This is a genomic window from bacterium, from assembly GCA_022616075.1.
Classification (GTDB): Bacteria; Acidobacteriota; HRBIN11; order JAKEFK01; family JAKEFK01; genus JAKEFK01.
In genome coordinates this window covers 1-57,523 of the sequence record JAKEFK010000067.1, presented here as the reverse complement: position 1 = coordinate 57,523, position 57,523 = coordinate 1, and the positions used below count along the sequence as shown (strand labels likewise).

Annotated in this window: 42 protein-coding genes, 1 tRNA gene and 1 pseudogene; 30 read left to right on the top strand and 14 right to left on the bottom strand. The window is 48.0% G+C overall.

The window, feature by feature from the left end:
- Window positions 1-372, top strand: a 372-nt coding sequence (locus L0156_05925; protein MCI0602533.1) for a hypothetical protein, incomplete at its 5' end; no start/stop codon positions are given.
- 97 nt (window positions 373-469) lie between these two features.
- Here the strand turns inward: L0156_05925 and L0156_05920 are convergent.
- From L0156_05920 to L0156_05910, 3 genes are all read right to left on the bottom strand, one after another.
- Entirely contained in the window at window positions 470-835 is a 366-nt protein-coding gene (locus tag L0156_05920) for a VOC family protein (GenBank protein MCI0602532.1), read from the bottom strand.
- A gap of 83 nt (window positions 836-918) precedes the next feature.
- A complete protein-coding gene (locus L0156_05915; protein ID MCI0602531.1) occupies window positions 919-1,926 on the bottom strand; it encodes a serine/threonine protein kinase in 1,008 nt (335 codons plus the stop codon).
- The gene (locus tag L0156_05910; protein MCI0602530.1) at window positions 1,923-2,669 is read right to left on the bottom strand and encodes a sigma-70 family RNA polymerase sigma factor; all 747 of its coding nucleotides are present in this window, start codon (window positions 2,667-2,669) and stop codon (window positions 1,923-1,925) included. The genes L0156_05915 and L0156_05910 overlap by 4 nt, the downstream gene beginning before the upstream one ends.
- A 94-nt stretch (window positions 2,670-2,763) precedes the next feature.
- On the opposite strand from L0156_05910, the gene L0156_05905 reads away from it, so the two are divergent.
- Window positions 2,764-3,126 carry a hypothetical protein gene (locus L0156_05905; protein ID MCI0602529.1) on the top strand — a complete coding sequence of 121 codons (363 nt, stop codon included), beginning with the start codon at window positions 2,764-2,766 and terminating at the stop codon, window positions 3,124-3,126.
- Window positions 3,127-3,133: 7 nt separating this feature from the next.
- Here the strand turns inward: L0156_05905 and L0156_05900 are convergent, their stop codons facing one another.
- The 3 genes from L0156_05900 to L0156_05890 are packed head-to-tail and all read right to left on the bottom strand — an operon-like array spanning window position 3,134 to window position 5,298.
- Window positions 3,134-3,373 carry a hypothetical protein gene (locus L0156_05900; protein ID MCI0602528.1) on the bottom strand — a complete coding sequence of 80 codons (240 nt, stop codon included), beginning with the start codon at window positions 3,371-3,373 and terminating at the stop codon, window positions 3,134-3,136.
- Window positions 3,364-4,299 (bottom strand): hypothetical protein, encoded by a 936-nt coding sequence (locus tag L0156_05895; protein ID MCI0602527.1) that lies wholly within the window; start codon window positions 4,297-4,299, stop codon window positions 3,364-3,366. Before L0156_05895 ends, L0156_05900 begins: the two co-directional genes overlap by 10 nt.
- A complete protein-coding gene (locus L0156_05890; protein MCI0602526.1) occupies window positions 4,300-5,298 on the bottom strand; it encodes a hypothetical protein in 999 nt (332 codons plus the stop codon).
- An 89-nt stretch (window positions 5,299-5,387) separates the two neighbouring features.
- Here L0156_05890 and L0156_05885 point away from each other — a divergent pair, with 89 nt between their 5' ends.
- From L0156_05885 to L0156_05855, 7 genes are all read left to right on the top strand, one after another.
- Complete coding sequence (locus tag L0156_05885) at window positions 5,388-5,606, top strand: dodecin family protein (protein MCI0602525.1); 219 nt, start codon at window positions 5,388-5,390, stop codon at window positions 5,604-5,606.
- Window positions 5,607-6,067: 461 nt separating this feature from the next.
- Window positions 6,068-6,673: a hypothetical protein gene (locus L0156_05880; GenBank protein MCI0602524.1), complete on the top strand. Its 606-nt coding sequence runs from the start codon at window positions 6,068-6,070 to the stop codon at window positions 6,671-6,673.
- A 48-nt stretch (window positions 6,674-6,721) separates the two neighbouring features.
- Complete coding sequence (locus L0156_05875) at window positions 6,722-7,600, top strand: hypothetical protein (protein MCI0602523.1); 879 nt, start codon at window positions 6,722-6,724, stop codon at window positions 7,598-7,600.
- Between the two features lie 9 nt (window positions 7,601-7,609).
- Entirely contained in the window at window positions 7,610-10,615 is a 3,006-nt protein-coding gene (locus tag L0156_05870; protein ID MCI0602522.1) for a CHAT domain-containing protein, read from the top strand.
- 178 nt (window positions 10,616-10,793) lie between these two features.
- Window positions 10,794-11,126 carry a PadR family transcriptional regulator gene (locus tag L0156_05865; GenBank protein MCI0602521.1) on the top strand — a complete coding sequence of 111 codons (333 nt, stop codon included), beginning with the start codon at window positions 10,794-10,796 and terminating at the stop codon, window positions 11,124-11,126.
- Complete coding sequence (locus tag L0156_05860) at window positions 11,119-13,818, top strand: ABC transporter permease (protein ID MCI0602520.1); 2,700 nt, start codon at window positions 11,119-11,121, stop codon at window positions 13,816-13,818. The genes L0156_05865 and L0156_05860 overlap by 8 nt, the downstream gene beginning before the upstream one ends.
- A 56-nt stretch (window positions 13,819-13,874) precedes the next feature.
- A complete protein-coding gene (locus L0156_05855) occupies window positions 13,875-16,244 on the top strand; it encodes a protein kinase (protein MCI0602519.1) in 2,370 nt (789 codons plus the stop codon).
- Window positions 16,245-16,257: 13 nt separating this feature from the next.
- Here L0156_05855 and L0156_05850 read toward each other — a convergent pair whose 3' ends face one another.
- On the bottom strand, window positions 16,258-17,181 hold the full coding sequence (locus L0156_05850) for a hypothetical protein (GenBank protein MCI0602518.1): 924 nt from the start codon (window positions 17,179-17,181) through the stop codon (window positions 16,258-16,260).
- An 80-nt stretch (window positions 17,182-17,261) separates the two neighbouring features.
- Here L0156_05850 and L0156_05845 point away from each other — a divergent pair, with 80 nt between their 5' ends.
- Complete coding sequence (locus L0156_05845) at window positions 17,262-19,214, top strand: oligopeptide transporter, OPT family (protein MCI0602517.1); 1,953 nt, start codon at window positions 17,262-17,264, stop codon at window positions 19,212-19,214.
- On the opposite strand, the gene L0156_05840 is transcribed toward L0156_05845, so the two are convergent.
- The 4 genes from L0156_05840 to L0156_05825 form a co-directional block, all read right to left on the bottom strand.
- On the bottom strand, window positions 19,211-20,311 hold the full coding sequence (locus L0156_05840; protein ID MCI0602516.1) for a prolyl oligopeptidase family serine peptidase: 1,101 nt from the start codon (window positions 20,309-20,311) through the stop codon (window positions 19,211-19,213). The two genes, L0156_05845 and L0156_05840, sit on opposite strands and share 4 nt — an antisense overlap.
- A 128-nt stretch (window positions 20,312-20,439) precedes the next feature.
- On the bottom strand, window positions 20,440-20,823 hold the full coding sequence (locus tag L0156_05835) for a Dabb family protein (protein MCI0602515.1): 384 nt from the start codon (window positions 20,821-20,823) through the stop codon (window positions 20,440-20,442).
- Between the two features lie 3 nt (window positions 20,824-20,826).
- Entirely contained in the window at window positions 20,827-22,512 is a 1,686-nt protein-coding gene (locus L0156_05830; GenBank protein ID MCI0602514.1) for a sodium:solute symporter, read from the bottom strand.
- Window positions 22,513-22,634: 122 nt separating this feature from the next.
- Window positions 22,635-25,118, bottom strand: a complete 2,484-nt coding sequence (locus L0156_05825) for a PIG-L family deacetylase (protein ID MCI0602513.1) — start codon at window positions 25,116-25,118, stop codon at window positions 22,635-22,637.
- A gap of 94 nt (window positions 25,119-25,212) precedes the next feature.
- Between L0156_05825 and L0156_05820 the strand changes: the two genes are divergently transcribed.
- The 5 genes from L0156_05820 (at window position 25,213) to L0156_05800 (ending at window position 28,796) form a co-directional block, all read left to right on the top strand.
- On the top strand, window positions 25,213-25,593 hold the full coding sequence (locus L0156_05820) for a peptide chain release factor-like protein (GenBank protein ID MCI0602512.1): 381 nt from the start codon (window positions 25,213-25,215) through the stop codon (window positions 25,591-25,593).
- 6 nt (window positions 25,594-25,599) lie between these two features.
- A complete protein-coding gene (locus tag L0156_05815; protein ID MCI0602511.1) occupies window positions 25,600-26,208 on the top strand; it encodes a YkgJ family cysteine cluster protein in 609 nt (202 codons plus the stop codon).
- Between the two features lie 115 nt (window positions 26,209-26,323).
- Complete coding sequence (locus L0156_05810; protein ID MCI0602510.1) at window positions 26,324-27,601, top strand: hypothetical protein; 1,278 nt, start codon at window positions 26,324-26,326, stop codon at window positions 27,599-27,601.
- Between the two features lie 92 nt (window positions 27,602-27,693).
- Entirely contained in the window at window positions 27,694-28,020 is a 327-nt protein-coding gene (locus L0156_05805) for a hypothetical protein (protein ID MCI0602509.1), read from the top strand.
- Between the two features lie 167 nt (window positions 28,021-28,187).
- Window positions 28,188-28,796, top strand: coding sequence for a sigma-70 family RNA polymerase sigma factor (locus tag L0156_05800; protein MCI0602508.1), 609 nt, complete (start codon window positions 28,188-28,190; stop codon window positions 28,794-28,796).
- 1,225 nt (window positions 28,797-30,021) lie between these two features.
- On the opposite strand, the gene L0156_05795 is transcribed toward L0156_05800, so the two are convergent.
- A tRNA-Thr gene (locus L0156_05795) sits at window positions 30,022-30,094 on the bottom strand.
- A gap of 1,100 nt (window positions 30,095-31,194) precedes the next feature.
- On the opposite strand from L0156_05795, the gene L0156_05790 reads away from it, so the two are divergent.
- On the top strand, window positions 31,195-32,211 hold the full coding sequence (locus tag L0156_05790; protein MCI0602507.1) for a hypothetical protein: 1,017 nt from the start codon (window positions 31,195-31,197) through the stop codon (window positions 32,209-32,211).
- Window positions 32,212-32,482: 271 nt separating this feature from the next.
- Entirely contained in the window at window positions 32,483-36,748 is a 4,266-nt protein-coding gene (locus tag L0156_05785; GenBank protein MCI0602506.1) for a restriction endonuclease, read from the top strand.
- Between the two features lie 148 nt (window positions 36,749-36,896).
- Here L0156_05785 and L0156_05780 read toward each other — a convergent pair whose 3' ends face one another.
- The gene (locus L0156_05780) at window positions 36,897-37,178 is read right to left on the bottom strand and encodes a hypothetical protein (GenBank protein ID MCI0602505.1); all 282 of its coding nucleotides are present in this window, start codon (window positions 37,176-37,178) and stop codon (window positions 36,897-36,899) included.
- 262 nt (window positions 37,179-37,440) lie between these two features.
- On the opposite strand from L0156_05780, the gene L0156_05775 reads away from it, so the two are divergent.
- From L0156_05775 to L0156_05725, 11 genes and pseudogenes are all read left to right on the top strand, one after another.
- Complete coding sequence (locus L0156_05775) at window positions 37,441-40,875, top strand: DUF3883 domain-containing protein (GenBank protein MCI0602504.1); 3,435 nt, start codon at window positions 37,441-37,443, stop codon at window positions 40,873-40,875.
- 19 nt (window positions 40,876-40,894) lie between these two features.
- A complete protein-coding gene (locus L0156_05770) occupies window positions 40,895-41,896 on the top strand; it encodes a DUF4433 domain-containing protein (GenBank protein ID MCI0602503.1) in 1,002 nt (333 codons plus the stop codon).
- Window positions 41,893-43,701: an ADP-ribosylglycohydrolase family protein gene (locus tag L0156_05765; protein MCI0602502.1), complete on the top strand. Its 1,809-nt coding sequence runs from the start codon at window positions 41,893-41,895 to the stop codon at window positions 43,699-43,701. The genes L0156_05770 and L0156_05765 overlap by 4 nt, the downstream gene beginning before the upstream one ends.
- Window positions 43,698-44,078: a hypothetical protein gene (locus L0156_05760; GenBank protein ID MCI0602501.1), complete on the top strand. Its 381-nt coding sequence runs from the start codon at window positions 43,698-43,700 to the stop codon at window positions 44,076-44,078. The genes L0156_05765 and L0156_05760 overlap by 4 nt, the downstream gene beginning before the upstream one ends.
- A gap of 416 nt (window positions 44,079-44,494) precedes the next feature.
- Window positions 44,495-45,505 (top strand): DUF3644 domain-containing protein, encoded by a 1,011-nt coding sequence (locus L0156_05755; protein ID MCI0602500.1) that lies wholly within the window; start codon window positions 44,495-44,497, stop codon window positions 45,503-45,505.
- A complete protein-coding gene (locus L0156_05750) occupies window positions 45,502-48,555 on the top strand; it encodes a DUF1156 domain-containing protein (GenBank protein MCI0602499.1) in 3,054 nt (1,017 codons plus the stop codon). Before L0156_05755 ends, L0156_05750 begins: the two co-directional genes overlap by 4 nt.
- A 10-nt stretch (window positions 48,556-48,565) precedes the next feature.
- The gene (locus L0156_05745) at window positions 48,566-49,354 is read left to right on the top strand and encodes a hypothetical protein (GenBank protein MCI0602498.1); all 789 of its coding nucleotides are present in this window, start codon (window positions 48,566-48,568) and stop codon (window positions 49,352-49,354) included.
- Window positions 49,355-49,701: 347 nt separating this feature from the next.
- Window positions 49,702-52,470 (top strand): DUF499 domain-containing protein, encoded by a 2,769-nt coding sequence (locus L0156_05740; GenBank protein ID MCI0602497.1) that lies wholly within the window; start codon window positions 49,702-49,704, stop codon window positions 52,468-52,470.
- A gap of 67 nt (window positions 52,471-52,537) precedes the next feature.
- Window positions 52,538-53,404, top strand: coding sequence for an HNH endonuclease (locus L0156_05735; protein ID MCI0602496.1), 867 nt, complete (start codon window positions 52,538-52,540; stop codon window positions 53,402-53,404).
- A 138-nt stretch (window positions 53,405-53,542) separates the two neighbouring features.
- Window positions 53,543-54,171, top strand: a pseudogene (locus L0156_05730) (HD domain-containing protein).
- Window positions 54,172-54,412: 241 nt separating this feature from the next.
- Window positions 54,413-54,859 (top strand): hypothetical protein, encoded by a 447-nt coding sequence (locus L0156_05725; GenBank protein MCI0602495.1) that lies wholly within the window; start codon window positions 54,413-54,415, stop codon window positions 54,857-54,859.
- 420 nt (window positions 54,860-55,279) lie between these two features.
- On the opposite strand, the gene L0156_05720 is transcribed toward L0156_05725, so the two are convergent.
- Window positions 55,280-56,035, bottom strand: coding sequence for a replication-relaxation family protein (locus L0156_05720; GenBank protein ID MCI0602494.1), 756 nt, complete (start codon window positions 56,033-56,035; stop codon window positions 55,280-55,282).
- Between the two features lie 421 nt (window positions 56,036-56,456).
- Here L0156_05720 and L0156_05715 point away from each other — a divergent pair, with 421 nt between their 5' ends.
- Window positions 56,457-56,795, top strand: coding sequence for a helix-turn-helix domain-containing protein (locus L0156_05715; GenBank protein MCI0602493.1), 339 nt, complete (start codon window positions 56,457-56,459; stop codon window positions 56,793-56,795).
- A 39-nt stretch (window positions 56,796-56,834) separates the two neighbouring features.
- On the top strand, window positions 56,835-57,428 hold the full coding sequence (locus L0156_05710) for a DUF4433 domain-containing protein (protein MCI0602492.1): 594 nt from the start codon (window positions 56,835-56,837) through the stop codon (window positions 57,426-57,428).
- The last annotated feature ends 95 nt before the right edge of the window (window positions 57,429-57,523 follow it).

Here is a 57,523-nt window from a genome sequence, read left to right as displayed (position 1 = left end):
GCGCAGGTTTCCATTCTGGATGATGATCACCCCATAGTTTCAATAACTGCTTCGGATCCAAACGCATCGGAACAGGGACCTGATAACGGGCAATTCACGATTGCCAGAACCGGCGAAACTACCGCGAGCCTCACTGTCCAGCTCAGATATGGAGCAATTGAGGGAGATGCTACGGCCGGATCCGATTTTCAGACTCCACGACCCGCAATCACGATTCCTGCTGGTCAACCTTCAGTTGCATTCAACATAATTCCAATTGATGACTCACTTCAAGAAGCAACAGAAAACGTGCGCGCTACTGTAGTTGCATCCAGCGATTACGACATTGCAAGTCCAGGCTCAGCAACAATTGGGATCTCGGACAACGATTAAAATGTGGTGGCGGACGACCCGTCCGCAAAACCACGACTTGAGCATTATTCGTCGTTTGCGGGAGGCGCCCGCACCAGATCAGAAGCGAATTCTTACTCTATTTAGCGGAAGGATCAGGCTGGAAGATCCCGAGCATATTTCTTTCAGGATCGTGAAAGTACGCCACATGGCCAACGCCCGGGATGGGGGATTTGGGAACGATGATCTTGCCGCCGCTCTTTTCAATTTTCTTGAGGGATTCATCGATCGAATCCACTTGAATCACGCTGGTTGGAGTAGAATCCGGACTTTCCCGGCGCGCAAGACCACCATCGATTCCAGGCGCGTCTTTACCCGTTTCTATCATCCAGTATTGCATCGGTCCTTCCCATTTGTGAAACGTCCAGCCGAAAACACCGGAGTAAAATTGAATTGCGCGTTCGGGATTGTCCGCAGGAATTTCGAAATGTGTAACTCGTGACATAGCAAATGCTCCTTCATTGTTTTTGTTGAGGACCATAGCCCTCTCATTTGCTCTATTAAACAAAACGAAGGTTTTCTTTAAGGCTAGCGGCCGGCAATCAGAATCAGCACGACGCGCATGAGGAGGTAGGCAAGAACCAGAAGGATGAAAAAATAGTTGCGGGAAGCCCAGCGAACCGATTTTTCATAGAAGTTTTCCTTGTACACGCTGACCGGAAGATCGTCAAGAAATCGGGCAACATCCTGACTCAAATCCATCGCATTCGCATAACGGGAACTTTGATCCGGCGCCATCGCATGGATGCAAACTGCGTTAATGGCCGCCGCGATTTTTGGATTTCGTTTTCTTGGAGGTTCGAACCGGGCAGAGGAAATCCCTTCTTCCGGAGGAGCAACTCCTGTTAACAAAAAGTAAAGAATGGCGCCGAGCGAATAGACGTCCGTGCGCTCATCTAATTTACCGATTTCTCCCGCAGCTTGCTCTGGCGCCATATAGGAAGGAGTGCCGAGAACCGTGCCGTGACCTGTTGTCCCTGGACGATTCTCGCCGGTATTTGTTTTTTCTTTAGTTTCCGGATCGCGCAAGAGTTTGGCCAGTCCCCAATCCATTACGAGCACTTCGCCGAAAGCGCCTACCATGATGTTTTCCGGTTTGAGATCCCGGTGGATCACTCCTTCTGCATGTGCAAAAGCGACGGCTTCACAAATTCGTTGAAAAACGCGAAGCCTTTCAGGTAGGGTCTTATGGATAAACGAATCGAGTCTTTCACCGCGCACATACTTCATCACATAAAAAACACGATCATCGGGAAGGAGACCCACATCATGAATCGGCACAATTCCGGGGTGTTCCAAACGCGCCACAATTGCTGCTTCGCGCAGCATCCGGCTTGCCAATTCGGCGGAGAAATCGGGGAAATCCAGAACTTTCATTGCCACTTCGCGATTTAGTTCTGAGTCATGCGCAAGATACACGGTGGCCATGCCGCCGCGCCCCAGTTCCCGCAGAATCCGATATTTCGTGCCGCTTAAATCAGGAGCTGTGGAAACTTTTCGCAGATGATCGAGAGTCTCATCGGGTAACCAGGTCATTCGGAGGTTCCTCCAAAGAGACGCCGCGCGTCGCTCCTGTATTCTTTCTGACTTCCACTGATCTCTTCAAGTTTTCGCAGCACCATTTTGCGAAATTCGCGGCGCGCGAAAGATAGATAGTTGGTCACTGTTGTTATCGGTATTCCGAATGTTTCGGACAACTCTCCGTAAGAGATTTTTGTTACGGGATCTCTTTCCAAATCGTACTTTTCGAATATCTGAAACTGAATCATTTTGTTTTGTTCTTCACAACTGCGGCGAAACGCATCCAGCGCTGTGGAGAATAAAGCACGGATCCATTCCCTTTCAAAGATCTCATCGGGAGAATGCCGGCTCTGTTTCAGCTCAATCTCGGCCTGATGGAAATCGTACGGTACAAAAAGTGCGCCGCCTCCTCTTTTCAGTGTTTTCGCCGCCTTATTTTCATTCGCTAAATAACCATCCAGGCAAGTGCGGAGAAATGTTCTGAAACGCGAACGCCTCGGATCGTAGCTATGGAAAAAATTTTTCTCAATTGCGGAGGTGAAGAATCCCTGAGTCAGATCCTCGGCGTCTTCGCTGGATTTACGCCATTTGATCCGGAGATATTTATAAACCGGCTTCCAGTACATCCGCACCACCGATTCCCACGCCTGATGCTTTTCAGAAGCATCACTCTTGCGCAAGGATGCGATTGCTGAATACCGCGTTGTCGGAAAACGACCACGCGAGCCACCTGTATTGGTTTCCGGTTTTTTCCCCATACGTTATTCTTTTTATAGAATGAATTGGTTGTCAAGAAACGCCTTTAAAGGGATTCTGCGCGTTCTTTAATAGTATGTTGAAAGGAGGAATGTGATGAATAAAGTTTTGTTGGGACTCATTCTAGGTGGAGCGCTGGGTGTGCTGGATGGATTGACGGCCTGGTTTACGCCGGCTGTTCGGGACCAAATGGTCGGAATCGTTGTCGGATCCACCGTCAAAGGAATCATTGCAGGTCTGCTCATTGGCTACTTTGCGCGGAAAGTAAATTCACTGGTACTTGGAATTCTTTTCGGACTCGCTATCGGAGCCGGACTCGCATTTCTTGTTGCAGCTATGCCGGATCCAAGTGGAAAGCACTACTATTTTGAAATCGTTCTCCCTGGAAGCATTGTTGGAATCCTGGTCGGATACGCTACACAGAAATTCGGCAGATCACCATCAGCCGTGAAAATGTAAGCAGGCTCTACGAGGACTCGACTTCTTGAACGTCCTCGATGAAATCACTTTGAGGTGATGCGAAGCGGATCCTCAAGATGCGCCGGTTCGAACCGGCATCGCGAAGCAGCGTCAGAATTTTCTCGAAACCCGGATTCTCTTTTGCGACTCTGTAGATTCGAGCGGATTCCAGGAACATCACTTCCACATAGTCCGTTCCTTCCGGTTCGCGAAGGCGTCCAACCCTCATCTCGCGATCTAATGGCACGTTATCCCATCGGCGTAGTCAATGAGTGTCTGGTTTGTATGAATATCCGCCGGGTCTGTCGTGTAAGCGGTACCTGCATCATTGTCGGGTAAATACGCTGAACCCGGCTGAATGGAATACATGGAAACTTTAGCATCGGGATGGCAGTTCGTGTTTTCCTGCGCTGACAGCCACGTACTTAAAAGAACAGGTTTGTCGAACATTCCAGGATCAATAACAAGTGCCACCACAGCTATGTTGCCAACCTTCACACGGATCAATGGCGCAACATGAAACCACCATCCGATGCAACAACCTCCCCACTTGTCTGCCTTGACCGATAAGTGATCGTCATTCTGATTGGCAAAGCTGAACACTTTATCGCAGCAGTAGCTGAATTCATTTGTAATGATCCGCCACATTTTGTGTGCACGCGCATAGCACCCATCGATAACATACTGAAACGGTATACAGGGCGTTATATCGTATGGCCCTGGCAAGTGACAGGATTGGTTTGCACAATAGTCAAATATCTCTTTTGCGGTTTTGTAGTCAGGAACAATGGTCTTGCAGAGTTTAAAGGTGGCCCATTTCAAATAACGATCCACGATATTAAATGTGGTTGGGTCGATGGAAGAAACATCAATGGGTACTACACGGTCCGGCTTGACGAACAAAACTCTTCCACTCTGAAAGGCATCGAGTTCTTGCTGCGACGGCGTCTGCGCGCTGTGAATCACGCCTCGTCCCGTATCGAGGAAGGCCTTTACAGGTATCTTCTTCCTGAATGCATCTTTCAAACGTTTGGAAAACTCTGCGGACTTTACTGTCTGTTTCAATGTAAAGATTCGTTCCCTTTGATTGAAAAGATACTCTGTTGGCTTCGGACCTTTGTGGCTTCGAATCGCGGCGACTGTGAGAATTCCGGTCTCTTTTAGGGACGGCATCTAGTGAGTGACTCCGCGGGAGATTTGATAAACAATAGCCACATTTAATTCGCGGTTACTGCCTCGCAACTGATCATAGCCGGTTTGCTCGAGAATAAGATCCGCGAGAACTACGCGCGGCAGGACTTTGATGGCATCTTTGAAATTCTTCTTGAGATCAGCAAAAGCTTTTGCATCCATTGCATGAAGGTCTTTTAACTTGCCCTGCACTTGCGTGCGTGTGATGATCTTTCCTTCGATCTGATCTTGCGGAATTCCTAAAACATAACTCGCCGTCTCACCAAATTCGATCATCACGAGCTCAATACGATTGCGCAAGATCTGATTTTCTTTTTCTCCGATCATTTGCTTCAGCTTTACCAGATGCTGCGACGATGCCTGACCAAAAGTCCCGGCTTTTTCATAGAAATCGTCCCAGGCAACCTTGTATCCTGTGTGAATTTCTGCCCATTGATAGTTCTCACCCGTCTTCGTTACAAATTCTGTTGTGCGGCTCCCGAGATCCGCGACTGCAAAGCCGGATTTACCCAGAGTTGCCGCTTCATAAGCATATGCGGATTCGCCTTCTCCAGTCAGGATTTGTACCTCAATGCCCTGTTGGCGCAGTTGATCTGAGATAGCCGCGCCGTTTTCCGCTTCGCGGAAAGCCGCAGTTGCAATGCCCTGAATTTTACGCGAATGAGTTTTTTGCTCACATTGATCTTGAAATCCCGCAAGCAGAGCTCGAATTTCTTGTACTTTTCCATCCGAAATCTGCTTTCGTCCCGTTTTACTTTCGGTTGCTTTTAGATCATCTCCCACACCCGCAGTTTTTCGTTCATCAACGTACTGCAAATATTCCCCTTTATTGATTTCAGCGATGATGAACTTGAAGGTGTTGCTTCCCATATCTACCGCGCACACGAGTCCGGTGTCGCGCAGCTTCTCCTGACTTTCCGCGCGGACTGAATGCGAAGCCAGGAGCGTGGAAAGTAAAATCAGCGGAATGACTCCGTGCATATAGCACCTCAAAAACAGATTGTAACATTTTGAAAACGCTGAAACCCGGCCCTATATTTCCGACTGAAGGAAAACTGAAGGAGGTTGTTATGGCTGTTGTTAAAGTCGTTGAGATTATTGCAGAATCGGAGAAGGGCTGGGAACAGGCAACGCAAGAAGCGATCGCGAATGTCGCTAAAACCGTCCGGAACATCAACTCGGCTTATGTCAAAGAGATGCAAGCGAAGGTTCAAAACGATCGCGTCGTCGCGTATCGTGTAAATCTACAAATCTCTTTTCTTGTAGAGGACACCGACATCAACAAGTAACTCAAGTTGTCTTCTTATTCGTCTCGCGATTCACCTTTGGCTTCTTTATAGGCCTGGGCTATACCGGGAGTTTCAAAAAAATCAATAACCACTTTTGGGTTCGGTTGCAACAAACGCGTAAATTCCATTCGCCACCTGAACGGTTTCGTAATCCTGTTGCGGCAAATTATCAGCGAGGCAAAGAAAAGGAAGGAACAAGAAGAAAACAGATCACGGATTTCATAAAGGATTTGCTCGTCTCCTGCGGTCAGATCGTAATGGTTGCCAGCAATAACGCAAAGCGATATGGGCAGATTGCAAGCGGGAGGTCCTCAGACGGTCTGATTTGATTGTGGACTAACCGCCAAGGCGCCAAGACGCCAAGAAAAGAACGTTAAATTCTATCTTGGTGCCTTGGCGTCTTGGCGGTTAAATCGGAGTAAAATTGAATTCAATCTAACTTCGCATAGTTTTGGTGTGAGATGGCGAATCGATCTGTCCCGGAGCCCACAGGAAAGGCCGAATGGGTGCTAACCCAAAGCACATTTCGCCAGTTTCTAAAGTGGATCGATGGCGGGGCCGATTCGGGCGGCCAGCGTTATCTGGAGATACGGAGGAGACTCGTGCTGTATTTCGACCGTAAGAACTGCGTTTCGCCCGATGAACTTGCGGATGAAACTCTGAATCGCGTGGCACGAAGACTCGAAGAAGAGGGGACGATTTCGAGCGATACACCTGCGCACTATTGCTACATCGTTGCTCGTTTTGTGTTCCTCGAATCCTTGCGCGGGCAACACCGCCAGGAATCTCTCCATGATCGAATACCCGCAGCGCAGGATTTCACCGAGGAGGAACAGCAAGCCCAGAGGCGATCGAATTGCCTGCAACAATGTATGCAAAAGCTCGAGGTTCCTGAACGGGTGCTGATCATAAGCTACTATCAGGGAGAACGGCGAACAAAGATTGAGAAGCGCAGAGCTCTGGCGGCTGAATTAGGAGTTACGATGAACGCGTTGAGTATTCGCGCTTGTCGCATACGGGACAAACTTGAAGCCTGTGTGCGCAAATGCCTGGGGAGTGCCGAATGAAAGATTTTGGCCGTTTTGTCTTGTAATTATGGGGGAAGCGACAGACTTATGAAGCATGTTGAAGAACGAATAATCGAAGACTACCTTCTTGGTACTTTGCCGGAAGCTGAAATGGAGCGCCTGGACCAGTTGAGTGTGACAGATGACGACTTCGCTCAACGGCTGCGCGATGTTGAAAACGATCTGATGGATGCCTACGTGAGAGGCGAGCTGTCCGGAAATACGCTTGTCAGCTTCAAATCGCATTATCTGGCGTCCTCCAAACGCAAAGAGAAAGTGAGTTTTGCTGAAGCATTTCGCGATGTAATGATCGCTTCTGAACAAGCAACAATCAAAAGCATTTCGCGCAAACCTGCTTTTGTATTTCAGTGGGCGCTTGCAGCTGTTGCTGCAATGATGATGTTAACCGGCGGCTACTTAATGTTCGATAACATGAGTTTGCGCAATCAGCGCCTGACGCTTGAGCAGCGCGAACGGGATTTGCTGCGAGAGCTTGCGCTGCAGCGTTCTTCGGACGCAGAAAAGGAAAAGGAACTCACGCGTGTGAGGCAAAGACTTGCTGAGCTCGAAAAAAAAATGCCATTCGTTGAGCAACGCGGCGTCCGTGTCATTGCCCTTAATCTTCGACCTCAAACGAGAAACATTGGACAGATCCCGGTTCTTTCTATGCCCGCTGATACGGATTCTGTAGACATAACTCTGGAACTTGAAATGAATGAATTCTCCGCTTACGCAGTGGCTTTGAAGAATCCTGCAACTGATGAAGTCCTGTGGAATGACAAGCTCAAAGCTGATAAGAGCATAAAGATCAGATTACCGGCGCATTTGTTGAAGTCACAAAATTATGTCTTGGAGCTTTCGGGCATTTCTTCCGGCGGAGTAAGCGAAATCATCAGTAGTTATCCTTTCAGAGTTATAGCCCAGTAGGTGGTCCTGATGTACTTGGTGGTGTTCGCAATTTTTGCTTTTTCCAGCATCGCTTTCGCCAGTGGAACCCTATTGCAACCGGCGAAGCCCATCGTGCGCGAATTATCGGGTGGACAGAAGCATATCTATCGAATCTCGCTAGCGAAAGACCAATACGCTGGCGTGATCATTGAGCAACGCGGCATAGACGTTGTCCTTGAATTTCTGGGAACGCACAGTAATGCCATCGCCAGTTTCGACAACGAATTCAGAAGTCACGGGGAAGAGAAAATTGAGATGGTTTCGGAAGCGGCTGGAAGTTATCGGCTGAGTGTGAATGCATCCTCATTGAGCGCTTCAGCAGGCCAATACCAGATTCGTATTACTGAGATTCGCGCTGCAAGCGAGAATGACCGCTTGCTTCATGAAGCGCGCAAACTGGAAGCGGAAAGCCGGCAAGCTCTTCTTGACGGATACTATCAGGATGCGCGTCAACTTGCCGAACGAGCCTTAGCCATCGCCGAAAATATTTTAGGACCCGAACACCCGTTTGTTGCAACGTTGCTAATGCAGCTTTCCAACTATTACGATGACAAACAGGATTTTGCCAAAGCCATATCGCTGGTAGAACGCGCCTTAGCAATAAGAAGAAAAACGTTGGGAGAAGAGCATCCCCATACCATCGATGTTATCCAATCGCTGGCGTATTTTTACTATTCGACAAACGAAATAGCTAAAGCGGAACCTTTGGCACAGCGGGCTATTGATATCAGCGAAAAGACACTTGGCTCGGAGCACGCTTTGGTGCGTAAATGTCTGGTAACTCTGGCAAAAGTTACAAATGAGTATAAGAAGGTAGAACAGCTACTGGAACGAGCGTTAATGATTGCAGAAAAAACCGAAGGCGCAGAACATTATCACACAGGCACTGTGTTGAACCAATTGGGCTATCATTACACAGTGACGCGGGACTATGAACGAGCGGAGAAGTTTTTCCTGCGTTCACAGGCAATCTATGAGAAGACGGTAGGGGCGGAGAATATTTCACGCGCAATAAATCTGCATAATCTCGGCTTGATCGCTCGCGAAAAAAAAGACTACTCCAAAGCGCAAGAGTTCTACGCAAAGGCAACCGCAATCGTTGAGAAAGCATTCGGGCCTGAGAATCCCCGTCTGGCCATCATTCTCAATAATGTCGCCAATATCTATCGCGCCGGCGGGGACTACGAGAAGTCTTTAGAGGCGCACCATCGAGTTTTGCAAATTTCGGAAACAACGAAAGGATCTTACCAACTTTTGACTATGACGTCTCTTGGCAACATTGCCAAAACGTATGCCGCACAGGGAAACATCGTGAAGGCAATTAAGTTCCAAGCGCGTGTTGATGCAGTGATCGAACGCAACATAGAAATGCAATTGGCCATCGGATCCGAACGGGAGAAAATATCCTTTCTAAACTCGATTGCCGAGAGGACCGATCGAACCATCTCACTCAACAGGGACCTCGCGCCGGATGATTTGGCCGCGAGCGAACTGGCAGCGCTGGTTTTGCTTCAGCGCAAGGGGCGCGCGCTTGATGCTATGTCCGAAACCTTCGCCTCGTTACGACAGCGCTCTTCGCCTGAAGAACAGGCCTTGCTCAAACAATTCAACGATGTCACAGCAGAACTGGGACGCCTCGTGCTCGACGGACCGCAGAAGATGTCTGTCGAAGAACACAAAAAAAGAATCACGGAGCTGGAAGAGCAAAAGGAAACGCTTGAAGCGGAGATCAGCCGCCGCAGCGCGGAGTTTCGCGCCGGTTCGCAGCCCGTTACCGTTGCCGCTATTCAATCAGCAATTCCTGCTGATGCGGCATTGATTGAATTCGCTGTGTATCGTCCGTTCGATCCTAAAGCTGAAAGCAATAAGGAAGCTTACAGGGAGCCGCGCTACATCGCATACGTTCTGCGCCAGAACGAAATTCGGTGGCAAGATCTTGGCGATGCGAGGATGATTGATCATTCGGTTGACAAGCTACGCGAGGTTTTGCGTGAGCCAGGTCGTAATGATGCACAACAACTATCACGCGATCTTGATGAAAAAATCATGAAGCCGATTCGCCCTCTTTTTGGAAACGCGAAGAGTTTGCTCGTTTCATCGGACGGCTCGCTGAACCTGGTTCCCTTTGAAGCGCTGGTTGATGAGCAGAATCGCTATCTTGTCGAACGCTTTTCGATTACATACTTAACGAGCGGGCGCGACCTGCTGCGGATGCAGGTGATGCGTGAAAGCAAAAGCAATCCTCTCTTACTGGCGAATCCGATGTTCGGTGAGCCGGAATCGATTGCGATGGCTGAAGTCAAAGCTCCGAAGTCCGGCGGACGAGCCGTCCGCAGAACAAGCGTAACAACAGGCTCCGATTTGTCCGAGGTCTATTTTGCGCCGCTGAGCGGCTCAGCTCAGGAAGCAAAAGCCATTAAATCACTTTTTGATGACGCTTCTGTTTTGACCGGAACGCAAGCTACAGAGTCTTCACTCAAGCGGACCTCCGCTCCGCGAATCATTCATATTGCAACACACGGATTTTTTTTGACGGACGCCGGCAATGAAAATGCAAAGATTGCAAATCCCTTGCTGCGATCGGGACTTGCCTTTGCGGGGGCGAACATTCGCAAGAGCACCGGTGACGATGGTATTTTGACTGCGCTCGAAGCATCAGGCATGAATCTATGGGGCACAAAACTCGTTACACTTTCGGCCTGTGACACCGGTCTTGGCGAGGTAAAAAACGGCGAAGGAGTGTACGGCTTGCGCAGATCTTTCGTGCTTGCCGGAGCGGAAACTCTCGTCATGAGTCTGTGGCCTGTCAGTGATTACGTAACACGCCAGTTGATGACCGATTACTACAGGGGCCTTAAGAAGGGCCTGGGACGTGGCGAAGCTCTGCGACAAACGAAGCTCAGCATGCTCAAGCAAAAGGAGCGCGCTCATCCCTCTTACTGGGCCAGCTTCATTCAATCCGGTGAGTGGGCCAGTCTCAGCGGCAGTCGCTAAAAAATAAATCCCCTCTTCTCCCTTATCTCTTCCTCTCACTTCTTACACTTCTGCACGAAATGTTTTTCCCGATTTCTCTTATAAGAGTGAAAGCAAAAAGGAGTTATAAAATGGGCACAACAGTTCTCGCGCTTCCGGTATATACTTTATTACAGTATATTGTGATATCGTATATAGCATGATTACAAAAGAAATGAAAAAGGGAAGCGCAGAATTGTTGATCCTTTCTTTGCTTTCTGCTCGGCCGCGTCATGGATACGAGATCGGCAAACTGATCGAGCTTCGTTCCAAAGGAAAGTTGCAGTTTCGCATCGCCTCGCTTTATCCGATGCTGTGCCGCTTGGAGGATAGGGGAATGATCGCCGGTCGCTGGGTGGAGAAGCCCGGTGAGCGCCGCCGCCGCTACTACAGGCTCACCGGAAAAGGGAGGCGTTTGCTTCAGGAGCAGCGGGCGACCTGGAAGGAATTCATTGCAGCGCTGACGCAGATCGTAGGTATGGAAAATGCCTGATTGGAAGTCATTTGTCCGGGACCATATACAGCTCAATGAACTCCTTCCCGCGCGGCAGCTCGAAATCATCGAAGACGTGGCGCAGCAACTGGAGGATGTCTATCAGGAAGCATTGCGCAATGGGCTCACCGAGTCTCAAGCCGAAGCAACCGCGGAACAGCACATTCCGGACTGGCAATGGTTTTCGAACGAAGTATCCCGGTCACAACCTCGCTCTCGTGCCTCACAAAACCTCATTGAACATTCGCATTCTGAAAAGGCCGGATTGCGCGCGATGCTGTACGAACTCATGCGCGATCTTATTTACGGCGCGCGCATGCTGCGCAAGAATCCTCGCTTCACCATCATTGTTGTGCTGACGATCGCGCTTGGAATCTCTGCGACGACCGCCATCTTCAGTGTGGTGAACGCGGTGATCCTGAAACCGCTCCCCTACGATCATCCAGAACAGATTCTCTGGGTCTGGGGAAAGTTTTCGCAAGGGGATCGGGCCGCGATTTCTCCACCCGATTTTCTTGATTATCGCGCGCGGGCAAAATCGTTTGAAAAGTTTGCGGCAATGCATGTCATGCATCAATTCGTTCCGGCGCCGATGACACTGAACACATCTGCCGGTCCGGTCAAAATCGATAGCGCTCTCGTAACTGCGGGATTCTTTGAAGTATTCGGGGCGCGTCCGCATGCGGGTCGAACTTTTGTTGCGGCCGATGAACAACAAGACACGAGCGCTGTGATCCTCAGTTACTCCGCGTGGCAAGAACACTTCGTGGGCGATCCGCAAATCATCGGTAAGTCCATCGTGATCAATCAATCCGGCTATACCGTGGTGGGCGTGATGCAGAAAGGTTTCGGCTATCCGTTGGATGTGGATCTATGGTCTCCTTTGGTATTCGCAAGTCCCGATATGCAACAGCGGAAGTTTCACTTCTTGCGTCCGATCGTCCGCGTCCGTGAAGGGATGTCGATCGAAACCGCGCAGGCGGAATTGCAGACAATTGCGTCGCAACTGGAGAAGCAATACCCGGAATCGAATCGAACCTGGAGAACAAGGCTGGAGACTCTTCAAGAACAAATGGTGGGCAACCTCCGAAGACCTTTGTTTGTGATCTTCGCCGCGGTCTCTTTCCTTCTTTTGATTGCTTGCGTGAACGTCGCTAATCTGCTGCTTGCCAGAGCCGCCTCGCGCCAGAAGGAAATAGCCATTCGTGTGGCGCTGGGAGCCGGACGCTTTCGCGTTATGATGCAGCTGCTTGCCGAAGGCTTGTTGATTTCTATTCCTTCCGGCTTGCTTGGACTTCTTCTTGCGCACTGGTCGCTGGAAGCATTTCGGACCGCCGGTCCCGATTTTCTTCCACGCCTTCAAGAGGTAAGTGTGGATAGAACCACGCTCTTGTTTACTCTTCTCTCCTCTGTTGTTACCGGGATTCTGTTCAGTATTGCGCCGGCCATTGATATCATGCCGCACTTAACTTCTGAGCGATTGAAGGAGGGAAAATATTCCGGTACGCGCACGGCGGGGGGGAGGCTCCGGCAGATGCTTGCTGTTTGTGAGATTGCGTTGTCGTTGATTTTGCTTGCCGGCGCGGGGCTATTGCTCAAAAGTTTCTGGAATCTGACTCATGTCGACCTGGGATTCCAACCGGAAAACTTATTGACAATGCGCACGTCGCTTGATGAAAAAAGATATCCGACTCCCGAGTCGGTTGTCCGATTTGTGGAAGCCGCGATGCAAAAGCTGGGAAGTCTACCTGGAGTTGATTCGGTTGCAGCCGGATCGGGAATTCCACTGATTCCGGCCGGAGGTGATCGCTTTTTCACGATCGAAGGAAGGCCGGCACCCGCGCAGGATGCGGATAAACCAAACGCTCAATTTCGAGCAGTTACCAAAGATTATTTCAAGACTCTTTCTGTTCCCGTAATGCGAGGTCGAAGTTTTGGCGATCAGGATCATGAAACTTCCGCAAAAGTGGTTATTGTGAACGAACCGTTTGTGAAAAAATTCTTTACGGGCGGCGATGCGATTGGCAAACGGATCGATATTGATGTGGGCACTCCGTTTTTAGCGGAGATTGTTGGAATCGTAAAAGGAACCCGTCAAAATCTCGTGAATCCGCCGGATCCAGAAATGTATGTCCTTCACAAACAGGCACCGATGGGTTATTTCCTGGTGGCGGTGCGATCGCCAGGCGCGTCCGTTTCCGCGCAGACTGTGCGTTCGGCTTTGCAGGAGCTGGACAAAGAAGTGGCTTTTCAGAGATTTCGCACCATGAATGAAGTAAAGGCGCAGGCCGCGATTCGAAACCGGCTTAACGCAACGCTTCTTGCGGGCGCGGCTGCAATTGCTCTCTTACTTGCAGCAGTGGGAATCTATGGCGTTCTCTCTTTTTCCGTTGAACAGCGCCATCAAGAGATTGGAGTCCGTCTTGCGCTGGGCGCCCAGAGACTGGACATCCTCGCACTGATTCTTCGATATGGAATCCGGCTTGCTGCAATCGGACTTGTGATGGGAATCACAGGCGCATTGTTGCTGACGCGATTGATGCAAACACTTCTGTTCGAAGTCTCTCCCAATGACCCGTTGATTCTTGCCGCGGTCTCATTTCTGCTGGCGCTTGTTGCAATCGTTGCGTGCCTCGTTCCCGCGCTACGCGCCACCCGCATCGACCCTCTTCTCACTTTGCGCTACGAATAAGCGTTGTCTGACTTCCTCTTTTCAGCACGGCATTTTTTGTGTTCAAATAGTAGGAAATGGCTCTTGATAAAGGTTTTCAGCTTGGTCCATACAGGATCGTGTCTCTGGCAGGGAAAGGTGGAATGGGTGAAGTGTATCGTGCCAGAGACGAACGTTTGGGGAGAGACGTCGCACTAAAAGTTTTGCCCGATTCGCATGCGACGAAGCCGGATGCCATGAAGCAGTTTGAGCGGGAAGCTAAGTCCCTGGCAGCCCTATCGCATCCCAACATTCTTTCCATATTTGATATTGGAAACGATCAAGGAATTGTTTACGTCGTCACCGAGTTTTTGGAAGGTGAAACATTGAGATCTCGTTTGAATACCGGACAACCTCCCTGGAAGGAAGTTGTCGCAATCGCTTCGGCGGTTGCCGAGGCGCTGGCAGAGGCTCATTCGCGAGGAATTGTTCACCGCGATCTTAAACCGGAAAACATCATGATTACCAGGGAAGGCAGGGTAAAAATTCTGGATTTTGGATTGGCCCGGCTCTTCGAAAGGCGCGCTGAACCTAACGAAGACCTTACGACGGCAACAATTGAAGGCAAAATCGCAGGGACAATTCCTTACATGTCTCCCGAACAAATTCGTGGAGAAGAATTGGATTCGCGCACCGATCTCTTTTCACTCGGATGCGTCTTGTATGAGTGCCTCACAGGAAACCGGCCTTTTCATGGAAATACGTCGCAGGATGTAAGTGCTTCCATTCTCAAAGATGAAATCAAATTCCCTTCAGCTTCAGGTGGATTTCTTCCGCCGGACTTGGAAGCAATCGTGATGCGTTGCCTTGAAAAAAAACGAGAGAACCGCTTTCAATCCGCACAAGATCTTGCCTTCGCATTGAAATCCACAGCCGGCGCATCGGAAACAGCGCGAGGATACCCGGCGACGCTCGCTGTTTCAAAACCCAATTTGTATCTTTCCTTTCTAATTGCTGTTTTCGTTTTCGCGTCGCTGGGTGTGTTGGTCTGGCTGTTTTACCAAAAGCCGCAGAGCGCGTCTGTTCCGCAAATCAAATCTCTTGCTGTTTTGCCCATCTTGAATCTTTCCAAGAACTCTGAAGAAGAATACCTTGCAGACGGAATGACAGAGCAATTGATTGCATCTCTGGCCCGTTTCAAAGCGCTAAAGGTCATTTCCAGAACTTCCGTAATGGCATACAAAAGCACAAAAACTCCACTGCCGGAAATTGCGAAGAATTTGAAAGTGGATGTGATCGTGGAAGGATCTGTGGTGCGGATGGGGAAAAAGTTCCAGCTCACGGTGCAGTTGATTCACGCGGAAACGGATTCCCATATTTGGGCGGGCACATATCAGCGCGACTTCGAAGACGTACTTTCCGTACAAAACGAACTGGCTGAAGCCATATCGAGCGAAATTCAAATTCAGCTTACTCCCCAGGAGAAGCGACAGCTTGCAGTGCGCAGACCGGTTGATTCGAGAGCCCATGTGGAGTATTTGAAGGGCCGCTACTATTTTGCAAAGTTAACGGGGCCGGACCTGCAGGCGGCAATTCAGCACTTTCAACGATCACTGGAAATAGATCCATCTTATGGTGCAGCTTATGCGGGTATTGCGGACACATATACCATGCTCAGCGATTATTTCCTTCCACCGGCTGAATGCATGCCCAAAGCAAAAGCCACCGCAAAAAAAGCTCTTGATCTGGATCCGGAAAATGCCGAAGCTCACACTTCCCTGGCGGCCGTCCATCTACTATACGAGTGGGATTGGCAAAACGCGGAAAAGGAACTCATCAAGGCGCTCGAACTGAATCCGAACTACTCAGAAGCACATCGTATCCGCGCGGCTTTTTTGGCGTCCCGGGGAAGGTCAAGAGAATCTGTTTTAGCCATCAAGAAAGCCCTGGAATTAGATCCGCTTTCGTTTCTCGTTAATTTTGATACAGGAAACGTTGCCTTTATGCTTCGTGAGTTCGATCTATCGATTCAGTGCAGCAAAAGTGCTCTCGAAATACTTCCTTCGAGTCAGGGGCCGATCGTTCTTACGGCGATGGCCCTTGCCGGCAAGAATGAATTCAAAACGGCTATCGACCTGGTACGAAGAGTGGACAAAGAGGCGCTTTTAGAAGAGAGCCTTCTGACCGCGTCAACGCTTCCTTCGCTTGAGGCCAGTCTTGGAATGAAAAAAGAAAGTGAGGAATATCTTTCAAAAATTGAGGAGCATTCGAAACACCAGTTCGTATGTCCGTATGAAATTGCTGTGGCTCATCATATGCTTGGAAGAGACGAGGAAGCCATTCGCTTCCTGGAATCGGCATATCACCATCGTTCCATATGCATGATCTGGCTGCGGCTGGATCCGCGTTTTGACGGCCTCAGGAACGATTCCCGTTTTCAGGATTTGATGAAAAGAGTTGGTGTGTAGAACTTGTCTCTTCTCACTTTGCGCTACGAATAGAGGTTGTCCCAGGCAACTCCCGTACTACTGCAGCCAGGAACCACTCTGAAAATATTGTCCGGCCTTTCTCGTTTACATGGAAATAATCGTTGAAGCAGTCGGCTGGTAATCCTTCTCTAAACCGAAAGTAAACAGGATCGTACTGCTCGTAGACAAAACGGACCGCTTTATCTTTTGCTTTGAGATAATCTTGAGAGGTGGCGGCAGCCCGTAAAGGATTTAGCGGCGCATCCACCGCAACCACATGGATACCAGCCGAAAGAGCTGATTCGATGAATCGTCTTCCGATCATTAGATCGGAATCGGTCAACAATATCTCTTCTAGAGCAGGATTCTTAACGCCCCGTGCGCCTCGACCGGCTCTCTGATTTCGTTTAACGTCTAACGGAAATTTATTTTGGATCTGAGAATTACTGCTTCTTCTAATACGCAGCTCTGAATGAATAGAATCACTCAAAATCTGATGAATTAATTCAGACCAAATCTGAAGGCGTCTTATATGAGATCGAGGGATTTTGCGTTTTATAAGCATTTCAAATTGAATTACGACCATATCCGGGCGAAGCCTTATGATTTCATCATGAAGAATGGCCAGACTCTCAACCCGACCACTTAGGACCCATGCGTAAATAACCCGGACCGGGCGCTTTCCATTTCCTGCATACTGTAAAGTCAACAATTCGGCTGTATGCTTTTCTGATTTCGGAAGAGCAGCCATTAACATCGAGTTTCCGGTCACCAAAATGGAAAATTCGTCGTTCTTCAATTCTAATTGCTGAAGTTTTCTTACACGTAACTTCGCGCGTCGCCTGGCATCAAAAACACCCGGATCAAGGAAAAGCAGAAGAATCACGAAAACAGAGGCGACTGCAAAGACTACTTTCCACACGCGTAGTGGAGACATTTCCTTTTCCAATTCTATCACCTAACGCTTCGCGCTCGAGTAGTCGCTTCCCATTCTTCGACCAATGTTAGAATGAACGAATGGCAGTTGAGCAGCGGAATGAAAATGTAACTTCGACACCACAGCTGCAGATTCCTGAAATGACCGGGAAGGCGGTGCTAACGGGAATCATCTTTGGCGTCATTTTCGGAGCGGCGAACGCTTACCTTGGTTTGCGCGTTGGGCTCACGGTAACCACATCGATTCCGATCGCGGTTCTTTCGATTGCAGTGTTTCGAGCCGGGGCAAAGTTCTGGGGAAAAGGCACGATCCTGGAAGCAAACATGTCCCAGACAATCGGGAGCGCAAGCTCCTCGCTTGCAGCGGGAACAATCTTCACAATACCGGCGCTCTTTCTGTGGGGAGCGAAGCCCGATTACTGGCAGGTTGCTGTTCTTGCTCTTCTTGGTGGCATTCTGGGCGTGTGCGCGATGATTCCACTGCGAAGACTTTTGATTGTTAAGGCCGATCAGGAACTTCCGTATCCCGAGGGACGCGCTTGCGCAGAAGTTTTGAAAGCTTCCACGGGCGATACTTCAGCATCGAAATGGATCTTCATTGGATTGGCAGTTGGTCTTGGAGTAAAACTTGCGCTTGGTTTGGCGCACGTCATGCCGGATCAAATCCGGACTGCAATTTCAGGCCTGCCGAAAGCGCAACTCTCACTGGAAATCGCTCCGGCTCTACTTGCAGTCGGATACATCATCGGCTATCGCGCTTCGGGCATCATGGTTTCAGGGAGTCTTATTGCCGCAATTGTACTGATTCCGCTGTTTGCAATCATAGGGGGTCAGCTGTCGACCCCGCTTTTTCCGGACATCCTCAACGTTAGTTCGCGCATTCCGATTCATGACATGACGCCTTCGCAAATCTGGTCTTCGTACGTTCGCTATATCGGAGCAGGCGCCGTTGCTGCTGCCGGAACAATCACGGTGATGCAGTCTCTGCCCACGATGTATGCATCCTTAAAGGCTGTTGCTGCCGGATTAAAGCGCGATCGCAAGGAACTGGAGTTGCAGTCGAGCGAAGACCTCCGAAAGGATAAAGACTTGCCGGGATCGGTGATCCTGGTTGGCGCCGGGTTGGTGATCCTTGTGTTGGCCGTTGTGCCGAACTTGTTTGCCGGGAATTTGAATTTAGTTCAGAGATTCGTTGCGGCCTGCGGTGTTGCAATTTTCGGTTTGCTGTTTGTAGCTGTATCATCGCGCATTGTTGGCTTAATAGGAGTCTCCAGTAATCCAACGTCCGGAATGACTCTGGTCACACTGTTGGCAACCAGCGCGATTTTTGTTGCTCTGGGCTGGCGCGGCGAAAATGCAAAACTTGCCGTGCTAACGGTCGGCACCGTTGTTTGCATTGCCGCTTCAAAAGCCGGCGACATTTCTCAGGATCTGAAAACCGGTTATCTCGTTGGTGGCACTCCGTACCGCCAACAAGCCGGCCAATTGCTGAGCGCTTCGATCGCGTGCTGGGCGGTCGCCGGAACGGTTCTGGTTTTAGGAATGACCTACACCTTTGGATCTCCGGAACTGCCGGCGCCCCAAGCAACTCTGATGAAAACTGTAATCGAAGGAGTTCTCTCAGGATCACTTCCGTGGGGATTGGTTGGAGCTGGAATTGCTTTTGCGATCGGCGCCGTGCTCGCCGGTTTGCCTGGCCTTGCTTTTGCCATTGGACTCTATCTTCCGTTGAGTTCTATGATGCCAATTTTTCTTGGCGGGCTCGTTCGAAGATGGAGCGATGGAGCGGATGCTGCAAAAGGGCAAGGTTCAAACGCAGGGGTCCTTTGCGCTTCCGGTTTGATCGCAGGAGAAGGGATTGCGGGAATTGCATTGGCAATCTCAGTTGGTGCTGGTCTCGTTTCCAAACAGAAAACGATCCTCATTAGCGGCCTCGCGGGGGATCTTGCCTCATTGATTCTAACGTTTCTTGTGATGACTCTCTTGTATTCTGCTGCCAGGTCTGCGGCGACCAATCGCACGGCGATCGTTTAATTTTGGCGCCCTGCTTCGCGAAGCAATAGTCTTTCCCAATGGAGCAGTTTCAACAATTCCCAGATGCTGGAAAGTTTTGTGACGTCTACGTGTGTCAAACCTTCAGTAATCAAACAATGCGCAGGGAGTCCCGCTTTTTTCAAACCGGCCTGCAGCTCCAGCGTCTCTTCAAAAGGAACAGCCTTATCGCCGGTTCCATGAATCAGATAGAACTGTGTATCAGGATGAATCTTCGATAAAACCCGTTGCGGGGAAAGTTCGAACGCTTCTTTCTCCCGCTTTCGCAAAACCTCCTCGAAAGTCTTTTGTTGAACGGGTGCTAGGCCTGCCAGGATTCCATGCATCAGTTTTTTGCCTGCGGAGCTCAGACTTTGCTCCAGTAGTTCAGCCTCCTTTTCTTTTAGATCCAGCCGCAACTCCAGACTTTTGCGGAGAATTTCCAGGTCATCAGAAGCAGCAAGCTGATCGAGATGATTCAGTGCAAAGATCAAGCGGCCCCATTCGTGTGCTTCTCTTTGGGCTCCCCCGGGATGAGCGCCCGTGAAGGAATATTCAATTGCATGAGACAGGTTGTAATAACCGCCAATGGAAACCACGTAGTCCAGTTTTTGATCGGCAGCTATCAGAAAGACGGGACCTGCTCCGTAGCTGATTCCCAGCATCCCCGTAGTCTTTTGTGGATCTCGTATTTCTTCGATCACCGAACGCAGAATAGCAACGCTTTCGTTTGTGATTTTGAAATTGCGAAACTCCGGAATATCGGGCGCTACCACATGAAAGCCCGCTTCTGCGCAGGTTTCAGCGAAAGCGATGAAACGATTATCATGAATCCCGTTCGGGTGGAGTCCCGGAACAAGAATCAAAGTGGTGCCGGACTTTCCAGCCGGATCGTACAGATGAACTGTTACATCTCCAATCTTCCGCTCGACTCGCTTCGGCTTTGTGCCTTCGGCGGCGAGTCTCCGTTCATATTTACGTAGAAACCGGTAAGCCGGGAACAGCCAGATCACTCCGCAAAGCAGAACAAAGACAAGGAGAACAAGACCAAGAGTCAACTTCTTGAGCAGAAACCGGAAGTGTGTAGCAGAAGGTTGCATGATGATTCTCCCCCCTTATCAAGAGGGGCGCTGGATGGAGGTTGTCCTTCAGTACTGTTCGAAAAGAACCAACCCCCTCCCTGCCTCCCCCTTAATAAGGGAGAGGAGTCGCACTTGCCAATCATGTATTAGTTCCCAATCACGCAGTTGTTACTCTTCTCTCTAATATTGTAGTAGAAATCTTCCCAGGCTTTCTTTTTCGGATGTTCGGCATAAGCTTTCAGCGCCGCTTCATTTTCGAATTCAACCACAAAGCTCTGCGAGAATTCGCGTGGCTGGACCTTGATCGTTCTTGTCCACATGTTCTTTGCGCCAGGCGTGTCCGCGATAATTTCTTTCAACATCTCCATTGCCTTTTGCTTGTCGGCATCCGTGGTTCCGTCTTTCCACTTCAAAGCAACGTGATGAATGATCGTATTCGGGGTAGAAAGATTTGCTCTTCCCGTCACCCATCCGGAAAGAAACGATAAGGAAATCGCAAAAATAAGGAGGATCGAAACTTTTAGTTTCATGCTTTAAACCTCACGAGTCTTAGTACTAACAAAAGTATTCAAAAACAGGGCGGCGGCCACAACAGCGAGGCAACCGAAGACGTTATACCACAGGAAAGAAATTCCAGTGAACAGGAATAAACACAAAACGACAAGCTCTCCAAAGATGACACCGATAAATGCGGGAGTTCCTCGAACCTTTTTTAGAAAAAATGCCAGAATAAAAATTCCCAGAACGCTGCCGTAAAACAGCGAACCCAGAATATTGACCGCTTCCACCAGAGTGCCAAGCCTGCTGGCCCTTTCGGAAGCAAGGATTGCAAAGGAGCCCCAGAAAGCTGTTGCAATGCGCGAGACCCACAGGTAGTGCTGGTCCGATGCGTCGGTTTTCACCAACCGTTTGTAAACGTCGATTACACTTGCCGTGGCCAGAGCATTCCACTCTGCCGAAGTGGATGCCATTGTGGCTGCAAATACGATCACAATTACAAGACCAACGAGTCCTGCAGGCAGATAATGCGTAACGAAACTCAAGAAAACGTAGTTTGTGTCATTCGCATTGATCGATGGATTATTTTTCCGCATGACTTCAACGGCCTGTCCTTTCTGCTTCGCAGTCTTCTTTTCCAGCTCCAGGATTTGTGCGCGCGTTGTTTGTTTTTGTGCCGGATCCTGAGCGATGTATTCGCGCAGCCGCGATCGCTTTTCTGTTGCGGTCTTTTGATACTCCCGCTCGATCGACTGGTATTCTTCGCGGTAAGTGCTATTCCGGATTTTCGATTCTTCCACGGGATTGAAAAATAAAGGGGGCGTCACGAACTGGTAAAACACAAACACCATGGCGCCCACAAATAAAATGAAGAACTGCATGGGAATTTTCAGGAGTCCGTTAAACAGAAGTCCCAGCCGGCTCTGTGTGACCGACCGGCCGGTCAGGTATCGCTGCACCTGCGACTGATCTGTTCCGAAATAAGCGAGCGCCAGAAACATTCCTCCGATCAAACCGGACCAGAAGTTGTAACGGTTGTTCCAGTCAAAGGAAAAATCCACGGCTTTCAGTTTGCCAAACGCTCCGGCGACCGATACTGCATCCAGAAAACTCACCTCTGAAGGGAGCAGATGGATCGTGAAAACAAGCGCGGTTACCATTCCAGCGGCGATAATCAGAAACTGATAGAAATCGTTCCAGTTCACCCCTTTCACTCCACCAATAGTCGTGTACAACAAAATCATCAGTCCGGTAATCCGGAGTGTGACTTTCATGTCCCAGCCGAGAATCACGGAAAGAATCAATGCAGGAGCAAAAAGCGAAAGACTCGTGGACAATCCTCTTTGAATGAGGAAAAGGAAACCGGTGAGAACGCGCGTCTTCAAATCAAAACGTTTTTCAAGATATTCGTAAGCCGTGTAAACGTTCAATCGATGAAAAAGAGGCACCGCAACAAGGCAGAGGATCACCATCGCGATCGGCAAGCCAAAATAGAACTGAACAAAGCGCATTCCATCTGCATATGCCTGTCCGGTTGTTGTCAGAAATGTAATTGCGCTGGCTTGAGTTGCCATGATGGAAAGGGCAACCGTGTACCATGGCATTGTCTTGTCTGCCAGCATGTACGTGCGGATGTTTTTTGTTCCGCGACCTTTCCAGATGCCATGAATGACTGTGAAAGCGAGGAAAGCGATCAGAACGATCCAGTCCAGGGTTCGCATCTATTCGAAGACCTTTGTGAAGATGGTTAACAGAACTATGAGGACACCGAGAAACGAAAGGACAAACAGATACCACAGTTTCCAGGGAAAAAACGGTGGCGGCTCTTCGGTCGGGATGTTGTTCACTTTTTTCTCGCGGAAATCATGTTGACAAAAATGCGATAGGCGCCCGGCACGCCCGCAGGCAATTCCCGGAACCAGGAATAGGCGGTGAAAATGTAAACTCCCTTTCCATAGCGTGCGTAAAGCGTTCCGCCTTCCAGAGGTTGTTCCTTCGGATCATTGGAACTAAAAATGGTTTCATATTTTGGATCCCATTGATCCGCGAAATACAGGCCTCGCTCCTGGATCCACCCTTCAAAGTCTGCTTGCGTGATTTTGTTTGGAAAATTCAACAGCGAATGATCAGGTTTGAGAATCGTAACCGGCGCGGTTTCCACCGAAACCCTTTTTCGCGAGATCTGAAAGGGGTATGGGCCGGGCTTCGAGGAATTTGAATCGAGAAGTGTCTGGTATTGCACGATCAAAGTTCCGCCCTGTTGAACATAATCCATCAGTTTTTCTTGCAAATCTTTCAGCGCCGGCCTTGTGTTGTAGGCGCGGATTCCAACAAGGATGGCGTCGTAGGAGGAAAGATTTTGAGTGACCAGATCTTCATCGGTCAGGCGAGTAACTTTATAACCGACTTGCGTGAGGGCTTCCGGAATTGCATCGCCTGATCCGACGATATATCCGATAATTTGCCCGGTTTTTTTCAAATCCACGCGAATCAAGCGTCCCCTGGAAACGGGAAACAGATTTTGCGCGGGAATGTGTGGATAATCGATCACGAGCTTCCCGTTGGAAATTTTGTGAGCGCCAACCGTAGCTTCTGCTTTGAACTCGCCTGTCCTGGCTCCATTTTGCGGCTGAATCGTGAAGGGGATCACTTTTGCCTGATCTCTGGTGGTGAGGTTGAAGGCTTGCGAGGCCGGCTGTACGATCCACCCTTCCGGCGTCAGGAGCTTGAGCTCTCCCGTGATGTTGTAGCCTCCGCTGATCACTTGAACTCGAACGCTCTTTGGGGACTCATCTGCAAATACCAGAAGCGGATTCTGGATGTTTAAAGCCGCTTCCGGAACGACCACAAAATCTTTATACACTTCCCCTTTCACAGGATCCACTTTACGAAACAGCACCGGTTCTGTGTATACAAGACGGTCCTGCCCGCTTGTAAGAATGAATTGGGCACTGAATGCGGCGGGACTTTCGGCGCTGCCAATCAGCCGTTGCTCTTTCACATCCGATAAAGGTTTACCATTTTGCCCGCGCAGCCAGTAGGGCTGACTTTCACGTTCTTCCGCAGGGATATGGATCGTGAGTTTTTTAGTGACAGGTTCATTGTATTTCAGTTCCGCGGCGATAGTCTCTACGTTATTAGATGGCAGCACCTGAACGGACTCGAGCTGAAGCGAAAACGAGGACCTGTTGATTGCCGTGAGATCGATTGCAACATCCGCTCCGGGCGCTGCTGCATCCTGGCTGGAGATCGCCTCGAGCCACAACCCGGAGCAACCACGAATGACTTCAAGCAGATCGGAAATCTTTTGTTCGACCAGTGGATTTTTTTGAATCTTGCGCATCAACCGGTAGGCCTTTAACAGATCAGGAATGCTTTGCTCCGGTTTTTTCGGATGAAACTTACTTACGGCTTGTTCCAACACTTTTCCAATTTCCTGGCCGCCCGCAATCCGGTTCCATGTAAGATCCACACTGCTGAATAGATCTTTAGTCGCCGGTTCCCCTGCAGTGTGACGGAAGTATTGCGTGAATCTTCCACGGTCCTCTGAATCCCCAAAACCCTGGCTCTTATGCATGCTGCGCGAAATTCCCGCGATCTCCGTATACGACTTGCCAAGCAGCGGATTGTATTCACCGATTTCCAATTCTGCCAGCTTGGCCTTTTCTTCATCCGGAATGGGCTGATTTCCCCAACTGTAACGGTTCCACACGATTCGTTTTGGCTGCCAGACGGAAACGTATTTCAGTTGACCCTGAAAACGATTCGGATCGCCGGCTGCATGAAAAGCTTCCTCTGCAAGAATTCCACTCGCGACATGGTGGCCGTGTGTTTCTCCTTCACTTGGAAATCGGGTGATCACAACATCCGGACGGAACACGCGAAAAACCCATACAGCATCGGACAACACGTCCTCTTTGCCCCATAAACTCAGAGATTCTTCGGCGCTTTTGGAGAATCCAAAATCAATGGCCCTTGTGAAATACTGCTCGGCCTGATCGATTTGCCTCGCCGCCAGCAATTCCTGCGTTCGAATCACTCCCAGCAAATCTCCTTGCTCGTTCCCGATCAGATTCTGGCCCCCTTCACCGCGATTCAACGCAAGATAGCCGGTGCGGAGGAGCCGCCCGAGCGATAAATGCGCCAGTACAGCCGTGTTTTCATCATCAGGATGAGCTCCCACATATAGTGCGCTTCCAACCACAGTTAATTTCTTCATGAGAAGTTGCAATCGCGCCGCGTCTGGAATAGAACTTTTTACGCGCGCCGATGTGGGAACTGTCAGCGCGACAAATAACAAAAAGACCAGTAAAAGTTTTGATCGCATCAGAAAAGAACATAGAATATTTGTTGAGGAAAGAAAACACCAGTCCTCTGTGACGAATATGTTTGGAGTAAGCCCCGAGAAGGAATTAGCGTTGATGGAACGGCTGAATGAGCTGGGAGTCCGCCCGGAGGACCTTGTGGAGAAATTCATTCGATCGGGGGGACATGGTGGTCAGAACGTAAATAAGGTGTCCACCTGCGTGTATTTGAAACACCTTCCAACCGGGATCGAGGTGAAAAGCCAGCGCGAACGTTCGCAGGCCTTGAACCGTTTTCACGCGCGACGAATGCTGGCTGATAAAATCGAGAATCTGATCAAAGGAAAAAAGAGCGCAGAGCAGCAACGAATCGAAAAAATTAGAAGGCAGAAGCGGAAAAGATCCAAGCGCGCAAAAGAAAAAATGCTTGCAGATAAACATCATCAATCGGAAAAGAAAAAGGAACGACGAAGCATTCCTGATACGGAACATTCATAATCCCTCATGATTATTCATCTCTCAAAACCCTACACCTGCCGGTACGGAATGCCGGTGATCGACCGCGTAGACTCTCTGATTTTCGAATTCAAATACTTCGCTCACTGCATGTCGTGCAATTTCTGCAATGACTGGTGCTGCTGGCACGGAACTGATGTGGATACGCATAATGCGGAAAGATTGGATGCGAGAGCAGCGCAGCTGGAGAAATACGTTGGAATTCGCAAGCAAGATTGGTACGACCTATCGGAAACCTGTGAGGATGACGAAGCTCCCGGCAAGGTGTGGTTTCGAACGAGTATAAAAAACGGCGCCTGTGTTTTCCTGAACCCGGAGGGTCGCGGATGCATGCTCCACAGTTTTTCTCTTCGCGAAAATCTCGATTACCATGACCTGAAGCCGCTGGTGTGCGCAATCTTTCCTTTGACCTTCGAAGAGGGCCTGCTTGTTTATGCTGATGAGCTGGAAGAAAAGTCCCTTGTTTGCGCAGGCCAGGGTCTGTCTCTGTTCGAAGGAGTCCGCTCCGAGCTTCTGTACTACTTCGGCGGTGAAATGGTGCAGGAGCTGGATTACTACCAGCGCAGTTTGCAGAAGAAAGCCCGCGCGAGTATTTAAAGCGTGTGAAAATTCACCACGGAGTCATGAGACCAAGAAGAAAAACGTGATTTCATTCTGTGTTCCCGTCAGCTTCTATTCTGCCGTATACTGTAGCCCAGCAACGTAACCATTCATGAATTTCATTCAGAAGAACGTTGAAGAAATCAGGCAAGACCCTGCTCTCCGAATCTATGGAATCATGATGGGATGCTTGCACATCCTTACGTTTTTCCACTGGAAACTGACGATTCCTCTTGTGGAAATTCTTGATATCAGCCAGGGGCCTGCAGTTTGCTGGCCATTTTTCGAAGACTGTTTAAAATGGCGGGTACTATCAACCGGAGCTTGGCGCAATATTTTGTGGGGATACCTCGCATTTGCGGTCCTGACGAGCGTATTGTTTCTCAAAATCCGTCTGATTTCCCTCGCATGGTGGTCGTTAGTTTTCTTGAATCTATTTAAGTCGGCGCTGCTTTTTCAGGATTTTCGTTTGCAGCTTAATCCGCATTACATGACTTTCTGGATTACGTTTGTATTCCTTTTCATTCCTGCGAAACGACGTGTTCTTCAATATCTTGTTGTGTTCTTCTACTTCTTTGCAGGCACATTGAAATTTACGCCTGAGTGGATTTCGGGTGCTGCGCTCCTGGATACGAAACCTCTGGGAGTCCCCACTTCTTTAATTCCTGCCGCCTGCATGTATGTCATGATGCTGGAACTGATTTTTATCTGGGGTCTGTTGTCGCGAAAAAACTGGATATTCTGGGGTGTCCTGGTTCAGATTATCATTTTCCACGTTACGTCCTGGCCGCTCGTTTCATTTTTTTATCCGATGGTTATGTATTCGATCCTCTCCATCTTTTTGCTTTCCCGTTATTTGGCGGATCCGGCTCGTCTCGCACAAACAACCTCGCAGGAGGTCAGCCTGCGGTTACTTTTTCGGGGAAAAGAAGCAAATGAAGTTTATGCTGTTCTTATCACCTTCGCGCTCTTTCAGTGCGTTCCATATTTTTTTCCGGGAACCGCATCCATTTCCGGTGAAGGCAGATTATTTGCGCTGCACGTTTACGATGCCCGAGTTGAATGTAAAGCGTCCGTAATCGTGCACACCACGAGCGGTCAATCACACAACTTCAAGCTAACTGCTCCCTACATGGTGCCACGAATTGCCTGTGATCCGGCCGTCTATTTCAGCCTTGGCAAGGATTTATGTCGCCGCTTGCCTCAAAAGGCCGGATACAAGTCTTTTGACCTCCATATGTCGACGCGGAGATGGGGAGAACAGAAATTTCGGGCAATGATTGATCAGCATGACTTCTGTCGAGCGAACCTTCATTATGATCTTTGGCGTCACAATGCGTGGATCATCCGAGATCCAAATTACACCGAATCGGCTACAGCCAAGCACTGAGACCCATCCCTGAATTACACAAATGTTACATTTTTGTCTTTTCATTGACTTTACCTTACTTGCTATCATAGAATCGATGCCGGAGGTACTCAATGAAGAAACAGTTCCTTCTTCTCTCACTAGCGATTCTTGGTCTCGCTGTTGTTCTAGGATGTGGCAGTGAACTCACCAGCGCGGTCGAAAACCCTGTGAGCGCAAGTGCGGCCGGGGGGTCCACAGTTTCTGCTCCGGCTGAGCCCTCGGTGGAAGTGGCGGTTGCTGCCAAATCCCGGATTTGCCACTTCGATGTCGATGACGATGATCCGGATATCTTTTCAGTGGTCATTGTTGTCGCTAACACTAGCTTGAATGATCACTTTGCGCACGGAGACTGCTTGACAGCGGCTCCTGTGAAAAGCGTAAATTGCGGCTGCAACTAAGCGAAGGTCGAGACTAAAAAAAGACGTCGACAAGGATAAGGGGTCCCGCCTTGCAGGCGTCTTTTTTCTTTAATCCTGCGTCACGAGTTTTTTCCTGGCAATCCCAATCGGATCTTCACTGCCAGTTGGTTTCAACTCCGGCATTTTCTGGCCCCTCTTGCTAGGTGATGGATGCTATTATAAATGGTCAGATCGATACGGACATGAAACCGGCATCTTCCACTGGTGTCACGCAGCTCTTAATTCAAGCTGGAACAGGGGATCGGGCTGCTCTGGATGAAATGCTGCCTCTTGTATACGGGGAACTGCGCCGGCTTGCCAACTTTTACTTATCCAAAGAGCGACCAGGACACACCCTCCAACCGACAGCACTGGTGCATGAAGCTTATCTGCGGCTAGTAGATCAGCAGCATGTGAATTGGAAGAATCGCGCACAATTTTTCGGCCTTGCTGCAGAAATGATGCGACGCATTCTCATGAATCATGCCCGCGATCGTGCAGCCGGCAAACGCGGAGGAAAAGCAGAACGCATTTCTTTAAGCAGAATCCGTCATTCGACTGGAATGAAAGAGATAGAGTTGATTGCGCTTGATGAAGCTTTAAAACAACTGACTGCAATGGACCCGCGCAAAAGCAGGATCGTTGAACTGAAGTTTTTCAGCGGTCTGACCACAGAAGAAATTGCCGAAGTCCTTCAGATCTCTCTAAGTACTGTAGAGCGCGAATGGACAATGTCCCGCGCATGGCTCTTCCGATGGATGAAAGGGAAAAAGTAAGAGTCCATGGACAAGAAACGTTGGAACAAGATCAACGAGGTGTTTTCTGCCTGGTTGGATTTGAAAAGGGAAGAGCATCGGATCAGATCCTTTGATGTGGAAAACCACACGCCGCATTTTAACTCCCCGGTTTCATCGGGAAGCATTTCAGTGCCAACGAGCATGTATCTGTGCAGATAGCTGTTATATGTGATGCTTCCGTGAAGTTCCCCGATGTGTGAATGGCTTAAGTATTTGGAGAGATAACTCTTCGGGTTTGAGGGTTCTGAAGGATACGGGTTTGCGGGCCTTATATTGAATCCTTTTCCGTCCCATAATCTCCAGCTATGCGGTTTATTGATGGTTGTGGTCGCGAAGTGTTGGCGATTCGACGGGGCGCTCCTCAGGTTTGAAAAGCCGCGTATCGAACGATCCTGCGTTAGCAAAAGAAGGAACGAAATTGCTGCAACAGGCATTGCAACAAAATCTGCTCCTGAAATTCGAATAAAGCGACTAATGCCGGGCTATCCGGATATGATTTTTCTCCGCGCCGCTGAGCAACATAACGTTTGTCGAGAGCTTGCCGCAAAAGAGTTTTTATAACTGCTTGACGGCTAATATTCAGGTCCTTGAATATCTATCGCGTTTCGCATAGATTGCGGAAGTGCTGCAAATCTTTACCGCTACTCTGGAGCGCGAATGGTCCTTGCGTCGCGCCTGGCTCTATTGCGCCATTCTCGGGCGCCGGCTAGGATAGGTCTGCAGAAATTTCGTCCGGCGTGGGTGGCCTTGAGTGATTTCCATGATGGTTCCTCCTTGGTCAACAGCGTTCCGGCAAACTCCGATTGTTGCTCATTCGCAATTCTGTAAAGCGTGATCATCGGAAGAAGAATCAGAAGGTCATCATAGAGTCTGTGATCTCATACCCGTCATCGAATCTATCGGCTCGAAAATCATCGCCGAAGCCCCAAATCTTATATCTCCGCTGGCAGAGGAAGGAATGGGAAATTCCCGGCAATCAACTTCGCACTTCAACGGAAGCAATAAAAAGAGGCTGTCATTTATGAGCGCGGCGCTCGCTCGCTTCGCTCGCTGATACACACATGAAAAACAAAACAGGAAAACAAAAAAAGCGCGGTTAGATTCTTGATGGCGCAACGATAACCCGCCCGGGTTAGATTTGTAGATGGCGCAATAGGCCTTACTGCGCGTGACCCGGATACCGACTGGAGGAATGTGCAGAGGAAGCCGGCGCGCGGATTTGAACCGCGGACCTACTGATTACGAATCAGTTGCTCTACCAGCTGAGCTACGCCGGCAAACACCTTTATAATCAATAACTTAAAGCAAGACTGCTTGCCGTGAAGACCCCCGAAAAAATAGGGTACTTGCAAATGACTTGCAAGTTTAGCATGATTTCACCAATAGATGTGAAGATCGCAACGGACTAACCGACTTCAAAAAAACAAATCCCATTTACTGGCTTCGGCTCCCACAACTTTTGGATGGCTGCAAGCCACTGAATATTAATGACCCCGGACCTCCTCGCATCGTCGAGAAAAACTTCCGAAACCTGCCGAAAATCGCCGATTTTGGACGCAAAAAATGCAACCAGGCGCAACAAAAGAATTATTGTTGTAATTTCCTGATGAGTTGGAGCACAAGCGTTGAGCTTAGGGAAGGAAGTGTCGATTTGATAGTTTCAATGTCATGGAATCTTTCAACGGAAGTTACCAAACCGAGCTCAGCAGATACAACTTCGTAGTCTTCCGCCCATCGATTGTATCGTTCTTTCAATTCTCTATAAGCCGAAATGAAGTCAGGTGATAACTCCTGAGCCCTCCAACGAATTGCCTATTGGAGTTCACTCTTAAAGTATTCAAGGGCCCGTACAAATCGTAGGATGCATCGACTCACGTTTGAAGCATGCATTTTTTCCGAAGGATCCAAAATTCAAATCAGTTCTCGAATTGTCCAATACCATTGTTAATCGTCACCATAAACAAGTTCCCGAGATATTGGAAAGGAGGCTGGCCATCACGCGAAAGTAGGTTGGACAACAGGCTGATCAAGGAATATTGGTAATCGGATGAAATGCAAGGAGCCAACTTAGTAAATAGGTCTGAGAGCCTCTGATAATTTTCCACTGTTTCGATTTTACTTCTTGATCCGACCACGTCAAAATTATTGTATGAATGATGGTGGATCGCCTTTATTTATGGAAGGCCCGCTTCGGGGATATCTTGAGAAACTTGAACTCCGAATGAAGCAGGAAGTCGATACCCAGGACCCGAATTATCTGCTAACCGTTAGCATTCAGGATTTCAGCGATTATCTTGTCACAAAGTTTTCTGTTGAACCTTTAATTCTGCATGAAGATCAGAAATTCATAAATTACAATGAAGAAATTGATGTTGATGTGAGCAAGGATCCCAACCGAGTGGCTATAAACAGAAATACTCCAATGTACGTGAAAGGCACATCGATTGTGTTTGCCTTTCCACTGAGCGGAGATTCAAGCCTGACCCGGTTCAGTCCATCAATGAGGATTGTTACCAATACTCCCCCAAAGGGGAAAGTTGAAATGAACATTTTGTTTCTTCGGTACAGCCGAGTTGATCACGACCGTCAAGCTTTTGAAGTCGAATTGAATCAGGACTTGAGTAGAATACAAAAGTTCATTAACGATCTAAACAACGAAGTTTCTGCTTACAATTCCTCTCTACCACATGTGGTGGGTCAATATGTTGCACAAAGAAGAGGAAAGCATTTAAAGGATCAAGGATTGGTTGCATCATTCGGAATACCAATTAGACGGAGAGACGGCGCTCCTGAAACCTATGCTGTTCCGATAATAAAAAAACAACTGACCGCTATCAGGAAGCCAGACATCACAACTCAACCTTTTGTGCCGGAACCAATACTTGAGAATCAACACTACGAGGATATTCTTCGAATAATTTCGAATATGGTTCTGGTTATGGAACGAAGTCCAAAAGCTTTCTCCAAAATGAAAGAAGAGGACATGCGGTTTCACTTTCTGGTTCAGTTGAATGGGCAATACGAAGGTCAGGCTACGGGCGAAACCTTTAACTTCGAAGGCAAAACAGACATTATCATTCGGGTTGAAGGTAAAAATATTTTCATTGCTGAGTGCAAATTTTGGAGAGGAGCAAAGGGATTCCTCGAAACTATCGATCAATTGATTGGATATACCTCATGGCGCGACACAAAAGCAGCGATCATTTTGTTTAATCAAGGTGGAAAACTTTCAGAAATTTTACAAAAAATACCACTCATTATTATCGAACATCCCAATTTAAAACGACAAATCAGCTACGGATCCGAAACAGCATTCCGATTTATCTTCCATCAAAAGACTGATCCGCACCGAGAAGTTATTGTCACGGTACTTGTATTTGAAGTTCCTCGCTGATCGAACTTGATCGTTCAGTTTCGAATGTTCTGACCATCAATTGGAGTTCTTCTTTTTCGATAGAAATAGTTTCAGGCTAAACATCACTTTCAGCGAGACCGTGAATTAGGCTGCACAAAACGACGATGAAAATAAAAGGGCTGTCGACTGAGAAGATGCCTTTAGATACAATCTAGATGTCAGTTATAACTCGGCAATCCGGCTGTTAATTTTAACTGGACATGATCTTGCCCTCGGCAATTACCTGCGTTCTCAACCAGGACTATGAACGTTGCAGTTTTGGCTTTTACGATCAAGTGACGATGAAAGCAATCAAAAATTAATGACAGATTCCCGAAAAGTAATCAGCAAAAAGATAGCTAAGCTGAATGGCACCAGTTTCGAAAAGAATTTACTGATACCTCTTCTTCAGGACCTCGGCTTCAAGAATATTCAAAAACAGTCGTCCGGTTACCAAGGAGGCTTTGATATCCGCGCAGAACTTAGCGGTAGAGAGTGGCGCTTCGAAGCGAAGAAGAAGATGAAAAAAGCGGTCAGTGAATCGGATCTTGCCCGACATTTTGATCAAATCGAGAAAAATCCGGGGAACACTGAGTATTTCATAATCGTTACCAATTGTTCACTGAGCAATCCGGCCAGAGATTCAATTGAGCAACACCGGCAAAAATGGCTTGTGAATCTTGATTATTGGTCTGATGAAAGATTTTGGGAGCTACTTCTTTCCTGTCCAGAAACGGTAGTGTCCGCACTAAAATTGGGTTCTGAAACGGCAAGAGAATGGCGAGCCGAGTGTAAACACTATCAGCAGAAGCATCATCATTTCTTAAAAAACGAACTTAAAAGATTGAAGAAAAGCTCCAACCGTTTTAGGGTGCTTCAAAGGGCCGCTAACTCGATCTCTGATCTGTACCAGGAATCCGTGCGTCCCGCAACAGATTTATCTTTGGTTGTTCCAAGGGACTCAGCAGATGCTTCCTTTGTAAAGTTTGTTTCCGAACGAAGCAAGAATGTCCTTGTTTTGACAGGAAAAGAACAAACTGGAAAAACATCCTTACTTAGAACTTGGGCAGAAAAACTAAACGCAGACAATATAGTCTTTTTTTATTCGGCCTCTTCAATTTGCAAAGAAGAGTGGCTCGTTAAATTCGAGATAGAACTCTTCAGTCGGATTCAAATCGTCACCGGCGGGACCCTTCAGCTCCCGGGAAATGTTCGCGTTTTATTTGAGAACATCCAAGACACCTTGAAGGCAAGAAATTGTTGCGTTTGGATTTTTGTTGACGCATTGAATGCCGCTCCGTTCAGAGATCTGATGAACTTTGTTTCATCGAATGAATTTCTGGAAAGCCTGAAAAGCTGGAACGTCAGATGGGTTTTTTCTTGTCGTTCGGCAGTTTTGCGCGAATGGGCCCCGCTTTTGTTCGATACTCTTAAAACATCGAATATCTTCAAACTTCAAGAAATTAGTTTAGGTGATTTTACCGAAACGGAACTGAGGTCCGCTCTTAAACTTCGCAACATTTCGGTTCAAGAAATTCCCATGTGGCTGTGGCCACAACTTGGGTGGCCAGGAGCACTTCGAATACTTGAGAAATGGAAGAAGGAAGGCAAGAAACTTTCGGAGATGCCTGAAATAGCAGTTATAGATTTCTCCTTGATCTTTATGAAAGATCGCATCGACGAATTCGCTAGATTAATTCCAGCTGACAAACCAACAAGTTATAGAGGGGTGGAGGAGATGATTAATAGGATTATTGACCTAATCGCAACGGTAAAACTCCCGCTACCCTTCGACTCAATCAAAACGATCGAAGAGTTCAACCCGCACAGGATGAATGAAAACTCCTGGAACATCCTTCTGCAACAAGGATTCTTAACCAAGCAGGAAAGAGGTTATTCGCTGAGCACCGATTGGGGCGCAATTATTCTCGCGAAAAGAGCCATTGAACTTTGCTTAAACTCCAGCGAAGCATCTATCGAGCGGTTGTTAGATCAGATATTCGATGCAGTCGGGCCATCAATCGAGGCACTGGGAAAGTTTGCCTGGTTTTTCCTTTTCTACGGGCGCCAAAGCGATATCTCGCACAATGTATTTGCTGCGGTTCTGAATCATATTTTCCAGGAACAGAACCTCAATCATGCGTACTTTGGCGAAATCGCGTGCAGGCTTTTCCCAAAGTCCGCCATATCCTATTTAACTGAAACAACAACACCGCCCTTGCCGATGTCGTTTATGGCTGAAGGATTAAAGACGCTTTCAGCACAGGACGCTGTGGACCATCTGTTGCAGCTCTACCCATACGTGAAAGAAACCGCTCAGGGCGCCATAGCTGGGATAATCAAACACTTTAAGAAAGATTTGACGAAAGAGCAACTAGCAATTGTTTATTCATTTCTTGATTCAGAAATACTCCCTTTGGAGACAAGAAAGAAGGTATTAACCAAGGATTCGTTTAGAAATGCGTTAATTCGTCATCCTGAGGAGTTATGCAATATCATCAAAGTGAAGACTGAAGAAGGCAAATTGCAAGACCCTAAATTAGCACTGGCTTTTTTGGGTATGGAAGGTACGTCATATCAGCACGACCTCCTCAAAAAATTAACCGCCCTAGAAGGAGAGAATTCTCCCCATTCTTTATGTGCGAGCGGCAAACTCCAACACAGAGAATCCGAGGAACTCTGCCTGAAGAATCTCAATGAATCAAATGACCTTCTCGTTAAAAAAGCATGTATTGTAGCGCTCGGTAATCTTCGATCAACAGCACTATTAACCTGGTGTAGAAGAAGCGCCTCAACAAAGGAATCGACATATCCCTATGCAGTCGCAATGCTAATTATGAACGGAACTCCAGCTGCGATTACCACTCTGGTCAGCATGGAAAAACGTCAGAAACGTGTTCGACTACCGTCCCTAACACCCTCAAATAGGATGTTCAAGGTTTTCGATCAAAAGAATTTTGAAAGAATTATTCGAGCAGCAGTGAATCAACTCAGATCGGCAAGCACACTCGAAGAAGTAGAATCTCATCTTCGTGTGCTTTCTGGTTTCTCAGGGATTTCCATGCGAAAGTGGTGGAAAAGTTTTAAGAAAACTAGGATCCCAGAAGTGATTGCGAGAAAGGTCCAGATGGCGATTAATCGCGATTACTTCATCACATATTCAAGGACGATCTCAAGCGAGGCGATTGATGCCGCTTTATTGATACTACGCTGGATTGGAAAAGCATCCGTCACGCGAAAAATTTTATTGCAAATGTTGAGCCTGCCAGAAGCCAATCTTGGTTCACAGGAACTTTTTGCTACTCTACTGACCTCGTCCGATAAATCCTTTGTTAAGGATCTGATCCGTCTCGCAAACCTTCGAAAGGCTGATTCGCCGTTCGCTCAGGTGACCAGAATGAGAGCCACGGTATGCCTTTCTAATCTGCCTTCATCGCAGACATTTGATGCTCTTTTAGGATCATATCCATCAGAATGGTTTTCCGAAGAGAAGGAACGTCTCGGCCCTTTTGGGGGATTTCGAACGAAATCAAATGAGAAGAAGCTAATCTCGGTGCTTGAGAAAAGAGATGATCAGCTTCTTTGGGGAGCGATACGCTTCCTTATGGAGTTCAGGACTAAGGCAGCAATTAAACCGGCGTTAAGATGGCTCCAGGACTGCGATCCATCAGATTGGAAGCATAGATGGCTTATACGGCTTTTGTCTGGTTATGATTCGCGTTACGCGAACACTTTTCTGATTCGCGCATCCGAGGACAGCCGTTCTTATAAAACCGTATTTAAGGCACTACTCTATTCGAAGGATCCTATCGTCCGTGACTGGTACAGGGAACAGGTTAGGAATTCAAATAAATTACCAGTTGAAAATTACCGGATGATTCAATGGCTTCTATTGAACTGGATATTGATGAACCCATCGATAGACGGAGATCAATATGTCATACGCTGGTTAAACGATCCTGATCTCATTGAGATTGCAGCAGATGGGTTTATCTCACTTCTATACAAAACTGCCTCGCAACGGAACCTGGTTGACGATCCCGAGAGTCTGAAAAGTCGTTATACGCTACGTGAGAACAGTCACCTTAAGAATGAAATTATGGTCGCAACCTTGAAATACTTTTCGAATGTTGAACCCGATTGGTCATGGTCAAAATTTACTGAAGCTTGGTCGGAGCTTGAGCCAGCAGGCAGGAAACAGCTTCTTCAGTGCATTCGTTATATGCCGTCGCAGAAAGCAATCGAATGGATTTTAGAGCAGTACGTTGAACTGGATAAATCGGAGCATACTGAAAAAGAGCTCAAAAGCAACATTGTGAAAGCTATGAGAGAAGTTTCTAGGGCCGGTATGACTCACGGTAAGAACTGGTTACAAACCAAGGCGCGTTCATCAAGTATAATTGATCGAGTATTTGCCGCTCATTGCAGTGGCCTGTTCGGCCTGGCCTATTACAACCAACTCAAGAAGTTGGCTGATGATCATTGCGCCCGTGTCAGGTTCGTATATTCTCAGGCTCATGTGACCGGCATCGAATGAAGACAATTTGCCAAGAACTAGCCAGGAATCATGCTTCGGGGCAAATCGGATAATCAGCCTGTTGGGAAATGCGACACCACAGATTTCGTTTGCGATGTGAAATCTAGTTCTCAAAAATAGTGCAAAGCTAGAATTTGAGTGGAAGGATTCAAAATATAGGTTCGATGTCGACGGCGTTGCCTCGTAGTGTCAACTGAGCGCGCAACAGAATGAAATCCGGCTCTCTGAACTCCTTCACATTTCCGCCTGACAAACGGAAGACATGAGCGGTTCGCGTGTTCTGTAAAAAGAGTTTCCCTTGACCATCCTTTTCTAGGATCCACTTGTCATCCTCAAACGGAAGGTCCTTTCCGTCAACCGTTATCCGTTGGACTTTCGGCCGGATGCGAAAGAGCTTCCCGATGTTCTTTTGAAGCTCACGTATGTTCATCGCGATAACGATTTTACGCTGCGTCTGCTTTTATAGTGTCCATTTTTTCGAAAACTTTTATGAAAATTCGTGAATAATTCAAGCTCTTCGTTGATTGCCCTGCAGTGTACTTGACCTGAGCAGACATTTCTACAGTGAGGACAACCAATTAAAATTTTAGCAAACATTCGCAGCTCCAAATTATACAGCAATTATAACTTCTCAAATTCTGAGTGATTTCCTGCTGGTCATAAAATACAATAATCACGAGATATTCACGTTTATGAATGAACCGCCGAAAGTAAGAGAGGGCCAGATCCTGATTGGATCGATGTTCAGTGAACCGATGCGGGTGGAGACTGTCCAGCAGAGTGGGTCTGATACATGGATCCTGGGCCTTGTAGGCACTCAAAGCGAGCGCTTTCGAAAAGTCACTCTTTCTTCGGTAGAACTTGAAGGGCTGTCCTTTACTGATTCCAGATTGAACTACGATGGTGACGGTCGCCTGTTAAATCTTGGCTTGCAGGCGTATTCGCTGGGAATTGCCTACGAGTTTGATCCGTACTTTGGCCTCTCAATTTCCCGTGTCGATCCGTTGCCCCATCAATTAGAGGCTGTCTACGACTACCTGCTTAAAGTGGCGCGCGTCCGGTTCTTGCTGGCAGATGATGCGGGTGCGGGAAAGACCATCATGGCCGGTCTTCTTATCCGCGAGTTGGAGCTGCGCGGTCTGGCGGAGCGGATTCTGATTGTCGTCCCGGCCAATCTTGCTTTTCAATGGCAACGAGAGCTGAAGGAGAAATTTGACGAAAAATTTGTGGTAATGAAGGGACATGATATTCGGGACCAGTTTGGTATGAATCAGTGGTTGGAACAGAAAAGAGTCATCACATCTCTGGATTTAGCGAAGCGATCGGATGTGTTGCCTGGCCTCAAGCAAGTCCATTGGGATCTGGCGATTGTGGATGAAGCACATAGGATGTCATGGACACCTCCATCTAAGAAAACATCGAGATATGCGTTGGGAGAATTGATCCGGGATGCAACGGACCATTTGCTGCTTCTTACGGCAACCCCACATAAAGGTGATCCGGCAAACTTCAGTCTATTCCTTCAACTCCTCGATCCGGATGCCTACGCCGATGTGAAGTCAATCCGGCAGGCGATGGAACAACGGCGTGCGCCTTTCTATTTGCGACGCACGAAAGAAGCAATGGTCTACTTTCCTGAACGTCAAGCTGATGGAACGTGGGCAGCCACAAAAATTTTTACAAAACGGATTCCGAGAACAGTTGATTTCCACATCGATGGAGCGGAGTTCGATCTTTATCGCGATGTGACTCGCTTTGTAAAACAACAGAGCGCAAAGGCCGCTGCTCAAGAGGACGATCCGCGAGCCCGCGCAGTGGGCTTTTTGATGTCGCTATACCAGAGGCGGTTGGCGTCAAGTATTCATGCAATGCGGCGTTCTTTGGAGAACCGCGCTAGGCGATTGGACGATGGATTAAAACGGGCTCAAGATCTCGCACGTTTCGCGCCGCCCGAGCTTCCCGATCCGGAAGAGCTGGATGAAATGGAAGAGGTCGAAAGAGAGCGCCTGGAACAGATGTTTGAAGCGATTTCACTCGCTGCAAATGCAGAACAAGTCAAGGAGGAAATTGAGATACTCAAACGTCTGGCGGAGCAAGCACAGACCGTAGAAGACTCCGGCACTGAGGCCAAACTTTCGCGCTTAAAGAACTTGCTTCATACCGAAGGTTTTTTTGACCATTCCGAAAAACAATTGTTGATCTTCACGGAATTCAAAGACACGTTGGATTATCTAATGAGGTGTCTTGAGGGATGGGGATTCAAAATTGGATGTATTCATGGCGGAATGAAATCAGGATCTCGCGAAGAAAAAGGGACTCGCTTGCATGCGGAGCAACAGTTCAGAGAAAAGGAGATCCAGATCCTTGTGGCAACAGAAGCGGCCGGGGAGGGAATCAATCTCCAGGTCTGTCATATTCTGTTCAACTACGATATTCCCTGGAATCCAAATCGTCTAGAGCAGCGAATGGGGCGTATCCACAGATACGGCCAGAGACACGATTGCCTGATCTTTAATTTTGTTGCAACCAATACGATCGAAGGCCATGTTTTGCAGCGTCTCCTGGAAAAATTACAAGAGATTCGCGACGCGTTGGATGACGATACCGTTTTCAACGTTGTCGGCGAAATTCTTCCGGCAGCCCAGATAGAGCGCGTGTTGAGGGAATACTATGCCGGGAAGTTGGGAGACGCCGATCTGGAGGATCGAATACTCAGAAATGTTGACGAAAAACAGTTTCGTTCGATTTGCCAGCATGCTTTAGAAAATCTCGCTGCCAAGAAGTTGAATTTAGAGATGCTCGTAGAGCGCCGCGCTCTCGCACAAGAACGTCGCGTTGTGCCTGAAACGATTGCGCGGTTCCTTACTGAATCAGCAGAATACGTTCCCATGACAATCAAGCTGACACCCGGCCTGCCACATACATTTGAACCCTCCAGAACCCCTGGCGTTCTCCGAAGGTTTGAAAGAGATGCCGATTGGAGACTTCCTTCGGTAGCTTCAAAATACCCTCGGTGCTCCACGGATCGCGAAACAGCTGAGGAAAACAACCTGGAATGGGTTACTCCTGGACATCCTTTATTTGAATCGATCCGCAGGCACACTTACTCGCAGGCTTTGAGTTCCTTCGGCAAGGGTGCTTGTTTTTATTCTTTACAGCACCAAACGCCTGCAAGGATCGATTTCTACAGAGCACGCGTTGTGGATGGATTGGGTCAAATCATCCATGAGCGCCTATTTGTTTTAGAAATTTCAGAGAGTGACCAGCCCCGCTTGCAGGAGATGAATGCTATGGGCAACTTCACGGTGGGCGATCTTCCGGCTTCGCTTCCTGCTGTTGCTAACCTTCCGGAAGCGGTGCAGTGGTTGAACGAAAATCAGTTAAAGCAGTTTTTGGAAGAAACGAGAGCGGAAAGACTCGCGGAAATCAATCGAATATCTTCTCACATTGAGCTCTCGCTAACGGAATTGCTGCAGCGTGCTGATGAAGAGATAGGCCGGGCTGCTGCCGATGTTGAGCAGAAATTTCCAGGATCCGAAGGGAGACTCGCGCAGTCAGAATCGCGCCATGCGGAATTATTAGCGCGCAGGGATCGCAGGAGACAGGAACTGGACAGGCAAAAATCACTTACTCTCCAGGCGGTAGAAAGAATAACAAGTATCCTTGTTCTACCCCATCCGCAAAGAGAATCGCCGGAGATCAGACATCTCACACCGGATCCGGAGGTTGAAGCGATTGCCATGCGGGTCGTGATGGAGTATGAGACGAAGCAAGGAAGGCAAGTGTTTGACATACACGAGAAAAATCTTGGTTATGACGTAACCAGCCTGGATCTAAATAGTGGCGAGTTGAAATTGATTGAGGTGAAAGGATTGAGTGCATCAGCCGGCAATGTCCTTCTCACGCCAAATGAGAGGCGTGTTGCAGAAGATCGCCGCGATTGCTTTTGGCTATATGTCGTGACCAACTGCAAATCGGATCCCCGCGTAGAACCCATCAAAGATCCTGCTCGCTTCGACTGGCACGAGGTAACAAAGGTTTCTCATTATTATTTGTCTGTGAATGCCATGACTCAGCCCATACGTGTGAGTGAAGATCAACACCCGTATGGCGAGAACGATCGATGATCTCGTTCGGTAGGGAAAAATGCCCACGGCTATTCATAAAGAGAAAGAGCAGATAAAGAAAGTCCTGGATCATTATGGCATCTACAAGCTCTATCATTTCACCTGCATTGATAACCTTTCCATCATCGGTCAATGCGGTGGCATCTGGAGCAAGCAAAAGCTTGAGAATGCTGGATTGCTGGATAAAGTCTTTTGTGGAGGAACGCAAGGCTCTGTAATTGTAGATAAACAGTTTGGCAATTGGGATAGGATTCATTCCTATTTCTGTCCGAGAACTCCGATGGCTTATCGCGTTCAAGAAAACGTGGATCGAACGAACAAACAGAACGGCCACATCTGTTACCTCATTATTGATCAAAGTGTTGCATTCTGGGATGGTGTTCACTTTACAGACACGAATGCAGTACGAAAAGGAGATGGTCACAAACAAGCAGAAGGATCGGCAGGACTGAAACTAGTTGACTGGGACACAATTCGTTCGCATCTGAATGGTATTTACGTTCCAACGGAAGTTTGGCACCGAAATGTACAGGCCGAGTGCCTCATTCCGAGTGAGATTCCCTTTGCTAACATCCAGGGAGTATACTTCATGAGTCAGGCGAGCTTGGAAGAAGGGAAACGGCTGTGGGGCAATCGGACACATCCTACATTCACGGTTGACGAAAAATTATTTCATAGAGGATTTCCTCATGCAAAACGGTTTCTGTTGACATCCCAAGAAATTACGAAAGATAATTGCGCCTCTCCGCATGAGCATGAAACGGTATTCTCATCATCGGATAGTGCCACTCTCCTTGTGAACGCTCATGTAACTGCAGGTATTAAATCGCGGATTGTTTGGTTTGATTCAGGTCTGAATATCATCAAAGAAGGTTCAACACAGTTCGAAAGCAGCGGCGTTTTCTGGAACTGGTCCATTCTGCAAATGGCGAGTGTTCCAGATGGGTATTACTTCGTAGAATATTACATAGGAGATATTCGCTGGTTCAGAGCGGATTTCGAAATCAGGAGTGAGCCATGAGTGCTCAGGCACAGTCAAATGGTGCGTTACTGGATAAGTTCAAGGGCGCCTTGGCTTTCAGCGCTGTGGGAGATGCGTTGGGATGGCCTACAGAATTCGGCCATTATCCGGCTGCAACAAAAAAGCAGTCCGGCCGCAACTACCTGGACGACTTCGTTTCCTGGCAGAAACTCGTGGGCGGAAGATATTGGGGATACCGGGAGACGATAGAAGAGGGGGCATACTCTGATGACACCCAACTTACCCTGGCGGTTTATAGATGCATCGATGAATCGGGAAAGTTTAATCCTGAAAGATTCGCATATTTTGAGCTCCCCTTGTGGCTTCACTATGAACGCGGTGGTGGCAGGACAATCAAGATGGCCGCAAGAAAGCTAAACCAAACGAGCAAAGAATGGATCAGAAACTTTTATTCGACAAAGGAGCTTTCTTATAGAAATGCTGGTGCGAACGGTGCCGCAATGAGAGTGTTGCCCATTGCCCTCACGAACGCTTTTAGTCTGAATAAGCTTCGCTCAGAAAGCTTTCTGAATGCCATCGTAACGCACGGGCATCCTCGGGCGATTGTGGGATGCATCCTTTATGCAGCCGCCATTTGGTTTCTTTTGAGGGAAAGAGAGCTCTCAGTGTCACCGTTCTTAGAATTCTTACGCGATTCTCTTGATTTCGAACCAGAAAATAACAATTCGATCCAATCTTGGATTGAAGAATGGAATAAGCATCCATTAGACGGTAAATCCTTTCAGGAAACCTTGGATGCAACTAAAAATGAAGTCTTTCAGTACTTAAATCAAATCAAGCAAAATGGAAATTCCCATGATAACGAATTTTATGCTCTAACAGGCGCCCTGACTAATTCAACGCGGGGATCGGGAACGACAACTGTTGGTGTGGCAATTTTTCTTCTGTGCAAATATTCAGCAGATCCTACCAAGGCATTGCTAACGGCAGTTAATATGCTTGGCAGCGATACCGATACAATCTCCGGTTTTCTGGGAGGACTATTGGGAGCGTTGCATGGAGTATCTGCAGTACCTCCAAAACTATTTAACAGGGTGCAGGACAAAGACTACATTTTGAAAACAGCAATGCATTTGCACAATGTAGTGACAGGACAAGGATCAAAGGATTACGCAACCGCCGAAGACTTTGATCGACGTGACGCCTACTTAAAAATCATGGCGTGGGAAATTGGGTTGCACGAATTGTTTTGGGACGCCCTGGATGCGGGAGATTCGATCGTTCATCCTGCGCTGGGTCGTGGAGAAGTTACTGCAAAACGTATACAACCTCTGATGCGTTCGGACTATCAGGCAAAGCTTATTCATGTTTCCTTTGAATCCGGCCAGACATGCGTTTTTCACTCTCGTGTATCCAAGGACGGACGACTATCTGAAAGTCTTGCTGAAGATACAAGCAAAGCGTTGCAGTCTCTTAAGAAAATGAAAATGGAGAAAACTGGCATGCTCGTTGAGGAGGCGCCTGGTTGGTCCCTCGAGAAATTTTTCGAACTTGAGAACCAGAACGAAGTGAATCAACTCTTGAGAAAACATAAAGAACTGATCCGACCGCTGTTTGAGACCAGTCAAAAGATAAGGGAGATCTTTTCCAATCATGCAGTCAAGATCGTGCTGAAAATGGACAAGGATACTGAAGAGCATTATGAGGGTCTTTCCGTGATTATCGAAACCGATATTGAACCCAAGAGGTCACTGGATCTGTTAGATCGATTCGATAACGAGTGGTGGCTGGATGTGGATGAGACTACAAGAATGCTGGTAACAGTTATGGTGCAGCCTGTATGAGCTTTCCTTGGAAATCCTACATTGATCTTGCCGGAGAACTGTTGAACACTGCCAACATCTCTGCCATCCAGGAGGCTTACCTTAGATCAGCAATTAGCCGCTCTTACTATGGAGTATTCGGTATTGCAAGAAATTACCTTATTCGTAATGGTGTAAGAATTCCGTTCGTTGATACTCACAAGTTCGTTAGCACCCAATATCAAAAATCATCAGTCAGGACCCGGAAAGAGATAGGCGAGAAGCTGAAACGACTTTGGAGGGAACGAAAAACAGCCGACTACGATGAGTCGACAGGGATTGGCTTGGCTAGAGCCAGGACTTCGCAGCTCTTGGCATTACAAATTCTTGAAAAATTCAAAGCTATAGGTGCTCCATAGATTCATCCTTCCCCAATTGAATAAGACATTTTTTTTGTCAGCAATCCCCAACGGGCATTCGAAATGATCCGGAAAGAATGTAAAGTGCCGGCAGAAGTATAAGATTCTCAGGGGAGAGAGGGCTGAACAATCGCTTGACACAAGGTCATGAGATGTTTATTTTTTAATGGCCAGAAATTAAATTTATTTGCTTCCCACTCGACTTGCCGCAAGGCCTCGGGTGGGGTTATTTTTTATGGGGGGCCCTTCTGATGTTCCTCGAACCGCCGATCAAGAGAGCCTGCGTCTTTAAAGTAATCCGTACCATTACGCGTAGGTGACTGCCGTCCGAAAAAGTGACCACACCGTAAGCTTAAAGTAAACATCGGGCTAATATAGGGAATGTTCCTTAAGAATGTGAGTCTTACGTTTGGCGTATGAATTATCGAGGTTCCTATCGCAAACTCCTTGGAAATGCAAAAGCAGCCATGGTGGCCGCTATTGAGGTTTATAACAAGCCCACATTTCCATATCGCGATGAGTGTTTCGTCATACTTCTTTTAAACTCATGGGAATTGGTTGTCAAAGCGCTTCTGTCAAAGAAAGGAAAGTCCATCTTTTATCAAAAGAAGAGGAAGGAACCCTATCGGACGCTTTCACTTCAGGATGCTTTGCCGAAAGTCCAATCCTTATTCCCGCAGGCAGTTTCATTTGTACCAACCCGCCAGAATCTTGATCTTCTTAGAACTTACCGTGACAATGCTGTTCATTTCTATAACGCGAAAGGATTTGGCTCAGTTGTTTACGCGTTGGCTCAGACAAGCATAAGAAACTTTCGCGATGTCGTGTTCGAATGTTTCGGACACAAGCTTGAGGAGGATATAAGTTGGCAGCTTCTCCCGCTCGGGATTAATCCACCTGTTGATGTGATTACATATATCAGCGGAAAGCGAGAAAGCGGCAAAAAAAAGAGTAATGCCGTCATCCAGTTTTTGTCAGAATTGGCCGCCGCAACGGATCAGCTCAAAAATAGCGGGGAAGACACAGGGCGTCTGCTCACTATCTTTCAGGTCAAACTCGAATCCGTAAAGAAAATCGGCGACGCGGATGCTGTTGTTGGAGTTGACAAAGCTGCAGCGTCTTCGGGTCCGCTTGCAATTGTTCGGACACTTGATCCGAACCTGTCCCATCCGCTGAGGAGCAGGGATGTGATTGAAAAAATTGGTCCATACAACGGAAAGAGGTTTACTTCCTACACCTTTCAGGCTGTTGCTTGGCGATGGAAGATCAGGGAAAACCAACAATATTGCTGGAGGGCTGAGGAAGGTGTTCTCACCAAGTATTCAAATGATGTGGTTTCATTTATCAAGAACTTGAGCGCTTCGGATATCGAAACGGCAGTGAAGGATTACGGTGAACACATGAGAAAGAGATTGGCGAAATCATGATTCCAAAAGAATGCAAAAGGCTTGCTGAAGTAGATTTCCCGATCGCAGTAGTTTCGAAGCATTCCGCGCGCGAGAAGTCGATTCGGCATGGTCATCCATCAACCTTGCATCTATGGCGGGCGCGACGTCCGCTCGCTGCGTGCAGAGCCATGCTTCTTGCGTTGTTGTGGCCGGATCCTTGCGATGAGAATTGTCCCGAAGATTTCAAGAAGAGTGCAAGGCAACTGCTTCCATCCGTTTGCGGGACAATAGGTTTGAAAGATGAAGATCTGCGGCGTGCGCTTCTTCAATTCATTGGCGATTTTGCAAACTGGGATCGTTCTTCCAACAGCCAGTATCTAGACATCAGCCGAACTCTCGTGATGGTTGCATACGATGGCGAGCCGCCTGTGGTTGTTGATCCATTTGCAGGCGGCGGATCGATCCCATCGGAAGCACTAAGAGTTGGATGCGAAGCATATGCAAGCGACTTGAATCCTGTCGCTTGTTTGATTCTCAAAGTGATGCTGGAAGATATTCCGCGTCATGGCCCCGAGCTTGCCGGTGAATTACGGCGGGCGAGTGAGCAAATCAAGGAGCAGGCGGAGAAGAAGCTAGCGGATTCTTATCCAAGTGATCCGGATGGTGCAAAACCGATAGCGTATTTATGGGCTCGTACAGTGCGTTGCGAATCGCCAAATTGTGGCGCCGAAATTCCAGTTTTCCGATCCCCATGGTTGTCTCGAAAAGGCAACTCAAAGTCGCAATTTTTTAGAGAGGATGATAAAGGCAACTGCACTGCGCTTTTGATCGAAGACGCCCCGATGGGTGGCCCCATTAAACTGAGAATTGCCTATGGGTTTGGAAGTCAAGAGATGCAAGATGGCTATTATCGCCCTCTACAAACAAAAGCTTCAGGAAATAATGCAGACGTAATCTGCCCCTGTTGCAGAAACGTCTTATCCGGAAGTCAAAAAAATCCACGTGTTTCAAGTCAGCTTACTATGCAGGGAGGTGGTGCCAACGTACGGTTTGATCGCCAGGGCAAAAGAAATGGAGGCGCGCGGCTTCTTGCAGTTGTAACTCTAAAGGCCGACAGCAAAAAAAGAACGTACCGTGACCCAACCGAAACAGACTATGATACAGTCTTTAAGGTTCAAGATCGTTTGAAAAAAATCCTCGATGGAACCGTTGCTACTGGCTTAACCATCATTCCCGACGAGACATTTCATTCTGTAAGACCCTCACCTAATGCGCGAGGGCTTTCTGCTGTGACGCGTTATGGAATGACAAGTTTTTCTTCTTTATATACAGCACGTCAACTTGTTTCTCTGGCCGCTTTTTCGGAGTTGGTACGAAGTAGTGCGACGAAACATGTTAATTCCGAGAGTGGAGTTCAGCGATTACTCGCTTTATGTGTTAGCCGCGTTGCTGACTATTGCTCTGCACAAAGTCGATGGGACTCCACGCAGGAAAGGAATGTAAATTCGTTCGGTAGACAAGCTTTGCCGATGCTCTGGGATTTTGCAGAACTAGTTCCAACAGCCGATTGCGTTGGGTCGTTCAGTTCAATGCTGCGTGGTATTACGAGAGTTATTGAGAAACCAAACATAGCTGAGCGGCGTGGCCAAGTCGCCTGCGAGGATTCAACTGAGCATTCGTTACCCTCCGAAAGCGCTAGAATTTGGTTCACCGACCCACCTTACTACGATTCGGTACCGTATGCCGATCTTGCCGATTTCTTTTATGTTTGGTTGAAACGTATGCTGCCGGATGAGCGCCTCTTGGGTAATAAATTTGAAGACGGTACATTTTTGACGCCAAAGCTAAGAGAATGCGTATGGAATAAGGCATATAAGATTAACGGTAAAGAAAAGGATCCTATCTTTTTCGAGAATTGTGTCTCGCTGGCTTTCGGAGAAGGTCGACGCGAGGTCACTCCTGATGGCATTGGCGCTATCGTTTTCGCTCACAAGTCCACTCAAGGTTGGGAAGCTTTACTTTCGGGCATACTTCGCTCTGGGTGGACTGTCGTTGCTTCATGGCCAATAGCCACGGAACAGGCCCAACGTTTAGTCGCTCGTGGGACAGCAGCGCTTGCCACAAGCGTTCACATCGTTTGTCGTCCGCGTTCTGAAGATGCAAGTGTTGGCGACTGGGGCGAAGTGTTGCACGAACTCCCGAAGCGCGTTGGGGAATGGATGCAGCGCCTTCAGAAGGAAGGGATTCGCGGCGCCGATCTCGTTTTTGCGTGTATCGGTCCGGCACTGGAAATTTACAGCCGTTACTCGCGTGTTGAAACTCCGGAGGGACGTGAAGTAAAACTGGATGAGTACCTTCAGAAGGTGTGGGAAGTTGTCGGTAGGAGTGCGTTGGAACAGATTTTGAAAACCAAAGAAGGTGCCTTTGAAGAAGACGCAAGACTTACAGCGCTTTTCCTATGGACACTACAAAGCACGAATGGTGAGTTTGTGACGGATAAAGAAACAGCTCCAGAAGAAGTCGATGATGAAGAGGAGGATGATGATGAAAAAGCTCCCGGAGGAAAGTCTAAGGGCTACAGCCTTATATATGATGTCGTAAGGCGTTTTGCTCAGCCACTTGGAATCCATTTGCCGCTCTGGGAAGGAAGAATCATTGAGACAAAGAAAGGGGTTGTCACACTGATACCCGTAAAATCGCGAACGAAGCAATTGTTCGGTGAGGAAGGCGCAGTGAGCGTTGCAGAAGTATTAGAGCGTGATCCACGAACCAGGCTTCAACCACTTCTGTTTCCGGAACTGGAGCAAGCCGCGCCAACAATGAAATCAGCAAGAAAGATTAAGAAGGGCAAAATGGATTTTTCTGCGGATTCACTCGATAAACCAACGGTCACAACGCTTGATCGGGTTCATGCTGCAATGCTGCTTCAGGCAGCAGGACGGACAAATGCACTACGAGCCCTTTTGAATGCGGAAGTGGATCGCGGTCCTGAATTCGTTCGGTTGGCCAACGCGTTATCTCCCCTTTATCCTGAAGGAAGTGAAGAAAAAAGATTGTTGAATGCAATGCTACTCGCGGTTCCGCGTTGATTCATTCTAAATGGAAGTAGAGGGAAAAAAGGGAGACGTTTGGCAGATCTCGGCAGGTCCCGCATCGCGATCGTACGCCGATCTTTTCTTGAAATCAGGTGTCGCTTTATTGGGTCCCGGTGATCCGGGCCCATGGAAGCCGGACAAGTCAGATGACCATTATGAAGGCGGCTACGTACGCCGTTTTGCCAGCGAAGTAATTGTTGGTGATACATTTCTTCTCCGGAAAGGAATATCAGGCATTCGGGCGATTGGACTTGTTGCCGGTGATTATACCTACCTCAATCAGTTCGATGATGTGAACGGTTGGGACCTACAACATTGTCGCCGCGTACGCTGGTTTGACCTGCCGCAAGAACATAACTTTGCAACGCCTGTTTTCGGTGCGAACCCGCCACGACTTTCCAGAGTCTCAAATGTTGAAGTGCTCGATTTTGTACGGAGATTCTTGAATTCGCCGCCAACGCACTGGCAGACTTCCCCTTTACCGCCTATGCCAAAAGAAGAGCTACTGCTGGAAGAAATCCCTGTATATTTGAGAAACTTGGTGGCACAAGTCACGGATGTTGCGCAACTGTATTTGAATGAAACCGATTTTGGCAACTATCCTTCAGAAGATGAGATGATTGTTCATTTCGTTGTTCCGTTTTTTTATTCGCTCGGTTGGCCTCCCGAACTAGTCGCGATCAAATGGAGATACGTCGACGTTGCGGTTTTTAAAAACCTTCCGCGAACACCTGAGAACTGTTGTTCATTGTTGAGGCCAAACGGTTTGGTGCGGGAGTTGAAGGCGCATTGAACCAGGCGAAAGGCTATGCAAAATCGATCGGTTTACCAGTCGATATCATAGTTACCGATGGCGTCCGCTATCGAATGTATTCCGGGCAGCATGATTATGCTCTTATGCAAATCTTGCGCGACTGAAGACCTCAGCAAACAAACTTTTTCAAAAGGTCAAGAGGCCTTAATGTCCGAATTAAGTAGTCGGCAAGTGTTTTGCCTGTTTATATTCCGAAGTAAGACAAGAAAAGGCTATAATTTCTTCTACGCGTCTCTTGATTTTATCGCGTGTATGGGAAAAGGAAGAGCATGAATTGTAAGACGATCCATGTCGCCGACTCAGGCGATTGAGAAGAAATTTTAAACATGGAACCTTGGTATAAGGTTGTCAGGCCTCGTGAGGAAGTCCGCGCTGGCCGTTCCTTCAATCCGGACGAATTCGCGATCCACTTAGAACAAGTTGTTTCGAACACTGCCCCGGATGACTATCGCAAACCGGAGCAGTTTTTCTCGCGTACTTTCTTTACAAGAGCGCTCCAGGACCATGCGGGTATGGTTCTGCGAAGGCTTAGTGGTACAACTCAAAACACTGCCCCTGTGTTGATGCTTATCACACAGTTTGGCGGAGGGAAAACACACACGCTGACCGCGCTGTACCATATAGCAAAGCATGGCAAGATAGCAGCGAACTTTCCTGGCGTTACCGATCTGCTGTCACACGCGAGTGTAACATCGGTTCCGAAAGCGAATGTTGCTGTCTTTGTTGGGAACGCATGGGACCCTCAACCGGGCAGGGAAACTCCGTGGATCGACATAGCGAGCCAGCTTTCCGGCGAAAAGGGTGTGTCGGAATTAGGGAGTGCCGCATTAACTACACCTCCCGGCACAGAGGCTCTCGCGAGAGTGTTTGCTGCTGCGAACGCGCCGGTCCTTATTTTGTTCGATGAAGTTCTAAACTTCTTGAATCGGCACCGGAATATGGCAGAGGCCTTTTATGCGTTTATTCAAAATCTTACTGTTGCAACTACCGGCACTACTCATGGAGCCGCAGTAATCAGTTTGCCTCGAAGCCAGGTGGAAATGACGGATTGGGATCTGCAGTGGCAAGACCGGATCACCAAAGTCGTACGTCGCGTTGCCAAGGATCTAATCGCAAACGATGAAACGGAAATCAGCGAAGTTGTTCGCCGCCGGTTGTTTGAAGATCTCGGCAATCAGCGCACACGCAGCAACGTGGCTAAAGCTTTTGCCGATTGGTGCTTCGATCGCAGAGCGCAGCTTCCTCCGGAATGGACTGCTGTGGATACGGCCTCTACTGAAGCAAAAGCGCGCGAATACTTGCGCTCACGCTTTGAAGCATGTTATCCATTTCACCCTGCAACGTTGTCCGTTTTTCAGCGAAAATGGCAGGCTCTGGCTCAATATCAGCAGACGCGGGGAACGTTGGCGATGCTGGCTCAATGGATCTCATGGGCATACCGCGAGGGCTTTACACAGGCGCGTCGCGAGCCAGTAATTACAATTGGTTCGGCACCGTTAGAAGTGCCGGACTTTCGTAGTGTGGTTTTAGGACAATTGGGGGAATCACGACTTGTGTCAGCGATTGAAGCAGATATATCCGGAGATCAGTCACACGCCCGTGCCTTGGACGCGGACACAAAAGAACCCCTGAGGTTCATCCATCGCAGGGTAGGTACAGCAATTCTTTTTGAGTCATCGGGTGGACAGGTAGATAAAGTTGCTCACTTGCCGGAGCTCCGATTCGCGCTTGGAGAGCCCGATGTTGACACCACGTCGATCGACTCCGCTGCATTTTCTTTGGAAGACAAATCTTACTTCATTCGCAAAGTTGGTACAGACGGATTCAGGATCAGCCACCAACCTACAGTCAAAAAAGTGGTGAGTGATCGCAGGGCATCGCTTGATGAAGAAAGCGAGATTAAGCCCACAATGAGAGCCACAGTACAAAAAGAGTTTCAACGCGGAGCCTCAATCCCTCTGATACCTTTTCCTGCGGATGATACGGCAATCCAGGACACCCCCCGGCTTAGTTTGATTTTAATGGATCCGGAAACAGAGTGGACCAACACCGAACAATTACGACAACAGATTCTTCAATGGAGTAAAGCACGAGGAAAATCTCCGAGGCTTTATCCTGGCGCGTTGATCTGGTGTTTCAAAAAACCGGGGCGTGAGCTGCGAGAAAAAATAGAACTATGGCTCGCATGGAAACGAGTAGCGAAAGAAGTATCAGATGGCATACTGGGTGGAGATTTCGATCGATCCGACCGTGCGGAGATTCAATCCCGTGTTGGCGATGCTGAAGATGCGGCCAAGGACGAAGTGTGGGGCGGTTACAGGTACGTGGTTATAACGGATCCAAAGGAGCAGGATGGGCTCGCGGTAATCGATCTCGGAGCAGGACATTCGAGTTCAACAGAAACACTTTGCGGTCGAATTATTTCAGCGCTCAAAGCAGGTGCGAGACTGAACGAATCCATCGGCGCGGGTTACATTGACCGATACTGGCCGCCCGCATTAAAGCAAAGCGCAGCCTGGCCGCTTGCCAGCTTGCGCCAAAGTTTCGTGAATGGTTCACTCACAAGATTGCTTGATCCGGATACAGTCTTGCGAAACAAGATTGTTGAATTTGTAGGTAAAGGAGATTTTGGACTGGCCTCTGGGCCAAAGCAAGACGGCACATATGAACGGATCTGGTTTTCAGAACTGCTTTCAGCTGATGAAGTTTCTTTTGATGCGGGTGTTTTTCTTCTAACAAAGGCAAAGAGCGAAAGTCTAAAATCATCATCGCCTACTTCGACACCTGTACCCACACCGGGCGGCCCCGAACCGATAACTACTCCGACATCTGAGGGTATTGACGAACCTCGCCCTACTGCTCAACCGCAGACGAGTACCATTCGGATAACCGGAGCCATCCCACCAGAGATATGGAATAGACTGGGTACAAAAGTCATCCCAAAACTGAAAGCTGGAACTGATTTGCGAATGAGCATCGAGTTCTCGGTTACTGTGGACTCTGCCAATGCAAAGAATCTGGAAGGTGATCTTCGGCAAATTCTGGAAGATCTTGGGCTGCAAGAAAAAGTTTTGGTTTCAAAGGATCAGAACTAACTTACACCGATGAATTTCCATGGCGAGAGTAAAAAAGGATAAAACTATACAGGATCGGAGTCGGTTGATGAGTACCGCAAAAGCCATGGCCAAGATGCTGAAGCTGCGCAGCACTGGAATGCGGATTCGGATTCGGATTCCAAAGGCTACTTGGAGGACGGACACCGATGGCTGGTGTACGACCATAGGAAGCCTCGGTAAGAATCAACCGAAACTTGAAGTATGGTTTGATCGCTTCCCTGGATATCCTGAACGAAAACTCTGGGCTGGGTTCGTATCTTACAAGCATCGGCGTCCTATCATGGCAATAACCAATCGTGTTTCGCGAAACCTTTGGCCGGTCCGTACTATAACGTCGAAGGATGCAAGTGAGAACAAGTTCTTCGCTCTTACTGGTCGCCTTCATCGGGCAGAATTCGGCGTGCCGATTTTGGAAAAATACAAAACCGGAGAGACGTTCTTCGGAATCTTTGATTCAACCCCCCGCACAGCCAAGGGAATTCGTCAACACTTTTGTAATCGTGCAGTGGCATTCTTGGAGGATGTGGCAGGGTCGCTTCCGAAAACCAGCGCAAAGGATTCGTGGAGCGAGGTCTATCCCCGTTGCGAGAACCGCAAGTGGGTGAAGGCTCACCTGGCGCGAGAACGCAGCGGCTATCTCGCGGAACTATGTAAAGTGCGGGACCGCTACCGCTGTCAAATCTGCAAAATGACTTTCAGCAAAGTTTATGGAGATAAACTAGGTGATTCGTTTGCTGAAGCGCATCACCTCAAGCCTTTGGGTAAGCAACTCGATAAGGTAATAACTGCAATCGAAGACTTGATCACCGTCTGCTCCAACTGCCATCGCATGTTGCACCGAATGGATGGCAACCCCAAAGACTGGAAGAAGCTGAAGATTGTTGTTCACAATCAACGAAGAAAGCAGGGCTGACAGTTTGTTTTGGTGGGTTGCAACCCGGTTCACCTTCCAAAACTCTGCCGAGTCTTGGGACAACAATTTCCGGGGAATGAAGATTGTCATGTTGGATGGCTACATCTAAGTGATAAGGAAGGAGAAGTTATGAATAACATGGCTAGCGAACCCAGTCCATTGTCGCTTCGTTTCTCGGAGGCTCTTCATACAGCCGCCGAGTTGCACGCAACTCAGGTCCGGAAAGGGACGCGAATTCCGTACATTGCACATTTGCTTGGGGTGACGTCTATTGCTCTGCAATACGGTGCTGACGAAGAGGAAGCGATCGCTGCTCTGCTTCACGATTCGATTGAAGATGCGCCTCGTGAGCTTGGCGCTGATTCGGTGCGCAAATTGTTGCGATTCCGCTTCGGAGAACGCGTACTTAAAATCGTTGAGGGTTGCACTGATACAGATGTCTCACCTAAGCCACCATGGCGCGTGCGGAAAGAAGCGTATGTTAACAGAGTCTCCAACGAATCTGCGTCCGTATTGCTCGTATCTGCATCCGACAAACTTCACAACGCGAACTCTGTATTGCATGACTACCGCCAAATCGGTGACGAGCTGTGGAAACGCTTCAACCGTGAGCAGGAAAACAGGGAACGATCGGGTACTACCGCGGACTGGTAAATGCGTACAAAGCCACGGGTCATCATGAAAAACTGATTCAAGAGCTCGACCGAGTTGTGACTCAAATCGAAAACGAGACGGGCCACCAGGGTGTTTGGCCCCTTGACTCATAATTCATCGCTGCTCACTTGTGACGACAGAATTTTTTCCTTCGACAATTCGTTGAATTCTCAGCTAGAGCAATTGACTTAGCACATAGTCATCCACGGCCTTTGCGATAAAAGTATGGGGCATTGCCGGGATGAGAATGGCCAACCCAGCCGGACGAAGTTCGGCGATTACCTATTACTTGGCAAACTTCTTGCTTCATTTATTTTGTGAAATCCAATGAGACATGAAGAAAAGGAGATACTCATGAAATCTCAGAAAGAAGTGCGATCAAGAAGAACAGTTGATCTTGCGATGCGCATTATTGCAAACGGGCGTTCAGAAATTTACAAAGAAGCATCGAGCCTATCTAACTCCATCAGTTTATCTGATGATCCAGAAAAGGTTATTCAGGACTTCCTCTTCAGGAAATTTAACAATGAGCGCTCCGTAGAGTTAGCAAATGCAAAAGATGCCTCGACTGTCAGAGAAACCATATTTGAATGGGTCACGAAATTTAAGATTCCGGGTGATGTTAATCCGGACGAACTTCGAGATCTGTTAGAAGAGATTGATGAGGACAACTGCGAAAACGTAAATCATGGAATCTGTCTCCGACTCAATCATCGTGGATCCGCACGAAACGACCGCGCCAACACGAATTGGCTAGAAAATGGCAACGAAAATAAGACGATAAAGTTCAAAGAATCTTGATCCCGAAAGGCGACCGAAATTTGGAGTTGCTTCGGACAGCAAAAAACACAAAAAAAAGACAGCGAACGGAAGGCCCATCGATGCATGTGCAAATTGAACCTGTACGCAGCACAATTCTTCGGCATTAAAGTCCTCCAAATTCTTTTAGAACCAGAACCCGGCACCGCTGCCATCCTTCAACTCCTGTCGTTCTATAAAGCTCCCGAACCAAGGCAAACCAACTTGAAAGCAACTGTAAGGTTGCATTAAACACAGTTTGCTGCAAACACACTTTTTTGCGCCCACCGTTTTTCCATCCGGCTCCTTTGCCATACTTATTTCGACCCTTCCGAACACACGTTAAGTGATTCTTCGATATTGATTTCTTCCTAATCTTATGTAAACACACTTTGCAGGAGCCCTTCTGAAAGGCTTTTCCATTTAAAGTTCGAAATCATCCTCCGGTTCGCTGGGGATTAAGTACTCCATGAGTGTTGTCCGGACCAGAAATGGAGAAAACCACTCTGCGTCAAAGAAAGCGTTCATGGAACGATTCTCTTCAAAATTACAGATCAGCACATGCCTTTCTAGGCCGGCTCTTGCAGCGGCCTGTGCTGGTGTGAAGAGTGTGTTCCTCGTTGTCACAAAAAGAATGAGATCGGATTCCTGAAGATAGCCTTCCCGATACTTGTCGAATTTAGCTTGTAACTGAGGCCCGCTTTCTGTGCCTCGATCGGCCTCAAGAAAGCATCGCAAACTTACCTCGCTCGGTAACACTTCAAGTTTGAATGCGAAGTCTGCAATCCTGTGGAACTCCTCCTGCGGAATATTTTCACGCTTAATGACCTCTGGCTGCGACAAGGCGAGCCAAAGACGTATGTCATTGATCAGCAATCCGTGTTTTGAAACGCCGATCTCTTCGAATTTCACTGCCGCGCCATTATTCTTTCCTGGGATATAAATATCTCCTTCAAAAATTCCGTAGCTTTTCGGAATCCGGATGGACTGTAGTTCTCCCGCTGAAACGAGCTGTCGTAACCTTCGATTCACTGCCGTTTTTCCACGACTCGAGCAAGTGCACCAGTATGTATGAAGACTGCACCTGAACAAATAACGCTGTATCTGATCCCTGGAAACGAAGCCCAATCTTTTCACCGCATGAAGGATTGCCTGGTCTCTTTTGGTCATCCGTCTCATAGCTTTGCCTCCATTCCGGCAGTAGCAAACACTTTGCCAAGCGCCGACCGGGCGAACGATCCACGAGAAAATGAATTGATTTGCGGTATGAGCGTTCTGACCCGTCGAAAACTCTCTGAGCCAGGCGGAAATTGCTTCGACCCGCTAGTACTGAATTGCTGTTCCATCTCGTCGATCTTGCGCGTTTCTCGAACTTGGCACAGCTCTTGAAATACGATATTGCCTGGTACACCTATTGATGGAATAGATGATATGGAATCGAAGAACGCTTCCGTATCAGATGAGAACAAAGTGGCACAGGAGTCGAAAACTTTTCGGGCTAGGTCGAAATTTTTCCGACCCCGACCACAGAATTGCTGCTCCGCCTTCTCATTCATAGCTGTTTCCAAATTGGCACGGCCCTTGAAATAGGAATCTCTGAATGAAATCGAAGAACACTTCGTCATCGGATGAGAAAAGAGACATCGTTTCCGGTGTCGTTCCAGTTTCCGAGATTCTGGAGTATCTCAGGAACGACTATTACATGAGTAAGAAAGAAGCAGCGAAATACACCGGACTTTGCAGCGACACGCTCGATTATCATTCGTTAGTTATTGGAGACTTGAAAAGATACAAGCTCTCCGGAAAGGTTCTTTACAAGAAATCTGATCTGGATCGATTTGTGGAATCTTATCTTGATGTGACCGCCAAATTCGATCCGGATCAGCTGGCCGAAAAAGTGCTGCAAAAGCTCAAAAGAAAGATGGAGCGGGCGGGGTGAAGATGCGAGAGGCAAGTTGAATATAATGTGACTCATATTATGCCTGTTCCGATCCCAACGCCTGTCTATCGTTTTATTCATATTGATAATCTCGAGATCTGTCTGAAGCGTGGTGGAATTCATTCACCCAACGACAACCCGAAGAACGGTCTAAACTACAAAACGATTCACAACATCGAGATCCAAACTGAGCGACGAATTACGAGAATTCCATGTGGTCCTGGTGGAGTTATCCATGACTATGTCGCTTTCTATTTCGGTTACTTGTCGCCGATGCTTCTGCAACTCAAAACCGGAAGGGTAGAAGGTTATTCCGAGGGACAGGAACCCTTAATATATCTGGTTTCATCGGTTCAGAGGATTCAAGGCTCGGGAACTCAGTTTGTGTTCTCTGATGGGCACGGCATTGCAGCCTATACCGATTGGTATGATGACTTGAAGTTTCTCGACAGAATCGATTGGTCAATGGTGTATCAAAGATACTGGAAAGATACTGTTGACGACATGGACCGACAGCGCCGAAAACAGGCAGAATTCCTGGCACATCGATTCTGCGACTGGACTTTGATCGAAGAGATTGGCGTCATGAACGATCGAACAAAAAGATTGGTCGAAGATGTGCTTCGGATGTAATTTAGTTTTTTCCTTTCGCTCGTATTTTTCGAATTAAATTATCCCTGTTTGTGCATTGTTTTGCTTTTTTAACGATTTGTTTGATTCTGATAGTG

What these genes read in the sequence shown, in the direction of transcription:
- L0156_05920 (MCI0602532.1), bottom strand. Translation starts at nt 835, where the DNA reads ATGTCACGAGTTACACATTTCGAAATTCCTGCGGACAATCCCGAACGC.
- L0156_05915 (MCI0602531.1), bottom strand. Translation starts at nt 1,926, where the DNA reads ATGACCTGGTTACCCGATGAGACTCTCGATCATCTGCGAAAAGTTTCC.
- L0156_05910 (MCI0602530.1), bottom strand. Translation starts at nt 2,669, where the DNA reads ATGGGGAAAAAACCGGAAACCAATACAGGTGGCTCGCGTGGTCGTTTT.
- L0156_05905 (MCI0602529.1), top strand. Translation starts at nt 2,764, where the DNA reads ATGAATAAAGTTTTGTTGGGACTCATTCTAGGTGGAGCGCTGGGTGTG.
- L0156_05895 (MCI0602527.1), bottom strand. Translation starts at nt 4,299, where the DNA reads ATGCCGTCCCTAAAAGAGACCGGAATTCTCACAGTCGCCGCGATTCGA.
- L0156_05890 (MCI0602526.1), bottom strand. Translation starts at nt 5,298, where the DNA reads ATGCACGGAGTCATTCCGCTGATTTTACTTTCCACGCTCCTGGCTTCG.
- L0156_05885 (MCI0602525.1), top strand. Translation starts at nt 5,388, where the DNA reads ATGGCTGTTGTTAAAGTCGTTGAGATTATTGCAGAATCGGAGAAGGGC.
- L0156_05880 (MCI0602524.1), top strand. Translation starts at nt 6,068, where the DNA reads ATGGCGAATCGATCTGTCCCGGAGCCCACAGGAAAGGCCGAATGGGTG.
- L0156_05875 (MCI0602523.1), top strand. Translation starts at nt 6,722, where the DNA reads ATGAAGCATGTTGAAGAACGAATAATCGAAGACTACCTTCTTGGTACT.
- L0156_05870 (MCI0602522.1), top strand. Translation starts at nt 7,610, where the DNA reads ATGTACTTGGTGGTGTTCGCAATTTTTGCTTTTTCCAGCATCGCTTTC.
- L0156_05865 (MCI0602521.1), top strand. Translation starts at nt 10,794, where the DNA reads ATGATTACAAAAGAAATGAAAAAGGGAAGCGCAGAATTGTTGATCCTT.
- L0156_05860 (MCI0602520.1), top strand. Translation starts at nt 11,119, where the DNA reads ATGCCTGATTGGAAGTCATTTGTCCGGGACCATATACAGCTCAATGAA.
- L0156_05855 (MCI0602519.1), top strand. Translation starts at nt 13,875, where the DNA reads ATGGCTCTTGATAAAGGTTTTCAGCTTGGTCCATACAGGATCGTGTCT.
- L0156_05850 (MCI0602518.1), bottom strand. Translation starts at nt 17,181, where the DNA reads ATGTCTCCACTACGCGTGTGGAAAGTAGTCTTTGCAGTCGCCTCTGTT.
- L0156_05845 (MCI0602517.1), top strand. Translation starts at nt 17,262, where the DNA reads ATGGCAGTTGAGCAGCGGAATGAAAATGTAACTTCGACACCACAGCTG.
- L0156_05840 (MCI0602516.1), bottom strand. Translation starts at nt 20,311, where the DNA reads ATGCAACCTTCTGCTACACACTTCCGGTTTCTGCTCAAGAAGTTGACT.
- L0156_05835 (MCI0602515.1), bottom strand. Translation starts at nt 20,823, where the DNA reads ATGAAACTAAAAGTTTCGATCCTCCTTATTTTTGCGATTTCCTTATCG.
- L0156_05830 (MCI0602514.1), bottom strand. Translation starts at nt 22,512, where the DNA reads ATGCGAACCCTGGACTGGATCGTTCTGATCGCTTTCCTCGCTTTCACA.
- L0156_05825 (MCI0602513.1), bottom strand. Translation starts at nt 25,118, where the DNA reads ATGCGATCAAAACTTTTACTGGTCTTTTTGTTATTTGTCGCGCTGACA.
- L0156_05820 (MCI0602512.1), top strand. Translation starts at nt 25,213, where the DNA reads ATGGAACGGCTGAATGAGCTGGGAGTCCGCCCGGAGGACCTTGTGGAG.
- L0156_05815 (MCI0602511.1), top strand. Translation starts at nt 25,600, where the DNA reads ATGATTATTCATCTCTCAAAACCCTACACCTGCCGGTACGGAATGCCG.
- L0156_05810 (MCI0602510.1), top strand. Translation starts at nt 26,324, where the DNA reads ATGAATTTCATTCAGAAGAACGTTGAAGAAATCAGGCAAGACCCTGCT.
- L0156_05805 (MCI0602509.1), top strand. Translation starts at nt 27,694, where the DNA reads ATGAAGAAACAGTTCCTTCTTCTCTCACTAGCGATTCTTGGTCTCGCT.
- L0156_05800 (MCI0602508.1), top strand. Translation starts at nt 28,188, where the DNA reads ATGGATGCTATTATAAATGGTCAGATCGATACGGACATGAAACCGGCA.
- L0156_05780 (MCI0602505.1), bottom strand. Translation starts at nt 37,178, where the DNA reads ATGAACATACGTGAGCTTCAAAAGAACATCGGGAAGCTCTTTCGCATC.
- L0156_05775 (MCI0602504.1), top strand. Translation starts at nt 37,441, where the DNA reads ATGAATGAACCGCCGAAAGTAAGAGAGGGCCAGATCCTGATTGGATCG.
- L0156_05770 (MCI0602503.1), top strand. Translation starts at nt 40,895, where the DNA reads ATGCCCACGGCTATTCATAAAGAGAAAGAGCAGATAAAGAAAGTCCTG.
- L0156_05765 (MCI0602502.1), top strand. Translation starts at nt 41,893, where the DNA reads ATGAGTGCTCAGGCACAGTCAAATGGTGCGTTACTGGATAAGTTCAAG.
- L0156_05760 (MCI0602501.1), top strand. Translation starts at nt 43,698, where the DNA reads ATGAGCTTTCCTTGGAAATCCTACATTGATCTTGCCGGAGAACTGTTG.
- L0156_05755 (MCI0602500.1), top strand. Translation starts at nt 44,495, where the DNA reads ATGAATTATCGAGGTTCCTATCGCAAACTCCTTGGAAATGCAAAAGCA.
- L0156_05750 (MCI0602499.1), top strand. Translation starts at nt 45,502, where the DNA reads ATGATTCCAAAAGAATGCAAAAGGCTTGCTGAAGTAGATTTCCCGATC.
- L0156_05745 (MCI0602498.1), top strand. Translation starts at nt 48,566, where the DNA reads ATGGAAGTAGAGGGAAAAAAGGGAGACGTTTGGCAGATCTCGGCAGGT.
- L0156_05740 (MCI0602497.1), top strand. Translation starts at nt 49,702, where the DNA reads ATGGAACCTTGGTATAAGGTTGTCAGGCCTCGTGAGGAAGTCCGCGCT.
- L0156_05735 (MCI0602496.1), top strand. Translation starts at nt 52,538, where the DNA reads ATGAGTACCGCAAAAGCCATGGCCAAGATGCTGAAGCTGCGCAGCACT.
- L0156_05725 (MCI0602495.1), top strand. Translation starts at nt 54,413, where the DNA reads ATGAAATCTCAGAAAGAAGTGCGATCAAGAAGAACAGTTGATCTTGCG.
- L0156_05720 (MCI0602494.1), bottom strand. Translation starts at nt 56,035, where the DNA reads ATGAGACGGATGACCAAAAGAGACCAGGCAATCCTTCATGCGGTGAAA.
- L0156_05715 (MCI0602493.1), top strand. Translation starts at nt 56,457, where the DNA reads ATGAAATCGAAGAACACTTCGTCATCGGATGAGAAAAGAGACATCGTT.
- L0156_05710 (MCI0602492.1), top strand. Translation starts at nt 56,835, where the DNA reads ATGCCTGTTCCGATCCCAACGCCTGTCTATCGTTTTATTCATATTGAT.